The sequence below is a fragment of the Jiangella asiatica genome (assembly GCF_004349065.1).
GTDB classification, from domain to species: Bacteria; Actinomycetota; Actinomycetes; order Jiangellales; family Jiangellaceae; genus Jiangella; species Jiangella asiatica.
On the sequence record NZ_SMKZ01000004.1, the window covers coordinates 115,344 to 173,014 of the forward strand.

General features: G+C 71.7%; 51 protein-coding genes (1 of these 51 only partly in view). 11 read left to right on the forward strand and 40 right to left on the reverse strand.

From position 1 onward, the window contains the following. From E1269_RS04805 to rpsO, 3 genes are all read right to left on the reverse strand, one after another. A protein-coding gene (locus E1269_RS04805) for a M16 family metallopeptidase (protein ID WP_131891923.1) crosses the window boundary here: on the reverse strand, window positions 1-923 show its 5' portion. 430 nt of this gene lie to the left of the window's left edge; the window shows 923 of its 1,353 coding nt (coding positions 1-923); its start codon is at window positions 921-923; its stop codon lies beyond the left edge, outside the window. Beyond that, window positions 898-3,126, reverse strand: coding sequence for a polyribonucleotide nucleotidyltransferase (locus E1269_RS04810; RefSeq protein ID WP_131891925.1), 2,229 nt, complete (start codon window positions 3,124-3,126; stop codon window positions 898-900). Before E1269_RS04810 ends, E1269_RS04805 begins: the two co-directional genes overlap by 26 nt. Window positions 3,127-3,363: 237 nt before the next feature. Beyond that, the gene (gene rpsO / locus E1269_RS04815; protein WP_131891927.1) at window positions 3,364-3,633 is read right to left on the reverse strand and encodes a 30S ribosomal protein S15; all 270 of its coding nucleotides are present in this window, start codon (window positions 3,631-3,633) and stop codon (window positions 3,364-3,366) included. Window positions 3,634-3,789: 156 nt separating this feature from the next. On the opposite strand from rpsO, the gene E1269_RS04820 reads away from it, so the two are divergent. Then, entirely contained in the window at window positions 3,790-4,575 is a 786-nt protein-coding gene (locus E1269_RS04820; RefSeq protein ID WP_131891929.1) for a class I SAM-dependent methyltransferase, read from the forward strand. Here the strand turns inward: E1269_RS04820 and E1269_RS04825 are convergent. From E1269_RS04825 to rimP, 10 genes are all read right to left on the reverse strand, one after another. Then, window positions 4,572-5,528: a bifunctional riboflavin kinase/FAD synthetase gene (locus E1269_RS04825; protein WP_131891931.1), complete on the reverse strand. Its 957-nt coding sequence runs from the start codon at window positions 5,526-5,528 to the stop codon at window positions 4,572-4,574. The genes E1269_RS04820 and E1269_RS04825 overlap by 4 nt on opposite strands. 67 nt (window positions 5,529-5,595) lie before the next feature. Then, window positions 5,596-7,185, reverse strand: coding sequence for an MFS transporter (locus E1269_RS04830; protein ID WP_131891933.1), 1,590 nt, complete (start codon window positions 7,183-7,185; stop codon window positions 5,596-5,598). A 193-nt stretch (window positions 7,186-7,378) separates the two neighbouring features. Continuing rightward, window positions 7,379-7,822, reverse strand: coding sequence for a MarR family winged helix-turn-helix transcriptional regulator (locus E1269_RS04835; RefSeq protein WP_131891935.1), 444 nt, complete (start codon window positions 7,820-7,822; stop codon window positions 7,379-7,381). Continuing rightward, window positions 7,819-8,700, reverse strand: coding sequence for a tRNA pseudouridine(55) synthase TruB (gene truB, locus E1269_RS04840; RefSeq protein ID WP_131891937.1), 882 nt, complete (start codon window positions 8,698-8,700; stop codon window positions 7,819-7,821). Before truB ends, E1269_RS04835 begins: the two co-directional genes overlap by 4 nt. Further along, complete coding sequence (rbfA, locus tag E1269_RS04845; RefSeq protein ID WP_131891939.1) at window positions 8,684-9,124, reverse strand: 30S ribosome-binding factor RbfA; 441 nt, start codon at window positions 9,122-9,124, stop codon at window positions 8,684-8,686. The genes truB and rbfA overlap by 17 nt, the downstream gene beginning before the upstream one ends. 30 nt (window positions 9,125-9,154) lie before the next feature. Continuing rightward, window positions 9,155-9,454 (reverse strand): DUF503 domain-containing protein, encoded by a 300-nt coding sequence (locus tag E1269_RS04850; RefSeq protein ID WP_131891941.1) that lies wholly within the window; start codon window positions 9,452-9,454, stop codon window positions 9,155-9,157. A gap of 78 nt (window positions 9,455-9,532) precedes the next feature. Then, on the reverse strand, window positions 9,533-12,487 hold the full coding sequence (gene infB / locus E1269_RS33715; protein WP_131891943.1) for a translation initiation factor IF-2: 2,955 nt from the start codon (window positions 12,485-12,487) through the stop codon (window positions 9,533-9,535). Window positions 12,488-12,577: 90 nt separating this feature from the next. Next, a complete protein-coding gene (locus E1269_RS04860; RefSeq protein ID WP_131891945.1) occupies window positions 12,578-12,916 on the reverse strand; it encodes a YlxR family protein in 339 nt (112 codons plus the stop codon). A gap of 34 nt (window positions 12,917-12,950) precedes the next feature. Continuing rightward, window positions 12,951-13,952, reverse strand: a complete 1,002-nt coding sequence (nusA, locus tag E1269_RS04865; RefSeq protein ID WP_131891947.1) for a transcription termination factor NusA — start codon at window positions 13,950-13,952, stop codon at window positions 12,951-12,953. Between the two features lie 10 nt (window positions 13,953-13,962). Beyond that, a complete protein-coding gene (rimP, locus tag E1269_RS04870; RefSeq protein WP_131891949.1) occupies window positions 13,963-14,454 on the reverse strand; it encodes a ribosome maturation factor RimP in 492 nt (163 codons plus the stop codon). A 113-nt stretch (window positions 14,455-14,567) separates the two neighbouring features. On the opposite strand from rimP, the gene E1269_RS04875 reads away from it, so the two are divergent. Beyond that, on the forward strand, window positions 14,568-15,089 hold the full coding sequence (locus E1269_RS04875) for a hypothetical protein (protein WP_131891951.1): 522 nt from the start codon (window positions 14,568-14,570) through the stop codon (window positions 15,087-15,089). Further along, complete coding sequence (locus E1269_RS04880; protein WP_131891953.1) at window positions 15,086-15,517, forward strand: ferritin-like domain-containing protein; 432 nt, start codon at window positions 15,086-15,088, stop codon at window positions 15,515-15,517. The genes E1269_RS04875 and E1269_RS04880 overlap by 4 nt, the downstream gene beginning before the upstream one ends. Here the strand turns inward: E1269_RS04880 and E1269_RS04885 are convergent. The 7 genes from E1269_RS04885 to dxr all read right to left on the reverse strand — a co-directional run bounded on the left by E1269_RS04885 (window position 15,441) and on the right by dxr (window position 24,368). Continuing rightward, window positions 15,441-16,460 carry a DMT family transporter gene (locus E1269_RS04885; RefSeq protein WP_203432916.1) on the reverse strand — a complete coding sequence of 340 codons (1,020 nt, stop codon included), beginning with the start codon at window positions 16,458-16,460 and terminating at the stop codon, window positions 15,441-15,443. The genes E1269_RS04880 and E1269_RS04885 overlap by 77 nt on opposite strands. A 159-nt stretch (window positions 16,461-16,619) precedes the next feature. Further along, on the reverse strand, window positions 16,620-18,380 hold the full coding sequence (locus E1269_RS04890; RefSeq protein WP_131891955.1) for a proline--tRNA ligase: 1,761 nt from the start codon (window positions 18,378-18,380) through the stop codon (window positions 16,620-16,622). Between the two features lie 69 nt (window positions 18,381-18,449). Beyond that, window positions 18,450-19,667, reverse strand: a complete 1,218-nt coding sequence (locus tag E1269_RS04895; protein ID WP_131891957.1) for a CapA family protein — start codon at window positions 19,665-19,667, stop codon at window positions 18,450-18,452. 57 nt (window positions 19,668-19,724) lie between these two features. Then, window positions 19,725-20,570, reverse strand: coding sequence for a GNAT family N-acetyltransferase (locus E1269_RS04900; RefSeq protein ID WP_239000778.1), 846 nt, complete (start codon window positions 20,568-20,570; stop codon window positions 19,725-19,727). A gap of 98 nt (window positions 20,571-20,668) precedes the next feature. Continuing rightward, complete coding sequence (gene ispG / locus E1269_RS04905) at window positions 20,669-21,802, reverse strand: flavodoxin-dependent (E)-4-hydroxy-3-methylbut-2-enyl-diphosphate synthase (RefSeq protein WP_203432942.1); 1,134 nt, start codon at window positions 21,800-21,802, stop codon at window positions 20,669-20,671. A 39-nt stretch (window positions 21,803-21,841) separates the two neighbouring features. After that, on the reverse strand, window positions 21,842-23,164 hold the full coding sequence (locus E1269_RS04910; RefSeq protein ID WP_131891961.1) for a M50 family metallopeptidase: 1,323 nt from the start codon (window positions 23,162-23,164) through the stop codon (window positions 21,842-21,844). 1 nt (window position 23,165) lies between these two features. Beyond that, the gene (gene dxr, locus E1269_RS04915) at window positions 23,166-24,368 is read right to left on the reverse strand and encodes a 1-deoxy-D-xylulose-5-phosphate reductoisomerase (protein WP_131891963.1); all 1,203 of its coding nucleotides are present in this window, start codon (window positions 24,366-24,368) and stop codon (window positions 23,166-23,168) included. Between the two features lie 317 nt (window positions 24,369-24,685). Here dxr and E1269_RS04920 point away from each other — a divergent pair, with 317 nt between their 5' ends. The 5 genes from E1269_RS04920 to E1269_RS04940 are packed head-to-tail and all read left to right on the forward strand — an operon-like array spanning window position 24,686 to window position 30,475. Further along, window positions 24,686-26,548, forward strand: coding sequence for an ABC transporter substrate-binding protein (locus tag E1269_RS04920; RefSeq protein WP_131891965.1), 1,863 nt, complete (start codon window positions 24,686-24,688; stop codon window positions 26,546-26,548). Beyond that, a complete protein-coding gene (locus E1269_RS04925; RefSeq protein ID WP_131891967.1) occupies window positions 26,549-27,583 on the forward strand; it encodes an ABC transporter permease in 1,035 nt (344 codons plus the stop codon). Beyond that, the gene (locus E1269_RS04930) at window positions 27,580-28,506 is read left to right on the forward strand and encodes an ABC transporter permease (protein ID WP_131891969.1); all 927 of its coding nucleotides are present in this window, start codon (window positions 27,580-27,582) and stop codon (window positions 28,504-28,506) included. Before E1269_RS04925 ends, E1269_RS04930 begins: the two co-directional genes overlap by 4 nt. Next, window positions 28,503-29,498 carry an ABC transporter ATP-binding protein gene (locus E1269_RS04935; protein WP_203432918.1) on the forward strand — a complete coding sequence of 332 codons (996 nt, stop codon included), beginning with the start codon at window positions 28,503-28,505 and terminating at the stop codon, window positions 29,496-29,498. Before E1269_RS04930 ends, E1269_RS04935 begins: the two co-directional genes overlap by 4 nt. Next, a complete protein-coding gene (locus tag E1269_RS04940; protein WP_131891971.1) occupies window positions 29,495-30,475 on the forward strand; it encodes an oligopeptide/dipeptide ABC transporter ATP-binding protein in 981 nt (326 codons plus the stop codon). The genes E1269_RS04935 and E1269_RS04940 overlap by 4 nt, the downstream gene beginning before the upstream one ends. On the opposite strand, the gene E1269_RS04945 is transcribed toward E1269_RS04940, so the two are convergent. The 8 genes from E1269_RS04945 to E1269_RS04980 form a co-directional block, all read right to left on the reverse strand. After that, window positions 30,463-31,074 carry an acyl-CoA-like ligand-binding transcription factor gene (locus tag E1269_RS04945; protein WP_131891973.1) on the reverse strand — a complete coding sequence of 204 codons (612 nt, stop codon included), beginning with the start codon at window positions 31,072-31,074 and terminating at the stop codon, window positions 30,463-30,465. The genes E1269_RS04940 and E1269_RS04945 overlap by 13 nt on opposite strands. Before the next feature lie 111 nt (window positions 31,075-31,185). Next, entirely contained in the window at window positions 31,186-33,390 is a 2,205-nt protein-coding gene (locus E1269_RS04950) for an MMPL family transporter (protein WP_131891975.1), read from the reverse strand. Window positions 33,391-33,523: 133 nt separating this feature from the next. Next, complete coding sequence (locus E1269_RS04955; RefSeq protein WP_131891977.1) at window positions 33,524-35,740, reverse strand: MMPL family transporter; 2,217 nt, start codon at window positions 35,738-35,740, stop codon at window positions 33,524-33,526. Between the two features lie 659 nt (window positions 35,741-36,399). Continuing rightward, window positions 36,400-37,350, reverse strand: coding sequence for a S66 peptidase family protein (locus E1269_RS04960; RefSeq protein ID WP_131891979.1), 951 nt, complete (start codon window positions 37,348-37,350; stop codon window positions 36,400-36,402). Further along, a complete protein-coding gene (locus tag E1269_RS04965) occupies window positions 37,347-39,284 on the reverse strand; it encodes a dipeptidyl-peptidase 5 (RefSeq protein ID WP_131891981.1) in 1,938 nt (645 codons plus the stop codon). The genes E1269_RS04960 and E1269_RS04965 overlap by 4 nt, the downstream gene beginning before the upstream one ends. A gap of 17 nt (window positions 39,285-39,301) precedes the next feature. Next, entirely contained in the window at window positions 39,302-40,603 is a 1,302-nt protein-coding gene (locus E1269_RS04970; protein ID WP_131891983.1) for a M20/M25/M40 family metallo-hydrolase, read from the reverse strand. Further along, the gene (locus E1269_RS04975; RefSeq protein ID WP_131891985.1) at window positions 40,596-41,432 is read right to left on the reverse strand and encodes a M55 family metallopeptidase; all 837 of its coding nucleotides are present in this window, start codon (window positions 41,430-41,432) and stop codon (window positions 40,596-40,598) included. The genes E1269_RS04970 and E1269_RS04975 overlap by 8 nt, the downstream gene beginning before the upstream one ends. A 6-nt stretch (window positions 41,433-41,438) precedes the next feature. Further along, on the reverse strand, window positions 41,439-41,999 hold the full coding sequence (locus E1269_RS04980; RefSeq protein ID WP_131891987.1) for a MarR family winged helix-turn-helix transcriptional regulator: 561 nt from the start codon (window positions 41,997-41,999) through the stop codon (window positions 41,439-41,441). Between the two features lie 50 nt (window positions 42,000-42,049). Here E1269_RS04980 and E1269_RS04985 point away from each other — a divergent pair, with 50 nt between their 5' ends. Further along, on the forward strand, window positions 42,050-42,784 hold the full coding sequence (locus E1269_RS04985) for an SDR family NAD(P)-dependent oxidoreductase (RefSeq protein ID WP_131891989.1): 735 nt from the start codon (window positions 42,050-42,052) through the stop codon (window positions 42,782-42,784). Between the two features lie 8 nt (window positions 42,785-42,792). On the opposite strand, the gene E1269_RS04990 is transcribed toward E1269_RS04985, so the two are convergent. From E1269_RS04990 to E1269_RS05045, 12 genes are all read right to left on the reverse strand, one after another. Beyond that, a complete protein-coding gene (locus E1269_RS04990; protein WP_131891991.1) occupies window positions 42,793-43,941 on the reverse strand; it encodes a DivIVA domain-containing protein in 1,149 nt (382 codons plus the stop codon). Between the two features lie 133 nt (window positions 43,942-44,074). Beyond that, window positions 44,075-45,196 (reverse strand): dual-specificity RNA methyltransferase RlmN, encoded by a 1,122-nt coding sequence (rlmN, locus tag E1269_RS04995; protein ID WP_203432922.1) that lies wholly within the window; start codon window positions 45,194-45,196, stop codon window positions 44,075-44,077. A gap of 144 nt (window positions 45,197-45,340) precedes the next feature. Then, the gene (locus E1269_RS05000) at window positions 45,341-46,282 is read right to left on the reverse strand and encodes a phosphatidate cytidylyltransferase (protein WP_131891995.1); all 942 of its coding nucleotides are present in this window, start codon (window positions 46,280-46,282) and stop codon (window positions 45,341-45,343) included. Window positions 46,283-46,294: 12 nt separating this feature from the next. Then, window positions 46,295-46,852, reverse strand: a complete 558-nt coding sequence (gene frr / locus E1269_RS05005) for a ribosome recycling factor (RefSeq protein ID WP_131891997.1) — start codon at window positions 46,850-46,852, stop codon at window positions 46,295-46,297. Between the two features lie 101 nt (window positions 46,853-46,953). Then, complete coding sequence (gene pyrH, locus E1269_RS05010) at window positions 46,954-47,751, reverse strand: UMP kinase (RefSeq protein ID WP_131891999.1); 798 nt, start codon at window positions 47,749-47,751, stop codon at window positions 46,954-46,956. 53 nt (window positions 47,752-47,804) lie between these two features. Then, window positions 47,805-48,629 (reverse strand): translation elongation factor Ts, encoded by an 825-nt coding sequence (gene tsf / locus E1269_RS05015; protein WP_131892001.1) that lies wholly within the window; start codon window positions 48,627-48,629, stop codon window positions 47,805-47,807. Between the two features lie 124 nt (window positions 48,630-48,753). Then, window positions 48,754-49,767 (reverse strand): 30S ribosomal protein S2, encoded by a 1,014-nt coding sequence (rpsB, locus tag E1269_RS05020; RefSeq protein ID WP_131892003.1) that lies wholly within the window; start codon window positions 49,765-49,767, stop codon window positions 48,754-48,756. Window positions 49,768-50,207: 440 nt separating this feature from the next. Further along, entirely contained in the window at window positions 50,208-51,164 is a 957-nt protein-coding gene (locus E1269_RS05025) for an ABC transporter ATP-binding protein (protein WP_131892005.1), read from the reverse strand. Continuing rightward, window positions 51,161-52,186: an ABC transporter ATP-binding protein gene (locus tag E1269_RS05030; protein WP_131892007.1), complete on the reverse strand. Its 1,026-nt coding sequence runs from the start codon at window positions 52,184-52,186 to the stop codon at window positions 51,161-51,163. The genes E1269_RS05025 and E1269_RS05030 overlap by 4 nt, the downstream gene beginning before the upstream one ends. Continuing rightward, window positions 52,183-53,046, reverse strand: a complete 864-nt coding sequence (gene nikC / locus E1269_RS05035; protein ID WP_131892009.1) for a nickel transporter permease — start codon at window positions 53,044-53,046, stop codon at window positions 52,183-52,185. The genes E1269_RS05030 and nikC overlap by 4 nt, the downstream gene beginning before the upstream one ends. Continuing rightward, on the reverse strand, window positions 53,043-53,996 hold the full coding sequence (locus E1269_RS05040) for an ABC transporter permease (RefSeq protein ID WP_131892011.1): 954 nt from the start codon (window positions 53,994-53,996) through the stop codon (window positions 53,043-53,045). The genes nikC and E1269_RS05040 overlap by 4 nt, the downstream gene beginning before the upstream one ends. Beyond that, window positions 53,993-55,573, reverse strand: a complete 1,581-nt coding sequence (locus tag E1269_RS05045) for an ABC transporter substrate-binding protein (protein ID WP_203432924.1) — start codon at window positions 55,571-55,573, stop codon at window positions 53,993-53,995. The genes E1269_RS05040 and E1269_RS05045 overlap by 4 nt, the downstream gene beginning before the upstream one ends. Window positions 55,574-55,844: 271 nt before the next feature. On the opposite strand from E1269_RS05045, the gene E1269_RS32105 reads away from it, so the two are divergent. Next, window positions 55,845-57,035 carry a peptidoglycan DD-metalloendopeptidase family protein gene (locus tag E1269_RS32105; RefSeq protein WP_203432926.1) on the forward strand — a complete coding sequence of 397 codons (1,191 nt, stop codon included), beginning with the start codon at window positions 55,845-55,847 and terminating at the stop codon, window positions 57,033-57,035. 144 nt (window positions 57,036-57,179) lie between these two features. Then, complete coding sequence (locus tag E1269_RS05060) at window positions 57,180-57,452, forward strand: hypothetical protein (RefSeq protein WP_131892015.1); 273 nt, start codon at window positions 57,180-57,182, stop codon at window positions 57,450-57,452. Window positions 57,453-57,671: the final 219 nt, after the last annotated feature.

Genomic DNA, 57,671 nt, shown 5'->3' on the forward strand with positions numbered 1-57,671 from the left:
ACCTCCTGGAACAGCCGCGACGACATGCCGCCGCCGAGCGCGGCGTTGAGCACGCCAAGGGCGAAGCGGCGCTCGTCGTTGCGGGCCAGGCCAGGCACCGCGAGCACGACGTTGGCCTGCTCGGTGGGACGCTGCAGCAGCGTGACGCCGCGGCCCGTGCCCGGCGCGTCGCCGCCGGTGCGCGGCGCGGCCGGCGCGTCGGAGGAGTCGAGGTATCCGGCCGCCGCGAACGCCTTCTCGACCAGGGCGACGACGTCGTCGTGGCGGAGGTTGCCGGCGGCCGCGACGACCATGTTGCGGGCCAGGTAGTGCCGCCGGTAGTACGCGTTGACGGTGTCGCGGGTCATGCCGGTGATGCTCTCGACGCTGCCCAGGATGGACCGGCCGAGCGGGCTGTCGCCCCACATCCGGCTGGCCAGCAGGTCGTGGACGGCGTCGGAGGGATCGTCGTCGCGCATCGCGATCTCTTCGAGCACCACCTCACGCTCGCTCTCGACGTCGCCGGGAGCGATCAGCGACGAGGTCACCATGTCGGCGACGACGTCGACGGCAAGCGGGAGGTCGGCGTCGAGCACCCGCGCGTAGTAGCAGGTGAACTCCTTGGCGGTGAAGGCGTTGATCTCACCGCCGACGGACTCCACGGCCGCCGAGATGTCCAGGGCCGAGCGATTCGGCGTGCCCTTGAACAGCAGGTGCTCCAGGTAGTGGGTGGCGCCGGCTTCGGCGACGTCCTCTTCGACCGAGCCGACGCCCACCCAGATGCCGAACGACACCGAGCGCACGGTGGGCACCGCCTCGGTGACGATGCGCAGGCCTCCGGGGAGGACGGTGCGGCGGACGAGCCCGCCTTCCTCCTCCCCCAGGAGAGTCCGCGTGGACGGCGTGGTCACGCGGCCGTCAGACGTTGACAGCCTCGGTGGCATCGGCCGACCCCTCCTCGACGACGGGGGTCAACGCGAGCTTGCCGCGGTCGTCGATCTCGGTGATCTCGACCTGGATCTTCTGCCCGACGGAGACGACGTCGTCGACGCTCTCGACCCGCTTGCCTCCGGCCAGGGCGCGCAGCTTGGAGATGTGCACCAGGCCGTCCTTGCCCGGCAGCAGCGAGACGAACGCGCCGAAACTGGTCGTCTTCACGACGGTGCCGAGGTAACGCTCGCCGACCTCCGGCATCGTCGGGTTCGCGATGGCGTTGATCTGGGTCCGCGCCGCCTCGGCGGACGGGCCGTCGGCCGCGCCGATGAAGATGGTGCCGTCGTCCTCGATGGCGATCTCGGCGCCGGTGTCGTCCTGGATCTGGTTGATGACCTTCCCCTTGGGGCCGATCACCGCGCCGATCTGGTCGACCGGGATCTTGATGGAGATGATCCGCGGCGCGTACGGGCTCATCTCGTCCGGCACGGAGATGGCCTCGGACATGACGTCGAGGATGGTCAGCCGGGCGTCGCGGGCCTGCTGCAACGCGGCCGCCAGCACGGACGCCGGGATGCCGTCGAGCTTGGTGTCCAACTGCAGCGCCGTGACGAACTCGCGCGTGCCGGCGACCTTGAAGTCCATGTCGCCGAACGCGTCCTCGGCACCGAGGATGTCGGTCAGCGTGACGTACCGGGTCTCGCCGTCGACCTCACCGGAGATGAGCCCCATGGCGATGCCCGCCACCGGGGCACGCAGCGGCACACCGGCGTTGAGCAGCGACATCGTCGACGCACACACCGAGCCCATGGACGTCGAGCCGTTGGAGCCCAGCGCCTCGGACACCTGCCGGATGGCGTAGGGGAACTCCTCGCGGGCCGGCAGGACCGGCAGCAGGGCCCGCTCGGCCAGCGCGCCGTGACCGATCTCGCGCCGCTTGGGCGACCCGACCCGGCCGGTCTCGCCGGTCGAGTACGGCGGGAAGTTGTAGTTGTGCATGTAGCGCTTGGACTTCTCGGGCGCGAGCGTGTCGAGCTTCTGCTCCATGCTGAGCATGTTCAGCGTGCTGACGCCGAGGATCTGGGTCTCGCCGCGCTCGAACAGCGCCGAGCCGTGCGCCCGCGGGACCGGGCCGACCTCGGCGGACAGCGTCCGGATGTCGGTGAGGCCGCGGCCGTCGATACGGACCTGGTCGCGCAGCACGCGCTCGCGGACCAGCGCCTTGGTGAGCGAGCGGAATGCCGCGCTGACGTCCTTCTCGCTACCTTCGAACTGCTCGGCGAGCCGGGCCTTGACATCGGCCTTGATCTCGTCGAGGCGAGTCTCACGCTCGGCCTTGGCGGCGATGGTCAGCGCCTTGGCGAGCTCGTCGCGGCTGGCGGCCTCGACGGCGGCGTAGATCTCGTCGGTGTAGTCCAGGAAGATCGGAAATTCAGCGGGCTCCTTGACTCCATCTTCCAAAATGGCGTCGGCGAGCTGACGCTGCGCCGTCGCGAGGGCGGTGACGAACGGCTTGGACGCCTCTAGCCCGGCGGCCACGACCTCCTCGGTCGGCGCGGTGCGCCCGGCCTGCACCAGGTCCCAGGTCTCGGCGGTCGACTCGGCCTCGACCATCATGATGGCGACGTCGCCGTCGGGGAGCACCCGGCCGGCCACGACCATGTCGAACACGGCCTCGGAAAGTTGGGAGTGGTTCGGGAAGCCGACCCATTGGTCGTCGATCAGGGCGACCCGCACCGCGCCGATCGGGCCCGAGAACGGCAGCCCGGACAGCTGGGTCGATGCGGACGCTGCGTTGATGGCCACGACGTCGTAGAGGTGATCGGGGTGCAACGACATGACCGTCATGACGACCTGGACCTCGTTGCGTAGACCCTTGGCGAACGTCGGGCGCAGCGGGCGGTCGGTCAGCCGGCAGGTGAGGATGGCCTCTTCGCTGGGCCGGCCCTCGCGGCGGAAGAACGAGCCGGGAATGCGTCCCGCGGCGTACATGCGCTCTTCGACGTCGACGGTCAGCGGGAAGAAGTCGAGGTGTTCCTTGGGCTGCTTGGAGACCGTGGTGGCCGACAGCAGCATCGTCTCGTCGTCGAGGTAGACGACGACGGAACCGGCGGCCTGCTGTGCCAGCTGGCCGGTCTCGAAGCGGATGGTGTGGGTGCCGTACTTGCCGTTGTCGATCACGGCTTCGGCGGTGTGGATCGCAGGACCCGTCATGGGTCGTCCTCCTGGAAATCACGGGAGGCCGCTCGAATGAGATCACGTACGCACCGGTCTTCGATGGAAGCCCGCGGACTCGCCCGGCGGATGCCCGCCGGGGCCCGAGAGCCACAACCGAGGACCGGCCTGCTGCGTTCAAGCCGGCCACCCTGATCGGGTTGGTCGTGTGTTCAGTTGTCCGAGCAGAACTGAGGGGAGCGGCTCCCGGACGGGGACCGCTCCCCTCGTGTCAGCTCAACGACGCAGACCGAGCTTCTCGATCAGCGCACGGTAACGTGCGATGTCGATCCGCTGCAGGTACTTGAGCAGCCGACGGCGGCGCCCGACCAGCAGCAGCAGCCCCCGGCGGCTGTGGTGGTCGTGCTTGTGCACCTTGAGGTGCTCGGTGAGGTGGTTGATGCGCTGGGTGAGCAGCGCGACCTGCACCTCCGGCGAGCCCGTGTCGCCCTCAGTGCGAGCGTGCTCAGCCATGACTTCCTGGCGGGTCTTCGTGTCGGTCGGCACGGGACTCCTTGTCTGTATCTCGTTGCGCGGCGCAACCGGGCATGTCCACCGGAGCACTCTGGAACCGCGGCCGTTATGACGGCGGCGCCAAGGATACCAGCGTGCGCCCGTCCAGGCCGAATCGCCGGCCACGACGCGGTGCTACGGTCCTGCGCCATGACCGGCAGCATCTGGGATCGGGCAGCGACCCACTACGAGCGTACCGGCGTGGAGTTCTTCGGCCCGCTGGGCCGCGAGCTGGTCGCGCGGGCCGGACTGCGCGACGGCGACCGCGTCCTCGACGTCGGCACCGGCCGCGGCGACGTGCTCATCCCGGCCGCGGCAGCTGTCGGGCCGTCCGGGCAGGTCGTGGGCGTCGACCTCTCCCCCACCATGGTCGGGCTCACCGCGGACGACCTTCGCGAGCGCGGGATCGCCCAGGCGAGCGTGCGGGTGGGCGACGCCGCCGCGCCGGGTTTCGCGCCCGCGAGCTTCGACGCCGTCCTCGGCGGGTTCATGCTGTTCCTCGTGCCCGACGCCGGCATGGCGCTGCGCGCGTACCGTCGCCTGCTGGTGTCCGGTGGCCGGCTCGCCGTCAGCACGTACGGGCTCCCGGATCCGCACGCGAAGGACGCCCGTGCCCGGCTGCGCCGGCGCGCCGGACTCGGACCGGACCGCCCCGACGTATTCGACGACGCCGCGGCACTCGCCGCGCTCGTCCGGGGCACCGGGTTCGACGACGTCGCCGTCGAGGACGTCGCCGTTCCGATCACCTTCCGTGACGTGCGGCAGTGGTGGGCGTGGGCCTGGTCGGTCGGCTATCGCGGCGCGCTGGAACGCATCGCGCCGGCCGACCTGCCCGCGGCCCGCGACGACGTGGCCGACGCCCTCGCCGGTGCTCGCCGGCCGGACGGCTCGCTGCTGATCACCACCGGCATCCGGTTCACCACCGGCACGGCCTAGACGCCGAGGACGACGCGGGCCTTGGCGACGTCGTCGTGCATGGTGTCGACGAGCTCGTCGACGGAGTCGAACCTGAGGGTCGGGCGCAGCCGCTCCACCAGCTGGAGCAGGACCTCGTCGTCGTAGAGCTCGAGGTCGGTGCGGCCGATGACGTAGGCCTCGACCCGGCGGGTGGCGCCGTCGAAGGTGGGGTTGGTGCCGATGGAGACCGCCGCCGGCATCAGCTCCGACGGGGCCGGGTCGCGGCCGGCGGTGCGGGTCAGCCAGCCGGCGTATACACCGTCGGCGGGGACCATGCCGTCGCTGTCGGGCGCGAGGTTGGCCGTTGGGAAGCCGAGGTCACGTCCGCGCTGGTCGCCGCGGACGACGCGGCCGCGCAGCCGGTGCGGCCGGCCGAGGATCTCCGCCGCGCCGGCCACGTCGCCGGCCGCCAGCAGCTCTCGCACCCACGTCGACGACCAGCGGCGATGCGCGCCCGGGGTGCTGACGTCGTCGATGACCTCGACCGTGAAGCCGTGCTCGGCGCCCAGCTCGACCATCGTGGACAGGTCGCCGGTGTTCTGCCAGCCGAACCGGACGTCGTGGCCGACGACCACGGTGGCCGCGCGCAGCCCGTCGACGAGGTAGCGGCGCACGAACTCCGCGGGCGACTGGTGGGCGAACTCCCACGTGTACGGCTGCACGAGCACCGCGTCCAGGCCCGTCTCGGCCAGCAGCTCGAGGCGGTCGCGGATGCCGGTGATGAGCTCCGGCGCCCGGTCGGGCCGGTGCAGCCGCAGCGGGTGCGGGTCGAACGTCATGGCGACCGCGCGGGTGCCGGCGGCCCGGGCGTCGGCGACCATGCGCGTCAGCACCTGTCGGTGGCCCAGGTGAACCCCGTCGAAGTTGCCGATCGTGACGACCGACGGCCCGAAGCCGGGCGGGACCTGGCCCAGCTCGGTCCAGCAGTGCACGTGTGCTCCCGTGGGTGGGTGTCGGAGGCGGCCCCGTCGCCCTAGGGCAACGGCTCCGCCACCGACATTATGCCCGGGCGGGTGCCTCCTCCAGGTCGGCCGGTACCGGCGCGGCCACCGTCGTCCGCAGCGACGACTCGCGCATGAACAGCACCGCGACGAACGCCGCCAGGGCGATGACCGCCGAGATCAGGAACACCAGGGCTGTGGCGTCACCGTAGGCCTGCTCGACGACGACCCGGACCGGCCCGGGCAGGCCGCTGAGGTCCAGCGACGTCGACCCGCCGTCCTGGGTGGCCGCCTCGGCGCCCGGGGTGGACGCCAACCCGTCACTGATGAGGTTGGTCACGTGGGTGGCCAGGATCGCGCCCAGGACGGAGACGCCGGCCGCGCCGCCCAGCGAGCGGAAGAACGTCACGGTCGACGTGCCGGCGCCCAGGTCGCGGTAGTCCAGGCCGTTCTGCGCCGCGAGGACGAGGTTCTGCATGCTCGCGCCGACGCCGGCCCCGAGGATCGCCATGTAGACGCCGATCAGGACCAGCGACGTGGCGTGGTCGATCGTGGCCAGCAGGGCCAGCCCGACGACGATCAGCGCGGTGCCGCCGACCAGGAACCTCTTCCACCGCCCGAACCGGGTCACCAGCTGGCCGGTGAGGGTGGAGGCGACCAGCAGGCCCACGATCATCGGCAGGGTGAGCAGGCCGGACTCCGTCGGCGAGTAGCCGCGCGCGATCTGGAAGTACTGGCCGAAGAAGACCGACGAGCCGAACATCGCGATGCCGATGGCGACGCTGGCGATGATGGCGAGCACCATGGTCCGCTGCCGCATCAGCCGCGGCGGCACGACGGGGTCGCTGACCCGCCGCTCGACCACGACGGCCAGCACGATCAGCAGCAGGCCGCCGATCACGAGCGCGGCGCTCTGCCAGGACAGCCAGGCGAAGTCCTTGCCGGCGAGGGTGACCCAGATGAGCAGCACGCTGATGCCGCCCGGGATGAGCATCGCGCCCTTCCAGTCGATCTTGGTCTCGGCGCGGACGATCGGCAGATGCAGGGTGCGCTGCAACAGCACGAGGGCGACGACGGCGACCGGCGCGCCCACCCAGAAGCACCAGCGCCAGCCCAGAGCGGAGTCGACGAGGAACCCGCCGAGCAGTGGTCCGCCGACCGTGGCCACGGCCATCACCGCGCCGAAGTAGCCCATGTAGCGGCCCCGCTCGCGCGGGCTGACCATCGAGGCCATCACGATCTGCACCAGAGCCTGCAGGCCGCCCAGGCCGAGGCCCTGCAGCACCCGGAAGCCGATGAGCGCCTCGGTGTTCTGCGAGAACCCGGCCAGGATCGACCCGATGGCGAACACGGAGATGGACAGCTGGACCAACAGCTTCTTGCTCATGCGGTCGGCGAGCTTGCCCCAGATCGGCGTGGTGGCGGTGGCGGCCAGCAGGGTCGCGGTGACGACCCAGGTGTACTGGTCCTGGTTGCCGCCGAGGTCGGCGATGATCCGCGGCAGCGCGTTGGCCACGATGGTGCCGGACAGCATGGCGACGAACATCGCGAGCAGCAGGCCCGACATCGCCTCCAGGACCTGCCGGTGGCTCATGGCCGGTTCGGCCTCCTCCGGCGCCGCGTCCCGCGAGTCGGCAGCTGTGCTCATGTGATCGTCCCCTTCGTTTCGAGCGCGCGGTCCCCGGCCGGGCCGTCGCACCGGCCGGCCCGCAGAGCACGTCGGGACGGCGGGCCACGAGTCCCCGCTCGACCAGCTCGTCCCAGACCTCCCGGCCCACGACGTCACCACCTCGGATGGTTGCGTGCTGCAACTATATAGTCAATGGTTGCAGCACACACCCTTATTCCGGGGTGATCGACGCGTTGAGCCGTGCCAGCAGTACGACCAGCGTGTCGACGTCGGAGTCGGGCCAGTCCGCCAGCGCGTCGCCGAGCCAGCGGCCGCGCGCCGCGCGCAGTTCCCGCACGAGCGCCAGGCCCTCGCCGGTGACGTGGATGAGCCGGGACCGCCGGTCCATCGGGTCGTGGACGCGCTGGATGAGACCGTGCGTCTCCAGCTGCGTGATCTGCCGGCTGACGGTCGACTTGTCCAGGCCGAAGCGATCGGCGAGGTCGCCCGCGCGCAGGTCGCCGCCATCGGCGAGGGCGCCGAGCAGGCCGTAGGAGGAGATCTCGATGCCGGCGTCGACCTGCCGGGCGAGGTCGATCGACAGCCGCCGCACGCGCCGCCACAGGAGACCGAGCTCGGACTCGAGCCGCTCGTTGACGTGCTGCCGATCCGTCATACGAACACCGCCACGTGCTTGGCCCGAGAACCGCGGTCCTCGGTCAGGGAGAGCAGCGTACCGTCCGGGCCGAACACCGCCACCGGGCCCGGCCCGAGCCCCGTCGCCGGCAACGGCATGCCGTGCGCGACCTTGCCGGCCGTCTCGGCGTCGACGTCGAACCGCGGGAACGCGGCCGCGGCCGCGTCGGCCAGGCTGATGAGCGAGAACGTCTCGGCCAGCTGCTCCAGCGTGCGGGCGACGTCCAGCCGGTACGGGCCGACGGCGGTGCGGCGCAGCGCGGTCAGGTGCCCGCCGATGCCCAGCGCCGCACCCAGGTCGCGGGCCAGCGCCCGGATGTAGGTGCCGCTGGAGCACGCCACCTGGACGTCGAGGTCGGTGTACGGGCCCTCGCGCCGCGTGGCGATCACCCCGAACCGGCTGACGACGACGTCGCGGGCGGGCAGCTGGACGTCCTCGCCGGACCGGACCCGACGGTACGAGCGCACCCCGTCGATCTTGACGGCTGACACGGCGCTGGGCACCTGCTTGATCGGGCCGGTCAGCTCCGTGACGGCCGCGGCGACGGCGTCGTCGGTGACGGCGGACGCGTCGGCGCCGCCGGTGATCTCGCCCTCGGCGTCGTCGGTGACCGTGGTCGCGCCCAGCCGGATGGTGGCCTCGTACTCCTTCTCGCTCAGCGCGAGGTGGCCGAGAAGCCTGGTCGCCTTGCCGACACCCACGACCAGCACGCCGGTGGCCATCGGATCGAGGGTGCCGGCGTGTCCGACCCTGCGGGTCCCGGCCAGCCGGCGTACCCGGGCGACGACGTCGTGCGAGGTCCAGCCGGTCGGCTTGTCGACGACGACCAGGCCAGCGGGGTCAGAGGTCGTCCTCATCGTCCTCGGCCGGCTTCTTGTACGGGTCGGGGTCGCCGGCGTACTGGGCTTCGGCGGCGGCCCGGGCTACCTGTTCGTCGGACTCGCGGGCCGCGCGCAGCAGGTCGTCGATGTTCGCGGCGTTCTCCGGAATGGCGTCGGCGACGAACTCCAGCGTGGGCGTGAACCGCACGCCGGTGCGCCGGCCGACCTCGGAGCGGACCAGCCCTTTGACACTTTCCAGCGCGGCCGCCGTGGCGGTGCGCTCCTCCTCGTCACCGTAGACGGTGTAGAAGACGGTCGCGTCGCGCAGGTCGCCGGTGATGCGGGCGTCGGTGACCGTGACGAAGCCCAGCCGGGGGTCCTTGACCCGCCGCTCGAGCGTCTCGGCCGCGATCTCGCGGATCCGGTCGGCCAGCTTGCGTGCCCGCGCAGGATCGGCCATGGACGTACTCCTTCTGATCTACCGGCTGAACTACCGGTCGTCTTCGTCGTTGTGGATGCGGCGGCCGGTGGACAACAACTCGATCTCCGGCCGCCGGGCGACGTGCTGCTCGACCGCGTCCAGGACCTCGGCGCACCGGCGTTCCTCTGCCGAGACGACGGCGACACCGATCTCCGCGCGCCGATGCAGGTCCTGATGGTTCACCTCGGCGACGGCGACCTCGAACCGCCGCCTGAGCTCGGCCACGATCGGCCGCACGTAGGCGCGCTTCTGCTTCAGCGAGCGCACGTCACCCAGCAGAAGGTCGAAGGTGATCGTTCCGACGAACACCGATTCTCCAAGAAGCCCTCACGAGGGAGTTCTCCCGCCCGCACAGGCAAGCATCCCCTGCCTGTGCGGGCGGAAGCCTCAGCCGCGCGGCTTCTCCTTCATCTCGTACGTCTCGATGCTGTCGCCCACCTGGATGTCGTTGAAGTTCCCGAGGCTGATACCGCACTCGAACCCTTCGCGGACCTCCGTGACGTCGTCCTTCTCGCGCCGCAGGGACGCGACAGTGAGGCTCTCGCCAACCACAACGCCGTCACGGACCAGCCGCGCCGACGCGTTGCGCCGGATGAGGCCGTTGGTGACCATGCAGCCGGCGATGTTGCCGACGCGGGACGAACGGAACACCTCGCGGATCTCGGCGGTACCGAGCTGGACCTCCTCGAACTCCGGCTTGAGCATGCCCGTGAGGGCCGCCTCGATCTCCTCGATCGCCGAGTAGATGACCGAGTAGTACCGGATCTCCACACCCTCGCGGTCGGCCAGGTCCTCGACCGTCCGGCTCTGCGGCCGGACGTTGAAGCCGATGATGATGCCCTGGTCGATGGAGGCGAGGTTGACGTCGTTGGCCGTGATGGCACCGACGCCGCGGTGGATGATGTTGAGGCTGACCTCGTCGCCCACGTCGATCTTGAGCAGGGCGTCCTCGAGCGCTTCGACCGAGCCGGACACGTCGCCCTTGAGGATCAGGTTCAGCGTCTCGACCTTGCTCTCGGCCATGAAGCTCTCGAGCGTGACCCGCTTGCGCGCCTTGGCCAGTGCCGCGTTGCGCTCCATCGCCTCGCGCTTCTCGGCGATCTGGCGCGCGGTGCGGTCGTCGTCGGCGACGAGGAACTTGTCGCCGGCACCGGGCACCGCGGTCAGGCCGAGCACGAGGACCGGACGCGCGGGCTGGGCCTCCTCGACCGGCTTGCCGTACTCGTCGAGCATGGCCCGGACCCGGCCGTAGGACTGGCCGGTGACGATGGCGTCGCCCGGGCGCAGCGTGCCTCGCTGCACCAGGACGGTGGCCACCGGGCCGCGGCCGCGGTCGAGGTGACCCTCGATCGCCACGCCGCGGGCCGCCATGTCCGGATTGGCCCGCAGGTCCAGCGCCGCGTCGGCGGTCAGCAGGACGGCCTCGAGCAGCTTGTCGATGTTGATGCCCGGCTTGGCCGCGACGTCGACGAACATGGTGTCGCCGCCGTACTCCTCGGCCACCAGGTTGTACTCGGTGAGCTGCTGGCGGATCTTCGCCGGGTTGGCACCCTCGACGTCGATCTTGTTGACCGCGACGACGATCGGGACGCCGGCGGCCTGGGCGTGGTTCAGCGCCTCGATGGTCTGCGGCATCACGCCGTCGTCTGCCGCGACGACCAGGATGACGATGTCGGTCACCTGGGCACCACGGGCACGCATGGCGGTGAACGCCTCGTGACCCGGGGTGTCGATGAACGTGATCGCCCGCGGCTGGCCCTCGTGCTCGACGGACACCTGGTAGGCACCGATGTGCTGGGTGATGCCACCGGCCTCGGACTCGACGATGTTCTCCTTGCGGATGGCGTCCAGGAGCTTCGTCTTACCGTGGTCGACGTGGCCCATGACGGTGACCACCGGCGGCCGGGGCAGCAGCGACTCGTCGCCGCCCTCCTCGGCGTCGAAGTCGATGTCGAACGACTCCAGCAGCTCGCGGTCCTCGTCCTCCGGCGACACCATCTGGATGTCGTAGCCGAGCTCCTCGCCCAGCAGCTTGAAGGTGTCCTCGTCCACCGACTGGGTGGCCGTCACCATCTCGCCGAGGCCGAAGAGCACCTGCACGAGCTGCGCGGGGTCGACGTCGATCCGCTCGGCGAAGTCGGCCAGGGACGCGCCGCGAGGCAGCCGGACGGCTTCGCCGTTGCCGCGAGGCAGCCGCACACCACCGATGGTGGGCGCCTGCATGTTGTCGTACTCCTGGCGCTTCTGCCGCTTGCTCTTGCGGCTCTTCGCCGGCTTCCCGCCAGGACGGCCGAACGCGCCGGCCGTGCCACCACGGCCGCGGCCGCCGGGACCGGGACGGCCACCGCCGCCACCGAACCCACCGCCGCCGCCGGGACGGCCGCCGCCACCGGGGCCGCCGAACCCACCGCCGCCACCAGGACGACCACCGCCGCCACCGGGACGGCCACCGCCGCCACCGGGACCGCCACGGCTCGGACGCGCGCCACGGTCGCCGCCGCCACCGCCACCGCCGCCACGCTCGGAACCGGGACGGCTGGACGGCCGCGGCGGCATCATGCCCGGGTTGGGCCGAGGACCGCCGGGACCGGCCGAACCGCCCGGACGCGGCGCCGGCGCACCGGACCCACCGCGCCCTTCGGCGTCGCGGCGCTGGCCGGGCCGCTGCATGCCGGTGGAACCACCGGACGAGAACGGGTTGTTGCCCGGACGCGGACCGCCGCCGGGGCGGGGCCGGCCCATGCCGGTGCTCTCGCCACCGAACGGGTTGTTGCCCGGACGCGGACCGGACGTGCGCGACGCCGGGCCGGGCTTGGGGGCACCCTGACGCGGGCGCTCCTGGCCGGGGCGCGGCGCGCCCTGGGCCGGCCGCTGGCCCTGGTCACCCTGGCGCTGGCCGGGGCTCGGTGCCCCCGGACGCGGCGCCGGGCCGGGCTTGGGACCACCCTGACGCGGACTCGGGCTCGGACCCGGGCGCGGTGCCGGGCGTGCCGGTGCGGCCGGTGCCTGCGTTTCGGCGGCCGGTGCGGCCGGTGCCTGCGTTTCGGCGGCCGGTGCGGCCGGTGCCTGCGTTTCGGCCGCCGGTGCGGCCGGTGTCGGCGCGGCGGGTGCCGCTGCCGGCGTGCTCGGGCGTGCGGACACGCCAGGTCGACCAGGCGCACGCTTGGTGGGCCTGGTGGATGCTTGGTTGGCGAACGCCTCCCGCAACCTGCGGACGACGGGAGCCTCGACGGTCGACGATGCCGACTTGACGTACTCTCCGAGGTCGCCCAGCTTGCCGAGGACGTCCTTGCTCGTCACACCGAGCTCTTTGGCGAGCTCGTGTACCCGGACCTTTGCCACTGCTCTCCTTCTCGGCCCGGGCGTGTCGGCTCGGACCGGCTAGGTGGTGCGCGTGCTCATCGCTGCGTGCTCATCGAGCGCTCGTGAGCGTCACGTCGTGTCTCCTTCTGCCTGGCCGGCCGGCCGTTTCGGCCGTCCGGATCGATCCTCTTGCCCGGCGAGCCGCCGACGCAGCTCTGTGACGTCGAGCGGCCCCTCGCGGCGCAATGCGCGCGAGAACGCCCGACGTCGCTCGGCTTGGTCGAGGCATTCCGGGTTCGGGTGCAGGTACGCACCGCGGCCCGGAAGCCGGCCGTCGTGGTCGGGAACCAGCGCACCAGGTGCACCGGCACCGCCCGCGACGACGCGGAGCAGTTCGGACTTCACCGCACGGGACCGGCAACCTATACAGGTGCGTACAGGTGACCGGCCGGGCGCGCGGTCTTTCACTCGAACAGTTTAGCGTCTATCGGGAGCGAAACGGTCACGCGGGAGCACCGGCGGCCCGATCCGAGGTTTCCGGCTCGGTATCGGACCTGATGTCGATGCGCCATCCGGTCAGCCTGGCGGCCAGCCGGGCGTTCTGTCCCTCGCGGCCGATGGCCAGGGACAGCTGGAAGTCGGGCACCGTCACGCGGGCCGATCGTGCCTGCTCGTCGACGATCTCAACGCGCTGCACCCGGGCCGGCGACAGCGCGTGCGCCACCAGCTCGGCGGGGTCGTCGGACCAGTCGACGATGTCGATCTTCTCGCCGTGCAGCTCGGTCATGACCGCACGCACCCGCGAGCCCATCGGGCCGATGCAGGCGCCCTTGGCGTTGACGCCCGGGACGGTGGAATGGACCGCGATCTTGGTGCGGTGCCCGGCCTCGCGCGCGATGCCGGCGATGCGCACCGTGCCGTCGGCGATCTCCGGCACCTCGAGCGTGAAGAGCTTCTTGACCAGGTTGGGGTGGGTCCGCGACACCGTGACCACGGGTCCGTGCGGCCCCTTGCGCACCTGGACGACGTAGCAGCGGATGCGGCTGCCGTGCTCGTAGCGCTCGCCCGGCACCTGCTCGGCCGGCGGCAGCACCGCCTCGAGCTTGCCGAGGTTGACCATGACGGTGCGCGGGTCGCGGCCCTGCTGGATGGTGCCGGAGACGATCTCGCCCTCGCGGTCGAGGAAGTCGCCGAAGGTGTTCTCGTCCTCGGCGTCGCGCAGCCGCTGCAGGATCTCCTGCTTGGCCGTGGTGGCCGCGATCCGGCCGAAGCCCTCGGGAGTGTCGTCCCACTCGCGCACGACGGTGCCGTCCTCGTCCACCTCCTGGGCCCAGACGGTGACGTGACCGGTCTTGCGGTCGAGCTCGACGCGGGCCCGCGGCTGGTGGCTCTCCGTGCGCTGGTAGGCCAGCAGGAGGGCACGCTCCGTCGCCTCGACCACGAGATCGAAGGAGATGTCCTTCTCCCGCTCCAGCGCTCTCAGGAGCGAAAGGTCGATGTCCACGGGTCTCTCGTCACTCCTCGTCGCTGTCGGTGTCGTCGTCGCCGCCACGGCGGAACTCGACCTGGATCTTGGCCTTGCGGACGTCGCCGTAGGCGACCTCGCGCTCGCCGGCGCCGTCGACCTCGAGGACGGCGGTCTCGGCGCCGGCGGAGACGACTCGCCCGGTGACGTCGCCGCCCTCGTGCAGGACCGCCCTGACCAGCCGGCCGGTGGCCCGCCGCCAGTGCCGCGGCAGGGTCAACGGCCGCGACACGCCGGGTGAGCTCACCTCGAGGGTGTACGGCCTGTCGCCCATGACGTCGGAGTCGTCGAGCGCGCGAGAGATGAGCCGGGAGGCCTCGGCGCAGCGGTCGAGGTCGACCCCGCCGTCGGCGTCGACGACGATCCGCAGCCGGCTGCGCCGGCCGGCCTGGGTGAGGTCGAGAGCCTCCAGGTCGAGGCCTTCTGACACCACGACCGGCTCGATGACCTGCTGCAGAAGGTCACGGGTATCGGAAGTCATCCGTGCCCTCCTCGATGTCGAGTTGTCTCATCTACTGGTCCTGCTACTTGACGTCCCTGCCGCCAAGAGTAGCCAAGACTACAGCGATGGCCGGGCAGGTTACGGTGTCCCACGTGATCGAGACGGTGGACGCGCGGCGCAGGCGGCTGCTCGTGACGCTCCTGGGTGCTCCTGTCGCGGCGACGCTGGCCGGCGCGGCGCTGACCGGCTGTTCCGCCGACCCCCGCCCCAAGGCCGCGCCCGGGGCCCGTGCCGAGCTGGACGCGGACGTGAAGGTCCGCTGGAGCGCGGCCGACGGCGAGCAGGCGCTGCTGGCCCTGCACGCCGCCACGGTCGCCGCCCATCCAGGGCTCGCCGAGCGGCTGGCGCCGCTGACCGCGCATCACGACGAGCACCTCGCGGCGCTGCGTGACGACGGGCCGCTGCCGTTCGGCGCCCGCGACGACACCGCGCCGGCCGCTCCGGAGGTCCCGGCCGACCCCGCGGCCGCTCTGGCCGCCGTCGTCGAGGCCGAGCGTGCCGCCGGCGACGCCCGGTTGACGGACTGCCTGGCCGCAGCGGGCCCGCGGCTGGCGGCGGTGCTGGCCGCGATCGCCGCGGCCGAGGCCGGGCACGGGGTGGTGCTCGCGTCATGAGCACCGTCGACGCCTCGGTCGAAGCCGCTCAGGCCGCACTGGCCGGCGAGCACGCCTGCGTGTACGGCTACGGCGTCGTCGGCGCCCACCTGCCCGACGACGGCGTCCCGGCCCGCCGCGCGCTGGCCGCGCACCGGGACCGCCGCGAGGCGCTGGCCGCACAGCTGCGCGCGGCCGGTGCGGAACCCGTGGCCGCCGAGCCCGGGTACGCGCTGCCGGAGCCGGTGAGCGACGAGTCCGGTGCCCGGCGGCTGGCGGCCACCATGGAGCAGCGGCTCGCGGGCCTCTACGCCGACCTGGTGGCGGCCGCGGCGACGCCGGAGCTGCGCGAGCTGGCCGCCCGCGGCGTCGTCACGGCCGCCGTCGACGCGCTGACGTGGGGTGCGGCCCCGGTCGCGTTCCCCGGCCTGGACGGCCGAGTGGGCTGACCCCGTCGTCGGCGGTCGTGGTGGGTCGGCTCCGCCGCAGCGACGTCAGCAGCACGGCAACGCCGATCAAGACCGCACCGGCCAGGCCCCCGGCACCCAGCCGCTCGTCCAGGACGACGACACCGAGCACGGCCGCCGTCAACGGCTCCAGCAGCGCGATCAGCGCCGCGGACCCGGTAGCGACCGAGCGGAGCCCGGTGAAGAACAGGCCGTACGCCAGCGCCGTCGGCGCTAGCCCCAGGAAGACCAGCAGGCCCAGCGTCGACGGTTCGAGGTCGACGGCGACGCCGCCGGTCACCGCGGCCAGCGGCAGCAGCACCAGACCGCCGACGCAGAACGACAGGCCGGCGGTCGGCAGCGGGCCGAGGTCGTCGACGGGACGGGCGCCGAGCATGGTGATGGTCGCGAAGCCGGCCGCCGAGCCCAGCGCGCACGCGGTGCCGGCCAGCACCGCCGCCGGGTCGCCGGCCGCCGGCGTGCCGACCAGCAGTGCCAGTCCGGCGACGGCGGTCGTGACCGCCACCCCGGTCCGCGCGTCCGGTCGCTGCCGACCCAACAGTCCCTCCGCGGCCACGACGAGCACCGGCGACGACCCGAGCGTGATCAGGGTGGCCAGGCTCACCGAGGTCAGCGAGACCGCGGCGAAGTAGCAGCTCTGGTACATAGCGGCGAGCAGACCCAGCGCGACCAGCCGGCGCGCGCCGCGGCCGTGCAGGCGCAGGCGGTGCAGCCGGCCGGTGAGCAGCAGCCAGCCGACCACCAGCCCGCCGCCGATCGCCAGACGGTACGCGGCGACGCCGAGCGGCGCGAGGCCGGTGCGGTCGATGATCAGGGCGCCGCAGAGCCCGCCGGTCCCCCACAGCAGGCCGGCACCGATGACGGCCAGCAGATGGGTCCGCGAGAGGACAGGCGCGGACGGTTCGATGGTTCGGGTGTGTTCCACGGATCAGCTCCAGCGACGAGTGCCGACATGACGCGCGGGAGCGGGACACGACGACAAAGCCGGCCGCCCTCGACAGGGCGGGCCGGCGCGCTGAAACGCGCGCCCCGCTAGAGAGCGGGGGGCGGGGTGACCAGGAACAACCGATGCACGAGCGAGATTCTACGGCACGACCAGCCGGGCCAGATGCGACGCCGCGTCGGCCACCGCGACGTTCTCGCGCTCACCGGTCGTGCGGTCCTTGACCTCGACGACGCCGTCGGCCAGGCCACGTCCGACGACGACGATGGTCGGCACCCCGATCAACTCGGAGTCCTTGAACTTCACGCCGGGGCTGACGCCGCGGCGGTCGTCGTACAGCACCCGGACCCCGGCCGCGTCGAGCTCGCCGGCCAGCCGGTCGGCGGCCTCGAACACGGCGTCGTCCTTGCCGGTGGCGACCAGGTGGACGTCGGCCGGCGCGACCTCGCGCGGCCAGATGATGCCGGCGTCGTCGTGGGAGTTCTCGACGATCGCCGCCACCGCGCGGGACACGCCGACCCCGTAGGAGCCCATGGTGACCGGGACGAGCTTGCCGTTCTCGTCCAGGACCTGCAGGCCCAGCGCCTCGGCGTACGTGCGGCCGAGCTGGAAGATGTGCCCCATCTCGATCCCGCGCGCCGTCTCCAGCGGGCCGGACCCGTCGGGTGCGGGGTCGCCGGCGCGGACCTCGGCGGCCTCGATGGTGCCGTCCGGGGTGAAGTCGCGCCCGGCCACCAGGTCGATGACGTGCCGGCCGGGCTCGTCGGCGCCGGTGACCCAGCGGGTGCCCTCGACCACGCGCGGGTCGACGAGGTACCGGATACCGGAGGGGTTCTTCTCCCCCAGCACGCCCGGGCCGATGTAGCCGCGGACCAGCGCCGGGTGGGCCGCGAAATCGGCCTCGGTGAACGGTTCGACGACGGCCGGCTCGACCTGCGCCTGCAGCCGCTTCTCGTCGACCTCGCGGTCGCCTGGTAGGCCGATCGCCAATGGTTCCCGCGAGCCATCTGGATGGCGCACGACGACCAGTACGTTCTTCAACGTGTCGCCGGCCTGCCAGCGCCGGTCGTCGCGTGGGAAGTGCGCGTTGAGGTGGTCGACGAGGGTCTCGATGGTCGGCGTGTCCGGCGTGTCCTCGGCGTGGGCGGCGGGCACGTCGTCGTAGGCCACCGGCGGCGGCACGGGAGTCGTCACGGCCTCGACGTTGGCCGCGTAGCCGCCGGGCGAGCGGACGTAGGTGTCCTCGCCGTTCACGGCCGTGACCAGGAACTCCTCGCTGGCCGAGCCGCCCATGGCGCCGGAGGTGGCCTTGACGATGACGTACTCGAGGCCGAGCCGGTCGAAGATCTTGATGTAGGCGCCGCGGTGGGCGAGGTAGGACTTCATGAACGCCTCGTCGGAGACGTCGAAGGAGTACGAGTCCTTCATGACGAACTCGCGGCCGCGCAGGATGCCGGCGCGCGGCCGGGCCTCGTCGCGGTACTTCGTCTGGATCTGATACAGCGACAGCGGCAGGTCCTTGTACGACGAGTACAGGTCCTTCACCAGCAGCGTGAACATCTCCTCGTGCGTCGGCCCGAGCAGGTAGTCGCCGCCCTTGCGGTCCTGGAGCCGGAAGATGTTGTCGCCGTACTCCTCCCATCGGTTGGTGGCCTCGTAGGGCTCGCGCGGCAACAGCGCCGGGAAGTGGACCTCCTGCGCGCCGATGGCGTCCATCTCCTCGCGCACGATCTTCTCGACGTTGCGCAGCACGGTGTAGCCCAGCGGCAGCCAGGAGTAGATGCCGGGTGCGGCGCGACGGACGTACCCGGCGCGAACGAGCAGCTTGTGGCTCGGCACCTCGGCGTCGACCGGGTCGTCGCGCAGGGTTCGCAGGAACAACGTCGACATGCGCAGGATCACGGAGAGCTCCAACCGGCTCGCGAGGCGGTAGTAACGAAGGACGAGGATAACCGCCGGCTCAGCGGCCGGTCACGGGGATTCCAGCAACGTCAGCCCGGCGGCGGCCGCGCCCCGGCTCCCGACGACCTCGCTGGTGCGATCCAGTGCCTCCTGGAGCCTGGCAGCCGTCGCCGTCCCGGTGTCGCCGCTCGCCAGGGCCGCCGGCACGTCGAGCACCTCCACCGGCGGCTCATAGGTCTGGTACAGCGGCAGGTACTCAGCGCCGGTGACGGCGAAGCCGCCGGTCGCGGGGTCCTCGGCGAAGGTGAACCGGGTCAGCAGGCCTTCCGCCTTCGGTCCCTCCGGCTCGGCGTGGTTGGCCATGAGGTTGCCCATGCCGTACACGACCCACTCGCCGCCGATGTTCTCCAGCGGCTGGACGACGTGGGCGTGGTGGCCGAGCAGCAGGTCGATGTCGGGCGAGGCGATGAGGTCCGGCGCCAGCGCGCTCTGCTGCTGGTTGGGCTCGTGGACGTACTCGTCGCCCCAGTGCATCGCGACGACGACGACCTCGGCGCCCTCGGCTCGTGCCCGGGCGGCGTCGGCGAGGATGCGCCCCCGGTCGATCTCGTTGCCCCGCCAGGTCTCGCCGTCCGGCGCCGGGATGCCGTTGAACCCGAACGTGTAGGACAGCAGCGCGACGGCGACCGGCCCGGCCGCCGTGGCGACGTCGACGACGGTGAGCTGCTCAGCCTCCGCGGGCGTGCGGGCCGACCCGGCGTGGGCGAGCCCGGCCGCGTCGAGGGTGTCGAGGGTGCGGTCGACGCCGGCCGCGCCCTGGTCGTAGGTGTGGTTCGACGCGGTCGTGCAGGCGTCGTAGCCGGTGTCGGCCAGCGCGGTCGCCACCTGTGGCGGGCCGGAGAACATCGGGTAGCCCTCGTACGGCCCGCCGGCCGGGGCCAGCGGCACCTCGAGGTGGCAGACGGCCAGCCCGGCGGCGGTGACGATCGGCGCGATGTTCGCCAGCTGCGGTGCGAAGTCCAGCTGCTCCCCCGACCCGGCGTCGCGCTCGGCCTGCGCCCACAGCCGCTCGTGCAGGAGCACGTCACCGGTGGCGACCAGCGTGAACTCACGCGGCTGCGGCGTCGGCGTGGGCGTCGGGGTCGGCGTCGGAGTGCCGCTGGTGGACGGCGTCGGGGACAGCGCCGCGCTCGGATCGTCGTCGCCGCCGCACCCGGCGAGTGCGGCCAGGACGGCGGTGGCGAGCGCGGCGACGGTGTGGACGCGCCGGCGGCTGTGATCGGTCATCGCGCCCAAGTCTGCGCGGCCGCGCCGGCATTGTGCCAGCCATCGAGCGATATCGTCTCAGAACATGACCGTGGCGAACCGGCCCACCTCGGTGAAGCCGACCCTGCGGTAGGCACCACGGGCGGCGGTGTTGAAGTCGTTGACGTACAGCGACACGGTCGGTGCGATCTCGCGCAGGGCGAAGCCCGCGACGGCGGCCATCCCGCCCACCGACAGGCCCTCGCCGCGGCGGTCCGGCCGGACCCAGACGCCCTGGACCTGGCAGGCGTGCGGCGTCACCGCGCCCACCTCGGCCTTGAAGACGATCTCGCCGTCCTCGAACCGCGCGAACGCCCGCCCGGCCCGGACCAGCTCGCTGAGCCGGGCCCGGTAGTACACGCCGCCGTCGGTGCCGTTCGGTGAGACGCCGACCTCCTCGGTGAACATGGCGATCGCGGCGGGCAGCAGCTGGTCGAGCTCGTCCGGGCGGACCCGTCGCACCAGCGGGTCCGGCGCGACCGCCGGCGCCGTCGCCAGCGCCATCACCGGCTGGCAGGCACGCACCTCGCGGGCCGGGCCCCACTCCGGGCGCAGGAGGTCCCACATGGTCAGCACGGCATCGGCCGGCCCGACGATCGAGGAGCAGCGGCGCCCGCGGCGCAGCGCGAGGTCGGCGAAGGTGCGCGCCGCCGGTGCGGTGGCGCCCACCGGCACCAGGTTGGCACCGGAGTAGCACATGGAGCGCAGCCGCTCCTCCTCGAAGTACCCCCACAGCTCACCGGCCAGCCGCGACGGGGCCAGGCCGGAGGCGTGCACCCGGGAACCGACGAAGACGTCGAGCTGGGGTGCGCGATCGAGAACGGTGACGACCTGGTCGAGGTCGGCCTGGCTCAGCGGCCGCACCGCCGTCGACGTACCGAGCACGTCGTCCCTCCTCCCCCGACAGCCCGGGGGCCGGCAACCCCCTCAAGCTGCTAGTGAAGCAGCACCCGGCCGTTCTGTCAGGCCGAGAACGCCCGCTGTCACCCGACCGTGACGGTCGGCCCGGCGTCGGACTCGGACGGCTCCATCGTCTCGGCGATGCGCATCGCCTCCTCGATGAGGGTCTCGACGATCTCCGACTCCGGCACGGTCTTGATCACCTCGCCCTTCACGAAGATCTGGCCCTTGCCGTTGCCGGAGGCGACGCCGAGGTCGGCCTCGCGGGCCTCACCCGGGCCGTTGACGACGCAGCCCATGACAGCCACCCGCAGCGGGATCTCCATGCCCTCCAGGCCGGCGGTGACGCGGTCGGCGAGGGTGTAGACGTCGACCTGGGCGCGGCCGCACGACGGGCAGGAGACGATCTCGAGCTTGCGCGGGCGCAGGTTGAGCGACTGCAGGATCTGGTTGCCGACCTTGACCTCCTCGACCGGAGGCGCGGACAACGAGACCCGGATGGTGTCGCCGATGCCCTTGGACAGCAGCGCGCCGAACGCGACCGCCGACTTCACCGTCCCCTGGAAGGCAGGGCCGGCCTCGGTGACGCCCAGGTGCAGCGGCCAGTCGCCGCGCTCGGCGAGCAGCTCGTAGGCGCGGACCATGACGACGGGGTCGTTGTGCTTCACCGAGATCTTGAAGTCGTGGAAGTCGTGCTCCTCGAACAGCGAGGCCTCCCACACCGCGGACTCCACCAGCGCCTCCGGCGTGGCCTTGCCGTACTTGGCCAGCAGCCGGGGGTCCAGCGAGCCGGCGTTGACGCCGATGCGCAGGGAGACGCCGGCGGCGGCGGCGGCTCGGGCGATCTCGCCGACCTTGTCGTCGAACCTCTTGATGTTGCCCGGGTTGACCCGCACCGCCGCGCAGCCGGCGTCGATGGCGGCGAAGACGTACTTGGGCTGGAAGTGGATGTCGGCGATGACCGGGATCTGCGACTTCTTGGCGATGACGGGCAGCGCCTCGGCGTCGTCGGCGCTGGGCACGGCGACCCGGACGATGTCGCAGCCGGCCGCGGTGAGCTCCGCGATCTGCTGCAGTGTCGCGTTGATGTCGGTGGTCGGCGTGGTCGTCATGGACTGGACGCTGACCGGCGCGTCACCGCCGACCTCGACCTTGCCGACGCGGATCTTCCGGGACGGGCGCCGCGGCGCCAGCACCGCAGGCGGCAGCTGGGGCATCCCCAGGGCGACACTCATGTGGAACCTCTCCTATACCTCTCAGCCCAGCAGCCGGACGGGGTTGACCAGGTCGGCGTAGATCAGCAGCGCGCTCATGCCGATGAGCACCACCGCGACCCCGTAGGCGAGCGGCAGCGCCTTGGCGACGTCGACGGGCTGCGGCTCGGGACGGCGGAACACCCGGGCGAAGGCCCGCTTGACGGCCTCCCAGATGGCGCCCGCGGCGTGCCCGCCGTCCAGCGGCAGCAGCGGCACCAGGTTGAACAGGGCGATCGCCATGTTGAACGACGCCAGCATCATGACGAACGTGGCCACCCGCTGGCCGCCGGTGAACTCGTCGGCGGAGGCGATCTCGCCGCCGATGCGTCCCGCGCCGACGATGCTGACCGGCGTCTCCGCACTGCGCTCGGCACCGCCGAACGCGGCGTCCCACACATCGACCATGCGCTGCGGGATACGCGACATGGCCTCGGCGGTGTTGCTGATGAACCCGCCGGTCCACGCCAGCGTGCCCGCGACGTCCTCGCGCTCGAAGTGCTGGAACGTCGGCTGGACGCCGAGGAAGCTGGTCTCCAGCACGTCGCCGGGCTCGCCGTCGGGGTCGGGCCGCTCAGCCAGGATGAGGCTGGCCTGCAGCGTCCGCTCGGCGCCGTCGCGCTGGACCACGATGTCGACGGTGTTCGGCCCGGCCGCGGCGATCGCGTCGGAGACCTCCGGCCACGTGGACACCTCGGTGCCGTCGACGGCGAGGATGCGGTCGCCGGGCAGGATGCCGGCCTCGGCCGCGGGCGCGGCCGGCCAGCCGGTGCAGTCGTCGCCGGCCTCCTCGGCCTGCGACGCCGGGACGACGCACTCGCTGACGACGCTGACCACCGGGTCGTACACCGGCTTGTCGGGGTTGCCGAACGTCATGAGCACGCCGCCGGCCAGGATGATGGCCAGCACGATGTTCATGGCCGGGCCGCCGAGCATGACGATGAGCTTCTTCCACCAAATCTTGCGGTAGAAGACGCGGTCCCCGTCGTCCGGGCCGATCTCCTCGCGCGAGGCGTTGCGCGCGTCGCGGGCCATGGTCTGGAACAGGCCGGTGCTGGACTGGCGCAGCTCGTTGGCGTTGCCGCCGGGCTCGGGCGGGAACATGCCGATCATGCGAACGTAGCCGCCGAGCGGAACGGCCTTGAAGCCGTACTCGGTCTCGCCGCGCCTGCGTGACCACACCGTGCGGCCGAACCCGATCATGTACTGGGTGACCTTGATGCCGAACAGCTTGGCGGGCACGAGGTGCCCGATCTCGTGCAGCGCGATGGAGACCATGAGGCCGACGGCGAACAGCAGGATGCCGACGACGGCGAGCAGGTCCATGTCAGCGTTCCTCTTCCGATCCGACGAGCTCGCGGGCCCGGGATCTCGCCCAGCCCTCGGCCGCCACCACGTCGTCGACGCTCAGCGCGTCACCTCCACCGTACTCGTCAAGGATACGGGCGATAGTGTCCACGATGCCCAGGAACGGCAGCCGCCCGTCGACGAACGCGGCCAGGCACTCCTCGTTGGCGGCGTTGTAGACGGCCGGCGCGAGCCCGCCGCGCAGGCCGGCGGCCCGGGCGAGCTCCACCGCGGGGAACGCCGCGTCGTCCAGCGGCATGAACTCCCAGGTCGACGCCGTGGTCCAGTCGCAGGCCGGCGCGGCGTCGGCCAGCCGGTCCGGCCACGACAGTGCCAGCGCGATCGGGATGCGCATGTCCGGCGGACTGGCCTGGGCGAGCGTGGAGCCGTCGATGAACTCCACCATCGAGTGCACGATCGACTGCGGGTGCACCACCACCTCGATGGCGTCGAACGCCACGTCGAACAGCAGGTGCGCCTCGATCAGCTCCAGGCCCTTGTTGACCAGGTTCGCGGAGTTGATGGTGACGACCGGGCCCATGGACCACGTCGGGTGGGCCAGCGCCTGCTCCGGCGTGACCTCGGTGAGCTCGGCACGGGCGCGGCCGCGGAACGGACCGCCGCTCGCGGTCAGCACCAGCTTGCGGACCTCGCCGGCCCGGCCGCCGCGCAGGCACTGCGCCAGCGCGCTGTGCTCACTGTCGACCGGGACGATCTGGCCGGGCGCCGCGGCGGCCTTGACCAGCTGGCCGCCGGCGATCAGGGACTCCTTGTTGGCCAGCGCGAGCGTGCGACCGGCCTTCAGCGCCGCCAGTGTGGGTGCCAGGCCGATGGAGCCGGTGATGCCGTTGAGTACGACGTCGCACTCGGCGGTGGCCAGCTCCGTGACGGCGTCGGGGCCGGCGAGCACCCGCGGGACCCGGTACTCCCCCGACTCGTACCCATGTCGCTGCGCCTCGGCGTAGAACGCGAGCAGCAGGTCCTCCGCCGCGCCGGCGTGCGCGACGGCGACGGTCTCGACGCCCAGCCGCAGCGCCTGGGCCGCGAGCGCGGCCGGATCGGAGCCGCCCGCCGCCAGCCCCACCACGCGCACCCGGTCCGGGTTGCGCAGCGCGACGTCGACCGCCTGGGTGCCGACGGAGCCGGTGGAGCCGAGCAGGACGACGTCGCGGGGACTCTGCATGCGCCCATTGTCCCCCGGCGGTCTTTCCGGCGACCGGGCCGGCCGGAGATCACATCGTCCGTTGAGCGCACCCGGTCACGGGAAGATCTGTAGTTTGGTCTCAATCAGGCATAGACCACAGGCAGTTCGCTCCGCGACAGGTCCAGACCATTGACGTCGTGGCGGGCCAGTGGTAGACCAACCGGCCAACAGGTCTATGGTCTGTGGGCGAGCCAGGCGCCGGAGCCGGCCTCGCCGGCACCGCTCCGGGGGTCGCCGGGCCTGGGCCGACGACGTACCTCTACCGTTCACCCCTCGACCGATTGCGAGGTACCCGCATGACGACATCCGTCATCCGGACCCGGCCGGGCAGGCTCAGCAGCCGTCCGGGCAGGTTCGCGGCCGGTGTGGCCGCCGCGGCGCTGGCCGCCACCGGCATCGTCGCCGGTACACCCATGGCATCGGCCGACGACGAGCCGACATCGATCACCATCGCCGTCGCTCAGGAGGTCGACTCCCTGAGCCCGTTCCAGGCGGTCCGGCTGATCACCACCAACATGCATCGGTGGATGTACGACTTCCTCACCAACTACGACCCCGAGACCGGCGAGACCATCCCGGCGCTGGCCGAGGAGTGGGAGACGTCCGAGGACGGGCTGACCTGGACGTACCACCTCCGCGAGGACGCCACCTGGACCGACGGCGAGCCGGTCACCGCGGAGGACGTCGCCTGGACGTTCAACACGATGATGACCGACCCGGCCGCCGCCGAGGCGAACGGCAACTTCGTCGAGAACTTCGCGTCCGTGACCGCCACCGACGAGCACACCGTCGAGATCGTGCTCAACGAGCCGCAGGTCACCATGCTCGCCCTCGACGTGCCGATCCTGCCCGAGCACATCTGGTCCGAGATCTCCGACTTCGGCGAGTTCAACAACGACCAGGAGTTCCCCATCGTCGGGAGCGGGCCGTTCATCCTCACCGACTACCAGCCGAACGTGTCGATCACGCTGGAGGCGAACCCGGACTACTGGCGCGGCGCGCCACAGTTCGACCAGCTGATCCTGCGCTACATCGACGACCCCGACGCCCAGGTGGAGGCGCTGCGCACCGGCGAGGTCGACTTCGTCTTCAACCTCACGCCAGCGCAGTTCGACTCCCTGGACGGCCAGGAGAACATCACCGTCAGCAACGCGCAGGGCAAGAGGTTCCAGGCCATCACGTTGAACCCCGGGGCCCGGCTGCAGGACGGCACGCCCTTCGGCGACGGGCACCCGGCGCTGCAGGACCCCGTCGTACGCGAGGCACTGGTGCACACCATCGACCGGGACGCGATCTACGAGGTCGCCTACGGTGGCTACGGCGAGGCCAACGGCGGCTACATCCCGTCGCGGTACGACACCTACCATTGGGAGCCGAGCGAGGACGAGGCGACGGCCTTCGACATCGACGAGGCCAACCGGCTGCTGGACGAGGCGGGCTACGCGCCGGGCGGCGACGGCATCCGGGTCGGCCCGGACGGCCGGCCGCTGTCGTTCAGGTTCAACGTGCACGGCGACAACCCGCAGTACATCCAGGCCGCGGAGATGATGGCCGAGTGGGCTCGCGAGGCGGGCATGGAACTGCTGGTCGAACCGGTGTCCGAGGTCGGCTCGCTGCTGGACGAGGGCACCTACGAGATCCTGACCACGGGCTGGAACGTCAACCCCGACCCCAACTACGTCCTGTCGATCAACCTGTGCAGCGGGCTGCCGACGGAGCTGGGCGGGCCTTACCTGTCCGACGCGTACTACTGCAACGACGAGTACGACCAGCTGTACGCGCAGCAGCTGTCGGAGCTGGACGTCGACGCCCGCGCCGAGATCGTCCACGAGATGCAGCGGGTGCTCTACGAGGACAACATCTTCGTGGTGTGGGGCTACGCCGACCAGCTGGAGGCCTACCGGTCCGACGTCATCGCCGAGATGACCCCGCAACCGGACCCCGGCGGCAACTTCTACGGCCAGGACGGCTACTGGAGCTGGTGGTCCGCTGTCCCGGTCGGTGAAGAGGACAGCGCGGCCGAGGGATCCGGTTCCGACGACGACGGCGGCTCGAACACCGGTCTCATCATCGGCATCGCCGCCGCTGCCCTGGTGATCATTGCGCTGGTGGTGCTGGCGTTGAGACGCCGCGGCGCCACCGCGGACGACCGCGAGTAGATGGCTGATTCGGCATTCCCGACCGCGCCGGTCCCGCAGCTCGCCCAGAGCATGCGGGACCGGTCCGGTGTGCGACGCAGGCTCCGCTACTACGGCGAGAAGGTGGCCGGCTCGCTGGTGTCCCTGTTCGCCGTCATCCTGACCAGCTTCTTCCTCTTCCGGATCATCCCCGGCGACCCCGTGCGCACCATGACGCACGGCCGCCCGGTCAGCATCGAGCAGCAGGAGCAGCTGCGCCGCGACTTCGGGCTGGACAAGCCGCTGGCGCAGCAGTTCCTCGACTACCTGACCGGCGTGCTGCGGCTGGACCTGGGCGACTCGTTCCAGTTCAACCGCCCGGTGACCGACCTGATCGGCGACCGATTGTGGCCGACGGTGCTGCTGGTCGGCACCAGCGTGGTGATCTCCGCGGCGCTGGGGCTGTGGCTCGGCGTCCGGTGCGCGTGGAACCACGGCAGCCTCGGCGACCGCGTCAACACCGGGGTGGCGCTGACCCTGTGGTCGGTGCCGAGCTTCTGGCTCGGCCTGATCCTCATCGTGATCTTCGCCTCCGGTGCCGGCTGGTTCCCCACCAGCGGCATGGAGAGCACCGGCGTGTCCGGCTGGGAACGCATCCCCGACATCGCCCATCACATGGTGCTGCCCCTGGTCACGCTGGTCGCCGTGGTGTACGCGCAGTACCTGATGATCATGCGGTCGTCGCTGCTGGACGAGATGGGCAGCGACTACATCGTCACCGCCCGGGCCAAGGGGCTGCGCGACGTGATCGTGCGGCGCCGGCACGCGGTGCCCAACGCGCTGCTGCCGACCATCACGCTGATCTTCGTCAACCTGGGCTTCGTGGTGTTCGGCGCGGTCCTGGTCGAGACGATCTTCTCCTGGCCGGGCCTGGGGCAGCTGTTCTACTCCGGTCTGGCGGTCCCGGACCTGCCGCTGGTGCAGGGGTTGTTCATCCTCTTCTCCGCGGCGGTGATCCTCATGAACCTGCTGGCCGACCTGCTGTACCCGGTCGTGGACCCGCGGGTGCGGCCATGAGCGCCGGAACGCCGGCGACGGTGGCCGCGGCCGGCCCACGGCGGCTGGCCTGGGCAAGGCGCCGTCGAACGGTCGCCCGATTCTGGCGGCAGTACCGGCAGAACCGGGCCGGCCTGTTCGGCCTGGTCGTGCTGGCGCTGTTCGTCCTGACGGCGCTGCTGGCACCGGTGATCACGGCCGACAACGCACTGAGCGTCACGCAACCTCCCGGTAGCCCGCTGGACGGACCGAGCGGGGACTTCCCGCTGGGCACCGACCGGTCCGGCCGCTCGATGATAGACCTGCTCATCTGGGGCTCGCGGGTGTCGCTGACCGTCGGGTTCTGGGCGACGTTCATCTCCATCGCCTTCGGCACCCTCTTCGGCATCCTGGCCGGCCACTTCGGCGGGTGGGGGTCGATGGTGCTGATGCGGGTCACCGACTGGTTCTTGGTGATGCCGTCGCTGGTGCTCGGCGTGGTGCTGGCCGCCGTCATGGGCCGCAGCCTCACCACGATCATCGTCGCCATCGGCGTCACGTCCTGGCCGACGACGGCGCGACTGGTGCGCGCGCAGACACTCGCCGTCGAGGCCCGCCCCTACATCGAGCGGGCCCGGGCGCTGGGCGGCGGCCACTGGCATGTCATGAGCCGGCACGTACTTCCCAACGTGATGCCGATCGTGCTGGCGCAGACGACGCTGATGGTCGGCCAGGCCATCCTGATCGAGTCCACGTTCGCCTTCCTCGGCCTCGGCGACCCGACGACGGCGTCGTGGGGGGCAACCATCCAAGCCGCCCGCGACGTCGGCGCCGTCAGCTCCCGCATGTGGTGGTACATCCTGCCGCCCGGCATCGCGATCGTGCTGGTGGTGCTGGCGTTCACGCTGTGCGGGCGGGCCATCGAGGGCGTGCTGAACCCGAAGCTGAGGGAGCGTCAGTCGTGAGCGTGCTCGCAATCTCGGACCTGACGGTGACCTACCGGACGGCCGGCGGCGACGTACCCGCCGTCCGCGGGATCGACCTGAGCCTCGGTGCCGGGCAGAAGCTGGGCCTGGCCGGCGAGTCCGGCTGCGGCAAGTCGACCATGGCGCTGGCGCTGCTGCGGCTGCTGCCCAAGACCGCCCGGATGACCGGCAGCATCATGTTCGACGGCGAGGACGTGCTGACGATGTCGTGGGGGCGGCTGCGGGCGGTCCGCTGGGCCGGCGCCTCGATCGTCTTCCAGGGCGCGATGCACTCGCTCAACGCCGTACAGCGCATCGGCAGCCAGATCGCCGAGCCGATCCTGCTGCACTCGAAGGTCGGCGAGGCCGCCGCCCGGCGGCGGGTGGGCGAGCTGCTCGAGCACGTCGGGCTGCCGGCCCGGCGCGCCGACGCGTACCCGCACGAGCTCTCCGGCGGGCAGCGGCAGCGGGTCATGATCGCGATGGCGCTGGCCTGCGACCCGTCGTTGATCATCGCCGACGAGCCGACGACGGCGCTGGACGTCATGATCCAGGCGCAGATCCTGAAGCTCATCGAGTCGCTGGTGGCGGAGAACGGCATCAGCCTGGTCATGATCAGCCACGACCTGTCGGTGCTCGCCGACACCTGCGACCGGCTGGCCATCATGTACGCGGGACGAATCGTCGAGGAGGGGCCTGCCGCCGAGGTGTTCCGCGCGGCCCGGCACCCCTACGGCGCGGCGCTGGCCGCCGCGTTCCCGACCATCGGTGACCCGTCGTCGCGGCGCAGCCCGCGCGGCCTCGCCGGCGACCCACCGGATCCCGCCGACCTCCCCGCCGGCTGCACGTTCCACCCGCGCTGCCCGGTCCGGCTGGACTACTGCGACCGGATCGACCCGCAGCTGTGGCCGGCCGGCGACGGTGCCCGCGCGGCCTGCGTCCACGTCCTGCCCGACCAGGGACTCTCGCTTGTACAGAAGGAGCCCGCGTGACGACTGCGATCCTGGCCGCGCGGGAGGTGCGCGTGGAGTTCGAGGCCCGGCGAGGTGGTGGCCGGGCGCGCGCCGTCGACGGCGTCAACCTCGACGTGGCGGAGGGCGAGATCGTCGCGCTGGTCGGCGAGTCCGGGTGCGGCAAGACGACACTCGCGCGCACGCTGCTCGGCCTGGAGCGGCCGACGGCGGGCCAGGTGCTGCACCGCGGGACTCCCCTGGCGTACACGAGCCGGGCGCTCAAGGCGTACCGGCGCGCGGTCCAGCTGGTGCTGCAGGACCCCAGCGGCTCGCTGAACCCTCGGCACACCGTCTACGACGCCGTCGCCGAGGGCCTGCGCGTCCACGGCGACGTGACCGACGAGCGCGACCGGGTCGCCGACGCGCTGTCGCGGGCCGGGCTGCGGCCGCCGGAGCGCTTCTTCCTGCGCTTCCCGCACGAGCTATCCGGCGGCCAGCGGCAGCGCGTGGTCATCGCCGGCGCGCTGATCCTCGACCCGCAGGTGATCGTCGCCGACGAGCCAGTCGCCTCGCTGGACGCGTCGGTTCGCGGCGAGATCCTCGCGCTGCTGCTGCGGCTGCGCGACGAGCTCGGGCTGGCGGCGCTCGTGGTCACTCACGACCTCGGGCTGGCGTGGAACATTGCCGACCGGGTCGCCGTCATGTACCTCGGGCGGATCGTCGAGACCGGGCCAGTGGAGAAGATCCTCACCGCGCCGGAGCACCCGTACACCCAGGCGCTGCTGTCGGTGCTGCCGGAAGCTCCCGGCGAGCCGGTCGTGCTCCGGGGCGAGCCGCCGGACCCGACGCGCGTCCCCGGCGGCTGCCGCTTCCACGTCCGCTGCCAGGTGCTCGCGTCGGGTGCCGCGGACGAGGCCGGTGTGGGCGAGCGATGCCGCGGCGAGGACCTGGCGATCCTCGGCGGTGGCGAAGACAGCGACGTGGCCTGCCACTACGCGCTGGCTCAGCGGGACTGAGACGGCTCCGGCAGCCCGGCGCGGAGCAGCTCGAACGCCTCGACGATCAGCTCCTTGATGCCCCGGTCGGTCTTGCCGGAGATCCACAGGTCCAGCGCGGCCTTGAGCGCCTGGGCGGCCGAGCCACCGGTCAGGCGTGGGTACAGGTCACGGTCGGGGTCGGTGCCGGTGCGCTCGGCGACCACCTCGGCCACCCGCCGGCGCATGCCGTCGAGGGCGGCGAGCTGGCTGGCCACCACCGACGGGTTGGCCATGATCATTTCCGACTGGGCCTTCCACCGCGCCTTTGCCTCCGGCCGGTCGTCGACCGAGTCCAGCAGGACGGCCAGCAGCGCGTCCCAGATGGGCTCGTCGGCCGGACGGTCGCGCAGCTTGTCGGTGAGCGCGTTCGCCCAGTCGACGACGCCGGCGACGATGGCCTCCTCGCGGCTGGAGAAGTAGTTGTGGAACGTCCGCGGCGAGACGTCGGCGGCGGCGGCGATGGCCTCCACCGTCACGTGGTCGACCCCGTGCTCGATGGCCAGCCGGTTGGCCGCGGCGCTCAGGGCCGCGCGGGTGGCGGCCTTCTTGCGCTCGCGTAGACCCACGGAGTCAGACATGCCGGTCATCCTATCAAATCTTGCAGAAGCCGAAAACATTCGCTCCCAGCAAACTTTCTCGGGAGCGCCCCGCCGAGCCAATGGCGCGGCGGGGCACACTGTCCCACATTCCTACGGCACGTGAACAGGTTCCTCGACGGCCGTGTCGCGGGCCAGCCGGCGGGTCAGCCGCTCCCCCTCGACGTCGACATCCGGGAGCACCCGGTCCAGCCAGCGCGGCAGCCACCACGCGCGCCGTCCGAGCAGTGCCATCACGGCGGGCACGATGGTCATGCGGACCACGAAGGCATCGAAGGCGACCGCGATGGCCAGCGCGAAACCCATCTGCTTGATCATCTCGTCGTGGGCGAAGATGAAGCCCGCGAAGACGCTGATCATGATGACGGCCGCCGCGGCGACGACCCGCCCGCCGTGCTGGAAGCCGGTGACGATGGACTGCCGAGGCGCCGCGCCGTGCACGAACTCCTCCCGCATCCGCGTCACCAGGAAGACCTCGTAGTCCATCGCCAGCCCGAAGACGACGCCGATCAGGAAGATCGGCAGCATGCTGATGATCGGTCCGGTCTGCTCCACGCCGATGAGGTCGGCGAGGAACCCGTTCTGGAACACCGCGACGGTGACGCCGAACGTCGCCATCATCGACAACAGGAAGCCCAGCGCGGCCTTCAGTGGCACCAGGAGCGACCGGAACACCATCGTCAGCAGCACGAACGACAGCCCCACCACGAGCGCCAGGTAAGGCACCAGCGCGTCGTTCATCGTCTCGGAGAAGTCGATGGTGATGGCGGTGGTGCCGGTCACCATGACCGCGGCCCCCGCGTCGGCCTCGATGTCGCTCGCGGTGTCCCGGATCGCGCCGACCAGGTCCTCCGTCGCCGCGCTGGACGGCGAGCCCTGCGGAATCACCGTCATGAGGGCGGTGTCGCGGTCCGGATCGAGGGCCGGCGGCACGACCGCGGCGACGTCGTCAAGCCGCCCGACGACGCCGGCGACCTGCTCGGCGGCCCGCTGCGGGTCGGCGGACTCGCTGGTGTCGACGACCACGAGCAGCGGGCCGTTGAAGCCGGGGCCGAACCCGTCGGCCAGCAGGTCGTACGCCTTGCGCTGGGTGGTCTCGGTGCCGGCGGAACCCTGGTCGGGCAGGCCGAGGCGCAGGTCGAGTGCCGGAATGGCGACGGCGAGCATCCCGACGACGGCGACGAGCAGCACCGGGATCGGCCGGCGCGTCACCAGCCGGGCCCAGCGCTGACCGAGGCCCGGCCGGCCTTCGTCGGACTCCGGGTCGCGCGCCTTCAGCCCGGGCACCCGGCCGGCCAGCACCCGGCGGCCGGCGAAGCCCAGCAGCGCCGGCAGCAGAGTCAGCGCGATGAGGACGGCGACGAGCACCGTCGCGGCCGCGGCCAGGCCCATCTCGGTGAGCATCGGGACACCGACCACCGACAACCCGGCCAGTGCGATGACGACGGTGAGCCCGGCGAACACGACCGCGGAGCCGGCGGTGCCCAGCGCCCGGCCGGCCGCCTCCTCGCCCTCACGACCCAGGGCCAGCTCGTGCCGGTAGCGGGAGACGATGAACAGCGCGTAGTCGATGGCGACCGCGAGACCCAGCATCATCGCCAGGATCGGCGTGGTGGAGCCCATGTCGATGAAGCCGGTCAGCGCAGTGATGCCGGCGACGCCGATGCCCACGCCGAGGACGGCGGTCAGGAGAGGCAGGCCCGCGGCCACGAACGAGCCGAACGTGATGACCAGGACGAGCGCGGCGACGGCGACACCGATCAGCTCGGTCGCGCTCGTGGCCGGCACCTCCTCGACGACGTCGCCGCCCACCTCGACGGTGAGCCCGGCGTCCCGGCCGGCCTGCACCGCGTCGTCGAGCGCGTCCTTCGCCTCGTCGGTCAGGTCACCGAACATCACGTCGTAGTTGACCTGGGCGTAGGCGACGGTGCCGTCGGGCGAGACCGCCTGACTCTGGAACGGGTCGGCGACGGTGGCCACCTGAGGTGCGTCGGCCAGCTCGGCGACGACGCTCTCGACGGCCTGCTGGTTGGCGGGGTCCGTGAGGGTCTGGCCGTCAGGAGCGGCGAAGACCACTCGGCCCTGGGCGCCGTCGGCGGCGGCCTCGGGGAACCGCTCGGCCAGGACGTCGAGCGCCTCCTGCGACTCGGTGCCCGGGATGGTGAACGAGTCGGACGTCTGGCCGGAGAGCGTGGCGGCACCGGCGCCGAAGGCGCCGAGCAGCACCACCCAGATCAACGCGACCAGGCCGCGACGGCGGAACGAGAACCGGCCGAGCCGGTAGAGAAGCGTTGCCATGACCAGCCATCCTAGTCGGAACTTGCCTAGTCCGCAAGTTTTCTCAGACAGAATATTTGCTCAAAATGCACGAACGGGCAGCCGGACGTTGCCGTCCGACCGCCCGCTCTCCTGCACAGGCTGTGGCCTCAGCTCAGCTCTTCACCGTCTCCAGCTCCGGCTCCGGCTCGCGCCGGCCCTTGAGATACTGGGTGAGCTTCTCGCCCTCGACGTCGACGTTCGGCAGGATGCGGTCCAGCCACCTCGGCAGGAACCACGCCCGGCTGCCCAGCAGCGTCATGACGGCCGGCACGATCGTCATGCGGACCACGAAGGCGTCGAACGCCACCGCCGCGGCCATCGCGAGCCCGATCTGCATGATCACGTCCTCGCCGCCGAAGATGAAGCCGGAGAACACGCTCATCATGATGATCGCCGCGGCGGTGACGACTCGGGCGCCGTGCTGGAACCCGACCACCACAGACTCCGTCGGACCGGCGCCGTGGACATGCTCCTCACGCATCCGCGTGACCAGGAACACCTCGTAGTCCATCGCCAGGCCGAACACGATGCCGATCAGGAAGATCGGCAGCATGCTGATGATCGGGCCGGTCTGCTCGATGCCCAGCAGGCCGTTCAGCCAGCCCCACTGGAACACCGCCACGAGCGCGCCGAACGTGGCGCCCATGGTGAGCAGGAAGCCCAGCGCCGCCTTGAGTGGCACCAGGACGGACCGGAACACCACCGTCAGCAGGATCAGCGACAACCCGACCACCAGCAGCAGATACGGAAGCAGTGCGTCCGCCATCCGCTCGGTGAAGTCGATGTTGATGGCCGTCGTACCCGTGACGGCGAGCGTCGCCCCACTCTCGTCGGCCAGGCTCTCGCCCTGGTCACGGATCGTCGCCACCAGGGCTTCGGTCTCCGTGCTGCCCGGCGCCGTCTCGGGCACCACGTTGATGATGGCGGTGTCGCCCGCCTCGTTGTACATGGCGGGCGAGACCGAGACCACGCCGTCGAGCTCGCCGAGCGTGGCGACGACGCCGTCGGCCGCGGCCTGCGGGTCGTCACTGGTCGTCCCGTCGACCACGATCGTCAGCGGGCCGTTGAAGCCAGCGCCGAACCCCTCCACCGTCAGGTCGTAGGCCTGCCGCTGCGTGCTGTCCGGCGGCGAGCTGCCCTCGTCGGGAAGCCCGAGCCGCAGGTCGAGCAGCGGAGCGGCCAGGGCGAGCATGCCCACACCCGCCACTACGAGCACCGGGATCGGCCGGCGGGTGATGAAGTTCGCCCAGCGCCGGCCCATGGTCGGCTTGCCGTCGTCACCCTCCGGGTCGCGCGCCTTACGCAGGCCGGGAATCCGGCCGCCCATCACCCGTCCCTTGGCGAAGCCCAGCAGGGCAGGCAGCAGGGTCAGCGCGATGATGACGGCCATACCGACCGTGACCGCCGCGGCGAGGCCCATCTCGGTGAGCATCGGGATGTTGACCACGAACAGGCCGGCCAGCGCGATCATGACCGTCAGCCCGGCGAACACCACCGCCGAGCCCGCGGTGCCAACCGCCCGGCCGGCGGCCTCCTCGCCGTCGCGCCCGATGGCCAGTTCGTGGCGGTAGCGCGACACGATGAACAGCGCGTAGTCGATGCCGACGGCCAATCCAATCATCAGCGCCAGCGTGGGTGTGCTGGAGCCGATGTCGATGAAGCCGCTGGCGGCCGTGATCGCGGAGATGCCGATCATGATGCCCAGGATCGCCGTCAGCAGCGGCAGCCCCGCAACGATCAGCGAGCCGAAGGTGATGATGAGGACCACCGCGGCCACGCCGATGCCGATGAACTCGGTGCCGCCGCCCGGTTCCTCCTCGCTCATGGCCGCCTCGCCGCCGAGCTCGACGGTCAGGCCGGCGTCGCGGCCGGTGTCGGCCGCCGCCGTCAGCGCCTCTTTCGCCTCGTCGGTCAGGTCGAAGAACTGGACGGTGTAGGTGACCTGCGAGAACGCGATGCGCGCGTCCTCGGACACCGCGCCGACCTCGAACGGGTCGGGCACGTCGGCGACCTGCGGCGCCGTCGCGAGCTCCGCCAGGACGTCCTCGACGGCCGCCTGGTTCTGCGGATCGGTGAGAGTCTCGCCCTCAGGCGCAGCGAACACCACCCGCGCCTGCGCCCCGTCGGTGTTACCGCCGGGGAATCGCTCATCGAGCAGATCGAGAGCCTCCTGGGACTCCGTGCCCGGGATGGAGAACGAGTCCGACGTCGGCCCGGACAGCGTGGAGGCACCGACCCCGAAGAGGATCACCAGGGCCAGCCAGATCGCCCCGACCACCCTACGGCGTCGGTAGGAGAACCGGCCGAGCCGGTAGAGGAATGTCGCCACCGAGGACTCCAAGTCACGTTTGAGAAGAGCGATGTCAGGACACCACGGCGAACCTGTGAGCGTGCTGAGAGCCAGGTGAGCGCGGCCCCACTCCGGTGTGAGACTGCGCTCGGCCGATGGTTCGCGAGAACTGACACTAACTCACATCTTGCATCTTCCGCAATTCTTCCTGGTGAGAAAACTTGCGATGTTCGTCACCTACCTGTCGCCGGGTTCCCGCCCGGAGATGATCACGTTCAGCACGAAATCTCGTGTCGCACCATGCTTGCGATCCTGGTGACGCGCGGGAACGCCTGGTGATGGCCCTTTGAACGCGATCGGCGTGCACTACGGTGGTGTGATAGATCGGCGCGATGCAGGGGCGGAGGCGCATGACCGCGGAATCCGGCGCGGGGTGGGGTGGCCGACGCCGCCCACCGGCTGCGCGCCGTCCCGAACTGGCCGCCGCACGCGAGGACGCCTTCGACGCCATCGCCCACCTGCTGGGCCGCGAGGCCGACGGGATCGAGGCACTGCTACGGTCCACCGACGGCGACGGTGTCGTGCCTGCGCCGTCTGGCCAACGGGCCCCATCACCAGGGCCTCTCGTGCGTCATCAGGCTTGTAGGCATGGTGCGACACGAGATCACGTGCTGAACGTGATCATTCCCCAAGGTGGTTCAGAGCAGGGCGGGGACGTCCAAGGCCAGCGTCGCGGTGGAGGCGTCGAGGGTCGCGGGGATGCCGAGCGGGACGGTGATGGTGGACGGGCCGTGGCCGAAGCCGAGGCCGGCGACGACGGGGACGCCCAGCCCGCCGAGCCGGTCCAGCATCAGCTCCTCCACCGGCTCGCAGTCGTGCCAGGAGCCCAGCGCGATGCCGGCGACCCCGTCGAACCAGCCGGCGCGCAACAGGTGGGTGAGGAAGCCGTCGAGCCGGTACGCCTTCTCGTCGACGTCCTCCAGCAGCACGATCGCCCCGGCGGCGGACGGCAGCCCGGTGGGCGTGCCGAGCTCGGCGGCCACCAGCGCGAGACACCCGCCGACGGTCACCCCGGACGCGACCCCCGGTACCAATCCATGGGCGCCCGGCGACGTCAGCACCCGGGCGGTCTCCGATTCCGGGGAGAACAACGCCTCCCGCAGCATCGACGACGTCGGTGCGTCCGTCGTGAAGGTCTCGGTGGCGACCATGGGGCCGTGCACGGTCGCCACCCCGAGCCGGGTGGCGAAGGCCGAGTGCAGCGCCGTGATGTCGCTGTAGCCGACGAACACCTTCGGGCCGGCCTCGCGGACCACCTGCGCCATCCGTGACCAGTCGAGCAGCTCGCAGATCCGCTGGACGCCGTAGCCGCCGCGAGCGCACAGCACCGCCGCGACCGATGGGTCGCACCAGGCGGCCTCCAGGTCCGCGGCCCGGTCGGGGTCGCTGCCCGCCAGGTACCCGAACGACGCGTGCGTGTCCAGGACGTGCGGCATGACGACGACGTCCAGGTCCCAGCCGCGCAGGATCTCGCAGCCGCGGTCGAGGCGGTCCTTCGGCACCGGGCCACTGGGCGCAACGATCGCGACCCGGTCTCCGGGCACCAGCCGCCGTGGCCGGACCAGCGGCGCGATCCCGGGCGCCGTCATGCCGCGGTGAACCCGAAGACCCGGGCGTACAGGGCGAGCTCGGCCTCCAGCGCCGCCACTTTGGTCTCCTTGCGGCGGAACCCGTGCTGCTCGCCCTCGAAGGTGATGTACTCGTGCGGCGAGCCGAGCTCGGCCACCCGCGAGACGAACCGCGCTGTCGGCCCGGGCGGGCATACCTCGTCCTCCAGCCCCTGCAGCAGCAGGAACGGGACGGTGAAACGCTCGGGCACGTTGATGGGCGACCGTGAACGGTAACGCCCGGCGGTCTCGGGCCACGGACCCACCAGCGACTCCAGGTACTGCGACTCGAAGTCGTGCGTCTCGCCGGTGCGGAACGCGACCAGGTCGAGCACCGGGTACATGATCGTCGCGCAGGCGAAGGTGTCGGTGAACGCAAGGGCGGCCGCCGACGTCCAACCGCCGGCGCTGCCGCCGCGGAGGGCCAGCCGGGCCGGGTCCGCGGCGCCCTCCTCGACCAGCGCCCGGGCCACCGCGACGCTGTCCTCGACGTCGACGACGCCCCAGTTCTCCCGGAGCCGGTTGCGGTAGTCACGGCCGAAGCCGGTGGAGCCCCCGTAGTTGACCTCGACGACGCCGAGGCCGCGGCTGGTGAAGAACGCGATCTCCAGGTCCTGCACCATCGGCACCCGGCCGGTCGGCCCGCCGTGGACGAAGACGACGAACGGCGGCCGCTCGCCGTCGGGCCCGGCGAACCCCTCGCCGGTGGGCGGATAGACGATGGCGTGCACCTCGCGACCCTCCGGCCCGGCGAAGGTCCGCGCCTCCGGCCGCGGCAGCGCGGTCGCAGGCACCTGAGACGACGCCGGCGCGACCACCGTCGCGTCCGAACCGGTCACCGTCACCACGTCGAACGGTGTGCTCGGGGACGCCGCCACGCCGACCACGGAATCGCCGGCGACGGCTAGCGTCGGCGCCCACTCGGTGTGGTCGTCGTCGACGAGGTCGTGCAGCAGCCCGGTGCCGGGGTCGAGGACACTCAGCGACGTCGCCGCGCGGCCGTGGATCACCGCGATCTGGCCGTCGGGCAGTGGCGCGAACCAGCGCAGGCCCAGCTGCCACAGCGGCCCGGCGAACTCCTCCTCCCGCTCGCACAGGTTGACCGGCGCCGTCGCCCCGTCCGAGGAGACCCTGTGCAGGTTCCACCAGCCGGTACGGTCGGTGGCGACCAGCAGCGACTCCGGCGACTCCCATTCCGCCTGCGCGATGGACTCCTCCGGTCCGCCGGCGACGGTGACCGGGTCGCCCACCTTCCCCTCTGGCGTCAGGTCCGCCACCCGCAGGAGCGTGCCGTCCCACGGCATGCTCGGGTGCTCCCAGCCGATCCAGGACAGCCGACGGCCGTCCGGCGACGGGCGCGGGCAGGCCAGGAAGTGGGTGTCGGTGACGAGCACCCGGACCTCGCCGGAGCCGTCCAGCGGGACCGCGACGATGGCGCGGCGCACGTCGGTGGGCTCAGGGCCGGTGTGCTCCTCGCGGACGCACCACACCTCGCGGCCGTCCGGCGACAGCACCGGCTCGACGTAGCGCAGCCCCGACGGCAGCGCCGGCTCCGGGGTCAGCGGCACGGGATCCGGCCGCGCGCCGTCCGGCCAGTACCGGTACAGCCGCTGGTCGGAGAACTCGGCGAACACCACCGAGACCCCATCGGTGTCGCCGGGCACCAGCAGGTAGGCCATGCCGCCGTACTCGTGCACCCGGGTCCGGACGTTCCACGGCGCCGGCAGCACCACCTCGGCCGCACCGTCCGCCCCCGAGCGCATCAGCGCGACCCGGCCGCCTTCGGCCGGCATCGGCCGCAGCCACCAGACGCGGTCGCCGTCGTGGCCCACCCAGCCGGGCCGCACGTCGTGCTCGGCGACGAACTCCGCCACCACGGGCGAGCTCCAGGTTCCGTACGGTGCGATCTGCGGCACGGCGCTAACTCCTGACGTCAGCCGACGGTGGTGAGGAAACGGTCGAGCACCCGGACGCCGAACTCCAGCGCGTCGACGGGCACCCGCTCGTCGACGCTGTGGAACATCGCGCCGTAGTCGAGGTCCGGCGGCATCCGCAGCGGCGAGAAGCCGTAGCCGACGATGCCCAGCCGGGAAAACTGCTTGGCGTCGGTGCCGCCGGACATGCACATCGGCACGACGTGCCCGCCCGGGTCCTCCGCGACCAGCGCCGCCGCCATCGCGCGGAACGTCGGCGAAGCCGGGTCGGCGGACAGCGGGATCTCGGCGTGCTCGTACTCCCACGTCACATCGGGTCCGACCAGTTCGGCGACGGTGGCCTCGAACTCGTCGCGCGCACCTGGCACGATCCGTCCGTCGACGTGGCCGACGGCGGTCTCGGGGATGACGTTCACCTTGTAGCCGGCGTTGAGCATGGTCGGGTTGGAGCTGTTGCGCAGGACCGGCTCCACCAGCTCCCGGGCCGGCCCGAACCGCTCGAGCAACCGGTCGACGTCGGCATCCCCGTCCAGGTCGACCTCGACCCCCAGCGCGGCGCCGATCGCCTCGACGGAGGCCCGGACGGTCGGCGTCAGCCGGATCGGCCACCGGTACTCGTGCAACCGGTGCACGGCGCCGGCCAGCGCGCCGACCGCGTTGTCGGCGTTGACCTTCGAGCCGTGCCCGGCCCGGCCGGTGGCGGTCAGCCTCATCCAGGCAGTGCCGCGCTCGCCGGCGGCGATGGGGTACAGCCGGCGGTCGCCCACGTGGAAGGTGTAGCCGCCGGACTCACTGATGCCCTCCGTGCACCCATCGAACAGCTCCGGGTGCTCGGCAACCAGCCAACCCGAGCCGTGCTCCGCGCTGCCCTCTTCGTCGGCGGTGAAGGCCAGGACGATGTCGCGACGCGGCCGCCGGCCCTCGCGCATCCAGGCCCGGACGACGGCGAGCATCATTGCGTCCATGCCCTTCATGTCGACCGCGCCGCGGCCCCACAGCACGCCGTCGCGAACCTCGCCCGCGAACGGCGGCACCGACCAGTCTGCCGCCTCGGCCGGCACGACGTCGAGGTGGCCGTGCACCAGCAGCGCGTCCAAATCCGGTTCCGTGCCGGTGATGCGGGCGACGACGTTGGCCCGGTTAGGCGCCGACACCAGTACCTTGGCGTCCACGCCCACGTCGGCGAGCTTCGTGGCGACGTACTCCGCGGCCGGCAGCTCCCGCCCGGTGCCGTCGCCGGGATTGGTGGTGTCGATGCGGATGAGCTCGGAGGCGAGGGCGACGACGTCGGGCTCAGCCATAGAGGTTCTCGATCCCGTTCGAAATGAGGGTGGTCACGGCCTTGAAGCAGCGGATCATGTCGTACGCCGAGCCGGCGACGTAGCGGACCCGGCGCTCGGCCACCCGCTCCACCGTCGGCACCATCCCCGCGAAGTCGGCGAGCTGGGTGGCGTCGACCTCGACCTCGACGGTGTAGGGGCCGCGGTCCGTGGCCGGCTCGTGCCGGACGGCCAGGGCAGTGGCGGCCTTGGCCGCCGCGCTGATGTCGGCGAACGTGCGCGCCGGCGGGCGGCACCGGGCGGCGTAACGGGACACGTAGTCCTTGACGGCGACGGTGCGCGCGTGTGGCGCGTAGGTGACGGCGTCGGCGCAGGCCTTGTCATCGCCGGTGACCAGGACGACCGGGGTGCCGTACTCCGCGGCCACCAGCGCGTTCAGCCGGCCCTCGCTGGCCGGCTCGCCGTCGACCCAGACCCCGGTGACGGAGTTGGGCAGGTAGGTGTGCGCCAGGACGCCCTCCGCGCCGGCGCCGGCGTGGTACCCGAGGAAGACGACGCCGTCGACGTCGCCGGCCTGTAGGCCCTCGACCATGGTCAGCGCCTTGTGCCGTCCGGTGATCATGGTGGCGCGCTCGTCCAGCCGCTCCAGCAGGAGGTTGCGCATGGTGGCGTGCGCCTCGTTGACGAGGACCTCGTCGGCGCCGCCGTCGAACAGCCCGGCGATGGCGCCGTTGACGTCAGAGGTGAACATCGACCGGCAGCGCTGCCACTGCTCGGTGCCCGGCTCGACGTCTGCCGGCCAGGTGACGCCGGTCGCGCCTTCCATGTCGGCCGATATGAGCACCTTCATAGCGGGCTACCGTAACTGGTCGGCCTGAGCCCGCGGTGGCCGGTCCTGCGCCCCGAACCGCTCGGTGAGCTGACCCAGGAGCGCCTTGAGCAGCCCGGCCAGCGTGTCGAGCTCGTCGTCGGCGAGTCCGTCGAGCAGCGTCTCTTCATGCCGCAGCAGCTCGGCGACGACGCGTTCGTTCAGCTCGCGGCCGGCGTCGGTGAGCGCGACGACGACGGAGCGGCCGTCGCGCCCGGAGCGTTCACGCCGCACCAGCCCGCTGGCCTCCGCCCTGGCCACCCGCTGTGACACGGCGCCGGCGGTGACGAAGCTGCGCGCGGCGATCTCGCCCGCGGTGAGACGGTACGGCGGGCCGCTGCGGCGCAGGGTGCTGAGCAGGTCGAGGGTGGGATTGTCGATGCCCAGCCGCTCGAGGGTACGGCGGCGGTCCTCGGTCAGGAGCTGGCCGAGCCGCCAGATCCGGGTGATGACGCCGATGGACCCGACTGGCACCTCCGGCAGCTCGCGCCGCCAGGCCGCCTGGATGCGGTCGGTGCCGTCGTCGTTGTCGTTGTCGCGCTCGCCCATGTCGCGTTACCCTTCTGACGGCATTTAGTTTAGCACTAAAGGAGTTTTACATGACTGGACGGACCATCGTCGTCACCGGCGGCGGCACCGGCATCGGCCGGGCCGTGGCAACGGCGTTCGCCCGCGACGGCGACACCGTCGTCGTCACCGGGCGCCGGCGGGAGGTGCTCGACGGCGTCGTGGCCGAGCTGGGCGGCGCGGCGCGGGCAGTGGACTTCGACGCAGCGGACCCGGCGGCGGTGACGGCGGCCCTGGCCGCGCTACCGCCGACCGTGGACGTGCTGGTCAACGCAGCCGGCGGCAACACCGGCTTCGACCGGCCGGCTGCGGTCGCGGGCGACCTGGCCGCCCAGGCGGCGGCGTGGCGGGCGAACTTCGACGCCAACGTGCTCACCGCCGTGCTGGTGACGGCGGCGCTGCTGCCGCGACTGCCGGCCGGCGGGCGCGTCGTCACCATCGGGTCGATCGCGGCGCGCCGGGGCGGCGGCGACTACGGCGCCGCGAAGGCCGCCATCGAGGCGTGGACGGCGTCGCTGGCCGCAGAGATCGGGCCGCGCGGCGTCACCGCCAACGTGGTGGCGCCAGGGCTCACGATGGGCACGGAGTTCTTCCGTGGCCGGCTCAGCGACGCGCGGCGGCAGCGCCTGGTGGACGAGACGATGACCAAGCGCGAGGGCACCACCGACGACGTCGCCGCGGCCGTGCGGTACCTGGCCGCGCCCGGCGCCGGGCACGTCACCGGCCAGGTGCTGCACGTCAACGGCGGGGCGTACCTCGGCCGCTGACGCCGGGGTCAGGGCGCGACGACCTCGACCTCGTAGCCGTCCTCGTTCTCCATGTAGGCCGCGTAATGGTGCGGCCCGCCGGCGTGCGGGTGCCGGTCGGCGAACATGAGCCGCCAGCCGTACGCCGGCGCCTCGGAGACGATGCGGTCGACCATCCACTGCTCGGGCACCGCCAGCGCCAGGTGGTTGAGGCCCGGCGCCTTGCGGTCGTAGGCGACCCAGCTGAGGTCTGGCGAGCACTCGAGCACGACGTACGGCCCGCCGCCCGGCGCCTGCCAGGAGCGGCCGTTCTCCCACGCCTGGAACAGCGTCCAGCCCAGCCGCTCGAACAGCCAGCCGAACGAGCGGGTGGCGGAGTCGAGGTCGCGGACCCAGATCTCGATGTGGTGCAGGCCGGTGGACGGCGTGCTGGACGGCGCGATCGAGGAGTCGTCGACGGCGGGCTCCGGGGCGCGGGCCGGCGTCTGCGCGTACTGCTCCTTGGACGTGCCGAACGACGGGTCCAGCGCCCGCAGCACGGGGTCGAGCTCGTTCACGGCGGAGTCGGTGAGCGGATCGTACGCCTGGGTGTCGTAGCTCGCGGTGGAGCCGTGCGCCGTGCCGTGGGACGTGCCGTGCGACGTCTCGTAGTACGACGGGTACGTGGGGTTGCTCTGCGTCGGCGGACCGGCGGGACTGCTGGGCGGCGCGGCGTAGCCGGCCGCCGCGGGCGGCGGCAGCACCGGCGGCGCGACCGGCGGCGATGCCGGCGGTTGCGACACCGGCGGGGGCCCGACCGACGGGGGCCCGACCGGCGGGGGCCCGACCGGCGGCGCCGACACCGGTGGCGCTCCGACCGGCGCGCCACCCATGGTCGCGGTCTGCGGGTTGTACGCCTGTGCCGAGACCTGCTGTGACGCCTGCGCAGCCTTGCGCATGCGCCGCAGCTCGGCGGCGGCGGCGTCGAGCCAGTCGTCGACGTCGTCCATGACGTAGCCCTCACGCATGCGGACGACCTTGAACTCCTCGGCTTCGATCTGCTCCGGAGTCACCGAACGGCCGGCGGCTCGACCCTCCAAGGCGTCGATCACCAGGTCGACGAAGTCGTCGACCGCATCCAGGTCGTATCCCTCACGCATGCGGGTGGTACGGAACTCAGGCTCGCGACTGACGGCCACCAGGTGTCACTCTCCTCCCGAACAGCGAACGGCCGGCCCCGGGGTGCCACGTTCCGGCGAGGTCGAGTCCAGCCGACTCGATCGCCAGGACGCCGATATCCCCCGAGACCGGCCGAGCCAAGCGCAATGCATACTAATCACCAACGGTAGCCAACTGGCCACACGCCCCGTCGATGTCGCTACCTCTGGTGTCGCGAATCGTCACCGGAATGCCCCGTTCCTCCAGCGCAGCGACGAACGCTGCCTGGGCTTCCGGGCGCGACGCGGTCCACTTGGAACCCGGTGTCGGGTTGAGCGGGATGGGGTTGACGTGCACCCAACCGCGGCCGCGCTGGTTGAGCAACCTGCCCAGCAGGTCGCCCCGCCAGGCGTGGTCGTTGATGTCGCGGATCAGCGCGTACTCGATGGAGACACGCCGCCCGGTGGTCTGGTAGTACCGGTAGGCGGCGTCCAGGGCTTCGCCGACCTTCCACCGGGTGTTGATGGGCACGAGCTCGTCGCGCAGCTCGTCGTCGGGCGCGTGCAGCGACAGCGCCAGCGTGACCCCGAGCCCTTCCGCGGCCAGCTTGTCGATGGCCGGCACCAGGCCGACGGTGGAGACGGTGACGCCGCGACGCCCGATGCCCAGGCCCGCCGGCGCCGGCTCGACCAACCGGTGCACGGCGGTCAGGACGGCCCGGTAGTTGGCCAACGGCTCGCCCATGCCCATGAAGACGACGTTGGTCACCCGCCCGGGTCCGCCGGCGACCTCGCCCCGGCTCAGCATCCGTTCGGCTACCACGACCTGTTCGACGATCTCGGCCGCCGACATGTTCCGGGTGAGCCCCTGCTGGCCGGTGGCGCAGAAGGGGCAGTTCATGCCACAGCCGGCCTGGCTCGACACGCACAGCGTCACGCGCGGGCGGTCGCCGCGATAGCGCATGAGCACGCTCTCGACCAGCGCCCCGTCGAACAGCCGCCACAGCGTCTTGCGGGTGTCGCCGCCGTCGGTCTCGAGGTGACGCACCGGCGTGGCCAGTGTAGGCAGCATCTCCGTGGCCAAGGCGTCGCGCACCGACGCCGGCACGTCGGTCATCTCTCGCGGATCTGACACGTACCGGGCGAAATAGTGTCGCGACAGCTGGTCGGCCCGGAACGGCTTCTCCCCCAGCTCGGCCACGGCCTGGCGACGGTCGGGAACGTCGAGGTCAGCAAGATGGCGCGGCGGCTTGCCACGCCGTGCGGGAACGAGCGTGAGCTCACCGGGTCTGGGCATGATGTCGCCCATTGTCCCACGTTCGGCGGAGGGGAGTCGTACGTCGCCTCCGAGCTGCCCGATCGGCTGACCCTGAAAGCACCGAGCGGACCCCGTCGCCGTCGCACCGACCTCTCCCGCGCCCGCTTTCCGTTGATGGCGTGCTCAGGCGGTGACGACGTACTCCAGGACGAGCCAGATGAGCGGCGCGGACGGCAGCAAGGAGTCCAGCCGGTCCATCAGGCCGCCGTGCCCGGGCAGCAGCGAGCTCATGTCCTTGATGCCGATGTCGCGCTTGATGAGCGACTCGCCGAGGTCGCCCACGGTAGCGCCGATGACACCGACCGCGCCGAGGACGATGCCGGTCCACCACGGCGCGTCGAACGCGAACACCGCGACCGCGACGGCGACCGCGGTGCTCAAGATCACGGAGCCGCAGAAACCCTCCCACGACTTCTTCGGGCTGACGCTCGGCGCCATCGGGTGCCGACCGAACATGACACCGGCCACGTAGCCGCCGGTATCGGACGCGACGACCACCGCGAGCAGCGCGAGCACGCGCCAGTCGCCGTCGTCGGGACGGGCCATCAAAATGGCGAAGCCGGCCAGGAACGGGACGTAGACGCTGGTGAAGATGCCCGCGGTGACGTCGCGCAGGTAGCCCGGCGCGGGATCGCCCAGCCGCCAGACGCACACTGCCGCCACGGTCAGGCCCAGACCCACCATGAGCGGCGACCCGCCGCCGAGGTATGCCCCGACCAGCATGAGCACGGAGCCGAGCACCACCGGAACGATGGGCACGGCCACCGCGCGGGTGCCGAGCGCGGTCGCGAGCTCCCACACCGCGACCACCATGACCAGCACGACCAGCGCGACGAACGCCGGCCGGACGAGGAACAGCGTGCTGAGCACGACGGCCGCGAGCCCGAGGCCCACCAGCGTGGCCGCGCGCAGGTCGCGCCCGGCCCGGCCGTGCCGGCGGGCCCGGTTGCCGGCACCGCCGCCCGCACCCGCCGCACCCGAGACGTCGCCCGTAGCGTCGCCGCCCGCACGCGCGGCCCGCGCGGCCCTGCCCCGGGAGACGCCGCCCCCGGCCCCGTCAGTCATCACCACGTGTTCTCAGACCTCGAGCAGCTCGGCTTCCTTGTGCTTGAGAAGCTCGTCGATCTGCTCGACGTACGACTTGGTGACGGACTCCAGGTGCTTCTCGGCCCGGGCGACCTCGTCCTCGCCGACCTCGCCGTCGCGGGCGAACTTGTCGAGGGTCTCCTTGGCGTGCCGGCGCACGCTGCGGATGGACACCCGGGCACCTTCGGCCTTCTCGCGCGCGAGCTTGATGTACTCGCGGCGGCGCTCCTCGGTGAGGGCGGGCAGCACGACGCGCACGATGTTGCCGTCGTTGGTGGGGTTGACCCCGAGGTCGGAGTCGCGGATGGCCCGCTCGATGGCGGCGAGCGAGCCCTTGTCGTAGGGCTGAACGGTGATCATGCGGGCGTCGGTCACGTGGAACGACGCGAGCTGGTTGACCGGGGTTGGCGCACCGTAGTAGTCGACCACGATCTTGTTGAACAGCGACGGATGGGCTCGCCCGGTCCGGATCGAGGCGAAGTCCTCCTTGCCGACCGACACGGCCTTCTCCATCTTCTCCTCGGCTTCGAGGAGGGTCTCGTCGATCACCACTACTCCTTCGCGTTGCGTGTGCCGTCGATCCTAGGGGTTCCGGCGGTCGCGGACGCCCCGGCCGGCTCGTCGGGTTCCCGTGCGGGGCACCCGACGAGTCAGGCTTCGACGACGGTCTCGACGTTCGAGGCGACCACCGTACCGATCTGTTCGCCCCGGATGGCCCGGGCGATGCCATTGTCCACGCCCAGTCCGAACACGATGATCGGCAACTGGTTGTCCATGCACAGGCTGAACGCGGCCGGGTCGGCGACGTTGAGTCGCTGCCGCAGGACGTCGGCGTAGGTGATGCTGCGGTACTTGCGCGCGTTCGGATGGGTCCGCGGATCGGCCTCGTAGACGCCGTCGACGCCGTTCTTGCCCATGAGGAGCCGATCGCAGTTGATCTCGAGGGCGCGCTGGGCGGCGACGGTGTCGGTGGTGAAGTACGGCATGCCGGCGCCGGCGCCGAAGATGACGACACGGCCCTTCTCCAGGTGTCGCGCCGCGCGGCGCGGGATGTACGGCTCGGCGACCTGGCCCATGGTGATGGCGGTTTGTACCCGGGTGTCGACGCCGCGGTGCTCCAGGAAGTCCTGCAGGGCCAGGCAGTTCATGACGGTGCCCAGCATGCCCATGTAGTCGCCGCGGGCGCGGTCCATTCCGTGGTGCTGCAGCTCCGCGCCGCGGAAGAAGTTGCCGCCGCCGACGACGACGGCGACCTGCACGCCGTCCTGGACGACCTCGGCGATCTGGCCGGCGATGCGCTTGACGACCTCCGGGTCGACGCCGACCGCGCCGCCGCCGAAGACCTCGCCGGACAGCTTCAGCAGCACTCGCCGGCCAGGCTGCGCCGCCGGGCCGGCGCTGGACGCGGCCGAGGCCGGCACCGTCTGGGTTCCATTCGTCTCCGTCACGGTGCCGGCCTCCTGAGATCGCGTACTGGACTCGTCCTGGTCGGGTCGGTGGGTCAGGCCTCGAAGCGGACGAACCGCTTCACCGTCACGCCGGCCGCGTCGAGCACGGCGCCGACGGACTTCTTGCTCTCCTTGACCGACGGCTGGTCGACCAGCACGGTCTCCTTGAAGAAACCGTTGAGCCGGCCCTCGATGATCTTCGGCATGGCCTGCTCGGGCTTGCCCTCCTCGCGGGCCGTGGCCTCGGCGATGCGCCGCTCGTTCTCGACCACGTCGGCCGGCACGTCGTCGCGGACGGCGTAGGTCGGACGCAGCGCGGCGACCTGCATGGCGGCGTCGCGAGCGGCCTGCACGGCGGTCTCGGAGCCGTCGGAGACGTACTCGACGAGCACACCCACTTGCGGCGGCAGGTCGGCGGAGCGCTTGTGCAGGTACGTGGCCACCTCGCCGTCGACGACGGCGACGTTCGTGATCTCGATCTTCTCGCCCATGACGGCCGCGGCTGCGTCGACGGCCTCGCCGACCTTGCGGCCGTCGGGCAGCGCCGATCCGATCAGCGTCTCGACGTCGGCCGGCCTCACGGCGGCGGCGACGGCGACGATGTCGGCGGCGAGCTCCTGGAAGTCGGCGTTCTTGGCCACGAAGTCGGTCTCGCAGGCCAGCACGATGATGGCCGGGCCCTCGGCGGCGACCAGGCCGTTGGACGTGGTGCGCTCGGCGCTGCGCTTGGCGGCCTTGGCCGCGCCCTTGATCCGCAGCGTCTCGATGGCCTGGTCGAAGTCGCCGCCGGTCTCCTCCAGCGCCTTCTTCGCGTCCATCATGCCCGCACCCGTGGCATCGCGCAGCCGCTTGACGTCGGCCGCAGTGATGTTCGGCATCCTCACACTTCTCTCTTGTCCGTCTGTCCGGTGGTCGTTCGGTCACGGCCGGGGCGCGACGGCTGCGTCACGCCCCGGCCGTGACCGCGGTCGTCGTGTACCCCGCGACCGCGGGGTTCAGTCGTCAGGCCTGCTGCGGGGCGGGCTCGTCGGCCTGCTGCGCGGCGGAGTCGGCGTCGGCGGGCGCCTCGGTCGCCTCGGTCGCCTCGACCGGAGTCTCCGCGACCTCGGCCGGAGCCTCGGTTGCCTCGACCGGAGCCTCGGTGGCCTCGGTGGCAAGGGCTTCGGTCGCCTCGGCGGGTGCCTCCCCGGCCGCAGGGGCCTCGGCGGTCTCGGCAGGTGCCGCGGCGGCCTCGGACTGCGTCTGCTGCAGCAGCTCCTTCTCCCACTCGGCCAGCGGCTCGTCCGAGGCCAGCTCGGCGCCGTCGCCGGCGTCGCCGCGCTGACCCTGACGGCCCAGCAGGCCGTCGGCGACGGAGTCGGCCACGACCCGGGTCAGCAGGCTGACCGCGCGGATGGCGTCGTCGTTGCCCGGGATCGGGAAGTCGACCTCGTCGGGGTCGCAGTTCGTGTCGAGGATCGCCACGATCGGGATGCCGAGCTTGCGCGCCTCGTCGACGGCCAGGTGCTCCTTCTTGGTGTCGACGATCCACACCGCGCTGGGCACCTTGGACATGTTGCGCACGCCGCCCAGGGTGCGCTCGAGCTTGTCCTTCTCACGCTTGCGCATGAGAAGCTCCTTCTTCGTCAGACCGGAGCCGGCAACGTCGTCGAAGTTGAGCTCCTCGAGCTCCTTGAGCCGCTGCAGCCGCTTGTTCACGGTCTGGAAGTTGGTCAGCATGCCGCCCAGCCAGCGCTCGGTCACGAACGGCATGTTCACCCGGGTGGCCTGCTCGCGCACGGCCTCCTGAGCCTGCTTCTTGGTGCCGACGAACAGCACCGTCCCGCCGTGCGCCACGGTCTCCTTGACGAACTCGTAGGCGCGGTCGATGTAGGACAGCGACTGCTGCAGGTCGATGATGTAGATGCCGTTGCGCTCGGTGAAGATGAACCTCTTCATCTTCGGGTTCCAGCGGCGGGTCTGATGCCCGAAGTGCACGCCGCTTTCGAGCAGCTGACGCATGGTGACGACGGCCATGGCCTCGTCTCCTCCTCTCGCGCCGGTCGTGATGACCGCCCGGCGCGTTGTTCCGGTTCATCGCGGCGGTGGTCGGCCGTCGCGCCTGGTGCCCACTGGCCCACCGCCACCCGCCGTCCACACCGGACGCCGAGACCGACGACGAAGGCCGCGCTCAGGGCACGCGAATTTGACCCAGGGAGACCTGGGCCATAGATCAGTGTACGGGAGAAACCTGTGTGCAGCCCACCGGCATGCAGCGGAAATCTATGCTCGGAAAACTACGCACAAAATTCTCCAGCGAATGGCCGTACACCCGGTGGCACGATCCGATGGCACTCGACCTCTATGGGCGAGCCAACAGGCTCGACCATCGCCACCTGACGGAGTCGGCCGAACGGCTCGGCTCGCGCCCCGCGCGGTCGCCCGGCGGTTGGGTGAGCTGACCCCACCCTGAGCCGTCAGTGGTCGGTGACACCGTGCAGGTGGCAGGCCGCCTGCTGCTCCGGGCCGGTCGGCTGGAGGACGGGGTCGTGGTCGGCGCAGGGCTCGAAGACCTTCGGGCAGCGGGTCCGGAAGCGGCAGCCGGACGGCGGAGCTGCCGGGCTGGGCACGTCGCCGCGCAGCACGATGCGCTGGCGGTCCCGTTCCCGGGCGGGCACCGGGACCGGCACGGCCGACACCAGCGCTTCGGTGTAGGGGTGGCCCGGTGCCGCGGCCACCGCGGCGCCGTCGCCGATCTCGACCACCCGGCCGAGGTACATGACGGCGACCCGGTCGGCCACCTGACGCACCGCGGCGAGGTCGTGTGAGACGAACAGGTAGGTCAGGCCCAGCTCCCGCTGCAGCCGCACCAGCAGGTTGACCACCTGCGCCTGCACCGACACGTCGAGCGAGGCGATCGGCTCGTCGCAGACGACGAAGTCCGGCTCGCCGGCCAGCGCCCGGGCGATGCCGACGCGCTGGCGCTGGCCACCGGAGAACTCGTGCGGGTATCGGTTGCCGTTGCGCGGGTCCAGCCCGACCAGCTCCATCAGCTCGCCGACCCGGGCCCGCCGGGCGTCCCGGCCGCGGTGCAGCCGGTGGATCGCCAGCGGCTCGCCGATCGACTCCGCGACCGTGCGGCGCGGGTCGAGTGAGGCGTACGGGTCCTGGAAGATCATCGCGGTCCGCCGGCGCAGCGCCCGCAGCTCCCGCCGTCCCGCGGCGGTGACGTCGGCGCCGTCGTACTCGACGGTGCCGACGGTCGGCTCGACCAGCCGGAGCAGCGCGTTGCCCAAGGTGGACTTGCCACAGCCGGACTCCCCCACCAGACCCAGTGTCTCGCCTCGGCGGACCTCGAGGTCGACACCGTCGACGGCGCGGACGTCGCCGAAGTGCACCCGCAGCCCGGAGGCGCGCACCAGCACGTCGCTCATGCGCGGTCACCTCCGGCGTAGAACGTGGCGACGCGGTGTGCCTCGCCGTGATCGGCGCTCACCGCGGCGAGCGGCGGCACCTCGGTGGCGCAGCGGGCGTCGGCGCGGACCGGGCACCGCGGGTGGAACGCGCATCCCGCCGGCAGGTCGACGGGGTCCGGCGGCAGGCCCGGCATGGTGACCAGGTCGTCGCGCTCGCGCGCCGGCCGCGGGTCGTCGACCACCGGCAGCGCACCGAGCAGGCCGCGGGTGTACGGATGCTCGGGCCGGTCGAACAGGTCGTCGACGGCGCCCTCCTCGACGCACCGGCCGGCGTACATGACCAGCACGTGGTCGGCGATCCCGGCCACGACGCCGAGGTCGTGGGTGATCCAGACGACCCCCATGCCGTGCTCCTCCTGCAGGCGCGCGACCAGCTCGATGATCTGCGCCTGGACGGTGACGTCGAGCGCCGTCGTCGCCTCGTCGGCGATGAGCACCCGGGGGTTGCCCGCCAGCGCGATCGCGATCATGACCCGTTGCCGCATCCCGCCGGACAGCTGGTGCGGGAAGGCCCGCAGCCGGCTGGCCGCGTCCGGGATGCCCACCTCGGTGAGCAGCTCCGCGGCGCGTGACCTGACCCCCTCGTCGGACACCTTCTCGTGCGCCCGCAGCGCCTCGCCGATCTGCCGCTCGACGGTGAGGACCGGGTTGAGCGAGGTCATCGGGTCCTGGAAGACCATGCCGATGCCGGCGCCGCGGACGCGGCGCAGCTGCTCCTCGGTGCGGCCGATCAGCTCGTCGCCGCCGAACACGGCGCTGCCGCGGACCTCGGCGACGGCGTCGGGCAGCAGGCCGAGCAGGGCCAGCGAGCTGACGCTCTTCCCGGAGCCGGACTCGCCGACGACGGCGAGCGTGCAGCCGGCGTGGACGTCGAACGACAGCCCGTTCACGACCCGGGCCGGGCCGCGGCGGGTGCGGAAGGAGACCTGCAGGTCGCGGACGCTGAGCAGCGGGGCGCCGTCGGTGGGCGGCGAGCTCACGGCGTCACCCCAGTTCCCGCCATGGCGGATCGCTGCCGCGGGTCGAGCACGTCGCGCAGCGCGTCGCCCAGGACGTTGAAGGCCAGCACGGTCACGAAGATCGCCAGACCGGGGAAGACCGCCATCCACCAGGCCTGCTCGATGAAGCCGCGGCCCTCGGAGAGCATCCGGCCCCACGACGGGTCCGGCGGCTGGGTGCCGAGGCCGACGAAGCTCAGCGCGGCCTCGGAGAGGATGGCGAACGCGAGGCTGATCGAGGTCTGCACGATGATCGGTGCGGTCACGTTGGGCAGCACGTGCCGGCCGACGATGCGCAGGTCGCCGGCGCCGGCGGAGCGGGCCGCCCGCACGTAGACCTCCTCGCGGACACTGAGCACGCTGGCCCGGGTGATGCGCGCGAAGATCGGCGTGTAGACGATGCCGATGGCGATCATCGCGTTGGTGGAGCCGGGCCCGAGGATGGCCAGCACCGCGATGGCCATGAGCATCGCCGGGAACGCGAACAACACGTCCGACAGCCGCATCAGCACGTCGTCGACCCAGGTGCCGTAGTACCCGGCGACGAGGCCGATCAGGACGCCGGCGACCAGCGAGATCCCGACCGCGACCGCGCCGACCTTCAGGGACACCGCGGCGCCCTCGATGACCCGGGACAGCACGTCGCGGCCCAGCTCGTCGGTGCCGAACCAGTGGGCGGTGCTGGGGCTCTGCAGGCGGTTGGAGACGTCGGTGGCGGTCGGGTCGTGCGGGGCGAGCGAGTCGCCGAGGACGGCGGTGACGACCAGCGCGACCAGGACGGCGCCGGCGACGATCGCCGTCGGGCTGCGGAACAGCAGCGCCAGGGTTTCGCGGCCCCTCATCGCGCGCTCCGGTACGAGATGCGCGGGTCCAGCCGCGCGTAGGCGAGGTCCACGACCAGGTTCACGACCAGGAAGATGACGGCGAACAGCAGGACCGTGCCCTGGAGCAGTGGGTAGTCGCGCGACTCGACGGCCTGAAAGGCCAGTTGACCCAGGCCCGGCCACGCGAACACGTACTCGACGACAACGACGCCGGACAGCAGGTAGGCCAGCTGCACGCCGGCCACCGTCACCAGCGGGACCAGCGCGTTGCGCAGCACGTGCCAGGTCAGCACGTCGCGGGCGCGCATGCCCTTGGCCCGGGCGGTGCGCACGTGGTCCTGGCCGAGCGACTCCAGCACCGACGAGCGGACGAACCGGGTGAGGATCGATCCACTGGAGACGCCAGCGGTGATGGCCGGCAGGATCAGGTGCCGCGCCCAGTCCACCGGGTCCTCCGTGAACGGCGTGTAGCCGGACGACGGCAGCCACCCCAGCGTCCCGGCGAACAGCAGGATCAGCAGGATGCCCAGCCAGAAGTCCGGGACACTCAGCCCGGCCTGGCTGGACAGGCTGGCGAACCAGTCCACCGGGCTCCGCGGGTGCAGCGCGGAGATGGTGCCCAGCGGGATCGCGATGAGCAGCGCCACCACGATCGCGGCGCCGGCCAGCGACAGCGTCGCCGGCGTGCGCGCCAGGATCTGCGACAGCACGGTCTCGCCGGTGCGGAAGCTGACGCCGAGGTCGCCGGTGGCGGCGCCGGCGAGCCAGTTGACGAACTGCAGCGGCACGGGGTCGTCGAGGCCCGCCCGCTCGCGCAGGGCCGCGTAGGTCTCCGGGTCGGCCTGCTGGCCGAGCGCCGCCCGGATCGGGTCGCCCGGGACCAGCTGGATGATCGCGAAGACCAGGATGCTCACGCCGAGCAGGACCGCGACCGACTGCAGCAGGCGCCGCAGCACGTAACGGGTCACTCCGGCAGCCTCACCGTTTCAAAGTTGATCGCCTTGTCCGGACGGATCTCGTAGCCTTCCAGCCCTGGTGCCCAGGCCTGCACGACGTCGGGGTTGTACAGGTACAGGTAGCTGACGTCGTCGACGATGAGCTCCGCGGCCTGGTCGTACAGCGCCTTGCGGGCCTCCTGGTCGGTCTCGGCGGCGGCCTGGTTCAACAAGGTGTCGACCTCGGGGTTGCAGTAGCCCTGGAAGTTCGACGTGCCCTCGCAGACGTGCTGGGCGTGGTAGAAGCCGAACGGGTCCAGGTTGCCCAGCCAGCCGAGCAGAAACGCGTCGTAGTCGCCGGCGGCCTGGCGGTCCAGCCAGGTGGCGAAGGCCTCCTGCTCGATGCCGATCTCCACGCCCACTTCGGCGAGCTGCGCCTGGATGACCTGCGCGGCCTGAACAGTCTCCGGGTACTCGTCGGTGACCATGAGGCCCATCGGCTGGGGCGTGGCGGCCGCGGTCTGCTCGATGAGATCGGCGGCCTGGTCGGGGTCGTGCTCGAACGGCGCGTACTCGTGGTACCAGAGGCTCTGCTCCGGGATCGCTGTCTGGTTCGTGGTCGCCGCGCCGAACCGGGCCGCCTCGGTGACCTCCTCGCGGTCGATGCCGTACGCGACGCCACGGCGGAAGTCGCGGTTGTCGAACGGCGGGCGGGTCTGGTTCATGGCGAGGTACCAGTAGTCGACGCTCGGCGTGACGCCGAGCTCGACCTCCTCGTCGTCCTGCAGGCCCTCGATGTCCTGCGGCGGGACGTTGTCGGTCCAGTGGATGTCGCCGGAGCGCAGCGCCGTCAGGGCGGCCGCCGGCTCGCTCACGTAGCGGAACTCCACACCCTCGACGGTGGCGGGGTCTCCCCAGTAGTCGTCGTAACGGGCGAGGGTGACGCCGCCGGCTCCGGTCTCCTCGAGCGTGAACGGCCCGGTACCGACGGCAGTGGTGGCGAGGTCGGTCTGCTGGCCCGCGCCCTCGGGGATGATCGCCATGCCCTTGAAGCCGCCGATGTTGTCCAGCAGCGCCGGTGTGGGGGTCGAGAGGGTGATGACGACCGTCTGCGGGTCCGGCGCGTCGATGTTCGCCACGCTGGCGAAGCGGTAGGCGTTCGCCAGCTGCTCGTCGATGATGCGCCGGTAGGAGTAGACGACGTCGGCGGAATCGAAGGCGCTCCCGTCGTGGAAGGTCACGCCTTCGCGGAGGGTGAAGGTCCAGGTGAGGGCGTCGTCGCTGGTGGTCCACTCGGTGGCCAGGCTGGGCTGGAACTCGCCCTCCGCGTCCGGGACGACGAGGGTGTCGTATACGTTCTCCAGCACCTGGAAGCTGGCGTAGGCCTGCGTCTTGTGGGGGTCGAACTGGTCAGGCTGGGCCGAGATGGCCGCGACGAGGGTGCCGGCGGGTGCGTCACCGTCACCGCCGCCTTGGTCGGCGCCGGAGGTGCCGTTCCCGTCGTCGACGTCCACCTCCTCGCCGCCGCCGCCGCAGGCGCTGACAAGCGCCGCGATCCCGAGAGCGGCCGCACCGGCCCGCGCCGCCATCCACCGTCGTCCTCGCGTCATGCTGTCACCCGTACCCTCTGTCACCGCGGCTTCACGTCAGGTCACATTCACCGGTTCGACTTCCGACCCTGTCGTGTGACCCCGTGGGTGCGTCCAATCGATCGGGCCCTGCCGGTGTCTTCGTTATCGTTTCGTGACCCAGCCGTGAGCAAGGTCGTGGGCGTGTCGGGATCGGGTGCGTTGTCCACAGGGTGCTGGGATCCGAGCCGGTTGTCCCCAAATCGGGTTCTGGCCGATGCGCCGGGGCGGGCTGGCGACCAGCCTCGGTGGCATGAACCTGATCGTCGCCGCCACCACCCTCGCCGTCGTCCTCGCCGGGTGGCCGGCCGCATGGGTGCTGCCCATCGGCCCGCCGGCCGGGCCGGCACCCGTCGTCCACGGATTCGACCCTCCCGACCAACCGTGGCTGGCCGGCCATCGCGGAGTCGACCTGGCCGGCACGGTCGGCGCGGAGGTCAGGGCCGCCGGTCCCGGCGTGGTCGCCTATGCCGGCCCGCTCGCCGGGCGCGGTGTCGTCGTCGTCGATCACGGCACCCTCCGCACCACGTACGAGCCGGTGACGGCGTCCGTCACGCTCGGCGACGCCGTAGCCGCCGGCCAGCCGGTCGGCACGCTGGCGGCCGCGGGGAGTCACTGCGCCCCGGCCGCGTGCCTGCACTGGGGCGCCCGCGAGGGCCAGCGCTACGTCGACCCGCTCGCCCTGGTCGGCACCGGCGCCGACATCCAGCTACTGCCACTGGACGAGCGCACCCTGTCCGGCGACCCACCGCCCCCGGCATCAACCGCCCTGGGCTGGCCCGTCGCATCGCCGCACGTCACGTCCCCGTTCGGGATACGGGTCCATCCCGTTACCGGGGTCCTCAAGCTGCACGACGGCACCGATTTCGCCGCGGCGTGCGGTACTCCCATCCGCGCCGCCGCGGCCGGCCGCGTCACCGACGCCGGCGAGCGGGGAGCGTACGGGCTGCAGGTCACCGTCGACCACGGCCGCCTCCGCGGCACGCCGGTCACCACGTCCTACGGCCACCTGTCGGCCGTCACCGTCGCCGCCGGCCAGACCATCCCCGCGGGACATGCCGTGGGCCGCGCCGGCGACACCGGACTGTCCACCGGGTGCCACCTGCACTTCATGCTCTACGCCGCCGGCCAGGTCACCGACCCGATGCCCTGGCTTCCCGCCGGACAGGCAGCCTCTCCCCCGACGCGGCTGGCCTCCGGCCCGTTGCCGCGGCCATCCGACGGCGCCGGTCACCACCCCAGCTCACCACGGCCCCGCAGGCCAGACCCGTCGCTGCCCCACACCCGCCCTCGATCCTCAGCGTCGCAAGTTACCTTGCCAACCCTCCCGAAGAAGCGTAGCGTCGGTGCACGACGAACCCCACATCGCGCCCAGCGCACGCAAGCACGGCGTCAGCGACGAGGACATCCTCCATGCCTACCGCTGCGCCATGCGCAGCGATGACGAAGACGACGGACTCACCATGGTCGTCGGCCCGAGTCGCGCCGCTCGGCTCCTCGAGCTCGGTGTGGTCCGATCGGCGGCAGGGCCGGTCGTCGTTCACGCCATGTCCGCCGGACGCAAATACCTGAGGTGGTGACCGTGACCATGCCCTACTCGTTCCAGTACGTCATCGAACACGCTGAAGAGCTCGCGCGCCGTTTCGAGGAGCACGAGCCGGATCCGAGCAAGTTCAAGGACGCCCGCCCGCTCGCGGCCATCTACCGGGCGGTCCAGGCGCGTGCGCAGGCCGAGCGCGACATCCTGGAGGCGGTCCGCGATGCGCGCGCCGCCGGGCTCGCCTGGTGGCTGATCGGCTCCTACCTCGGCACGTCCGGCGAGGCGGCCCGCCAGCGCTACGGCAAGCTGATCGCCGCCTGAGCCGTTTCGCCCGCGTTACGTCTTCGTGGCGCCTCGGCGCTGCGCGATGCGCTGTCCATCGGCAGTGGCCGCGCGTACGGCCCGGTCGCCGGCACGGCCGACTGCGGCAGGCTGCCGCCGGGTACTGGGAGCGACGCGGCCCGACCACCGATCCGGAGCTGGTGATGGCGGAGCCGGGCAGCAGGCCGCTCGTGTACGGCCTGCTGCTGGCGCTGGGCG

Bases quoted from the DNA above. Each gene is read 5' to 3' on its own strand.
- E1269_RS04810 (WP_131891925.1), bottom strand. From the start codon at position 3,126: ATGACGGGTCCTGCGATCCACACCGCCGAAGCCGTGATCGACAACGGC.
- E1269_RS04820 (WP_131891929.1), top strand. From the start codon at position 3,790: ATGACCGGCAGCATCTGGGATCGGGCAGCGACCCACTACGAGCGTACC.
- E1269_RS04830 (WP_131891933.1), bottom strand. From the start codon at position 7,185: ATGAGCACAGCTGCCGACTCGCGGGACGCGGCGCCGGAGGAGGCCGAA.
- E1269_RS04835 (WP_131891935.1), bottom strand. From the start codon at position 7,822: ATGACGGATCGGCAGCACGTCAACGAGCGGCTCGAGTCCGAGCTCGGT.
- truB (WP_131891937.1), bottom strand. From the start codon at position 8,700: ATGAGGACGACCTCTGACCCCGCTGGCCTGGTCGTCGTCGACAAGCCG.
- rbfA (WP_131891939.1), bottom strand. From the start codon at position 9,124: ATGGCCGATCCTGCGCGGGCACGCAAGCTGGCCGACCGGATCCGCGAG.
- rimP (WP_131891949.1), bottom strand. From the start codon at position 14,454: ATGACTTCCGATACCCGTGACCTTCTGCAGCAGGTCATCGAGCCGGTC.
- E1269_RS04880 (WP_131891953.1), top strand. From the start codon at position 15,086: ATGAGCACCGTCGACGCCTCGGTCGAAGCCGCTCAGGCCGCACTGGCC.
- E1269_RS04895 (WP_131891957.1), bottom strand. From the start codon at position 19,667: ATGACCGATCACAGCCGCCGGCGCGTCCACACCGTCGCCGCGCTCGCC.
- ispG (WP_203432942.1), bottom strand. From the start codon at position 21,802: ATGCCCCAGCTGCCGCCTGCGGTGCTGGCGCCGCGGCGCCCGTCCCGG.
- E1269_RS04910 (WP_131891961.1), bottom strand. From the start codon at position 23,164: ATGGACCTGCTCGCCGTCGTCGGCATCCTGCTGTTCGCCGTCGGCCTC.
- dxr (WP_131891963.1), bottom strand. From the start codon at position 24,368: ATGCAGAGTCCCCGCGACGTCGTCCTGCTCGGCTCCACCGGCTCCGTC.
- E1269_RS04920 (WP_131891965.1), top strand. From the start codon at position 24,686: ATGACGACATCCGTCATCCGGACCCGGCCGGGCAGGCTCAGCAGCCGT.
- E1269_RS04925 (WP_131891967.1), top strand. From the start codon at position 26,549: ATGGCTGATTCGGCATTCCCGACCGCGCCGGTCCCGCAGCTCGCCCAG.
- E1269_RS04930 (WP_131891969.1), top strand. From the start codon at position 27,580: ATGAGCGCCGGAACGCCGGCGACGGTGGCCGCGGCCGGCCCACGGCGG.
- E1269_RS04945 (WP_131891973.1), bottom strand. From the start codon at position 31,074: ATGTCTGACTCCGTGGGTCTACGCGAGCGCAAGAAGGCCGCCACCCGC.
- E1269_RS04950 (WP_131891975.1), bottom strand. From the start codon at position 33,390: ATGGCAACGCTTCTCTACCGGCTCGGCCGGTTCTCGTTCCGCCGTCGC.
- E1269_RS04960 (WP_131891979.1), bottom strand. From the start codon at position 37,350: ATGACGGCGCCCGGGATCGCGCCGCTGGTCCGGCCACGGCGGCTGGTG.
- E1269_RS04970 (WP_131891983.1), bottom strand. From the start codon at position 40,603: ATGGCTGAGCCCGACGTCGTCGCCCTCGCCTCCGAGCTCATCCGCATC.
- E1269_RS04975 (WP_131891985.1), bottom strand. From the start codon at position 41,432: ATGAAGGTGCTCATATCGGCCGACATGGAAGGCGCGACCGGCGTCACC.
- E1269_RS04980 (WP_131891987.1), bottom strand. From the start codon at position 41,999: ATGGGCGAGCGCGACAACGACAACGACGACGGCACCGACCGCATCCAG.
- E1269_RS04985 (WP_131891989.1), top strand. From the start codon at position 42,050: ATGACTGGACGGACCATCGTCGTCACCGGCGGCGGCACCGGCATCGGC.
- rlmN (WP_203432922.1), bottom strand. From the start codon at position 45,196: ATGCCCAGACCCGGTGAGCTCACGCTCGTTCCCGCACGGCGTGGCAAG.
- E1269_RS05000 (WP_131891995.1), bottom strand. From the start codon at position 46,282: ATGACTGACGGGGCCGGGGGCGGCGTCTCCCGGGGCAGGGCCGCGCGG.
- tsf (WP_131892001.1), bottom strand. From the start codon at position 48,629: ATGCCGAACATCACTGCGGCCGACGTCAAGCGGCTGCGCGATGCCACG.
- rpsB (WP_131892003.1), bottom strand. From the start codon at position 49,767: ATGGCCGTCGTCACCATGCGTCAGCTGCTCGAAAGCGGCGTGCACTTC.
- E1269_RS05025 (WP_131892005.1), bottom strand. From the start codon at position 51,164: ATGAGCGACGTGCTGGTGCGCGCCTCCGGGCTGCGGGTGCACTTCGGC.
- nikC (WP_131892009.1), bottom strand. From the start codon at position 53,046: ATGAGGGGCCGCGAAACCCTGGCGCTGCTGTTCCGCAGCCCGACGGCG.
- E1269_RS05045 (WP_203432924.1), bottom strand. From the start codon at position 55,573: ATGACGCGAGGACGACGGTGGATGGCGGCGCGGGCCGGTGCGGCCGCT.
- E1269_RS32105 (WP_203432926.1), top strand. From the start codon at position 55,845: ATGAACCTGATCGTCGCCGCCACCACCCTCGCCGTCGTCCTCGCCGGG.
- E1269_RS05060 (WP_131892015.1), top strand. From the start codon at position 57,180: ATGCCCTACTCGTTCCAGTACGTCATCGAACACGCTGAAGAGCTCGCG.